The following is a 40743-nucleotide window of genomic DNA, read 5'->3' as shown; positions in this document are numbered from 1 at the left end:
AGCGCGACCACGCTTTCAAGGGGCTGTCCTTCATCCATCCGGAACGCTTCCAGGAGGATGGCTGGTCGCCTCCGGGCTTCACCGCCTTTGTCTCGTCGATCATTGAATCCGGTGTCGATCCGAGCCGCATGGACGGCATAAGGTCACAGCTGAAGTCGATCGGGCTCGAACCTTATGATTGCCTCAATCCTGGCCTGATGGACTATATCGCCACCTGGACGGCCAAGAGATCCGGCGCGTTGCCGGCCTAGTAGCCGCTCGACTATCATCGATCGAGCCGGGCGACGCCGCCCGGCTCTTTCACATTTGGAACAACGATGCCCGCACCTGCTATTCTCGTCGACGCCGATGCTTGCCCGGTGAAGGCCGAGGTCGAAAAAGTCGCCGAGCGGCACGGCATTGTCGTCACCTTCGTCTCCAATGGCGGCTTGCGTCCGTCGCGCGATCCGATGATCCGCAATGTCGTCGTCTCCAAGGGCGCGGACGCCGCCGACGACTGGATCGTCGAAAATGCCCGGTCCAACGACATTGTGGTGACCGCCGATATCCCGCTTGCCGCGCGCGCGGTGGCGCTTGGCGCCCACGTACTTGGTCCGACCGGACGCCCGTTTACGCCCGAAACGATCGGCATGGCGGTGGCGATGCGCGACCTCAAGCAGCACCTGCGCGAAACCGGCGAGAGCAAGGGCTACAATTCGAGCTTCGCGCCGCAGGATCGCTCGCGGTTCCTAGGCGAGCTTGACCGCATCCTACGGCGAGCGCTGAAATCCGCGCCAGCGGACTGAAAACCATGGCGGCTGGTACCACGACCAAGATGCCCATGCGACGCCACACGCTGTTCGCGGTGTCGGCCTGCATCGGCGTGGCAGCCTTTGGCACAGCGCTGATCTGGCGTGCGCCGCTTGCCTATTCGATCGGCGCCAATGTGTTCTTTGCCGCCTATCTGGTTCTTGTCGTCGCCCACATGCCGCGGCTTACCGGCAGCTATCTGCGCAAGAATGCAGGCGACACTGACCTGCCGGTATTCGCGATCTTCGCGGTCACTCTGGTTGTGGTCGCTATTGCCATCATTTCGTTGTTTCAATTGATCAACAGGGAGAAGAGCGCGGACGCCGTCGAGCTTACGGTGGCGCTGCTGTCTATCCCGCTTGGCTGGTTGACCATCCATGCCATGGCGGCACTTCACTACGCGCATCTCTATTGGTTGGACGGCGATGCGATGGATGGCGACACCAAAAAGAGGATTCCAGTCGGCGGCCTCGACTTCCCGGGCGGCAAGCGGCCGGAGGGCTCGGATTTCCTCTATTTTTCGACAGTGATCGGCATGACGGCGCAAACCGCCGACACCAACATCACGACCTCGCAAATGCGCCGTGTCGTGCTTGTGCATTCGATCCTGTCGTTCTTCTTCAATACAGTCATCGTCGCAGCCGCAGTCAACCTAGCCGTCAGCCTCGGCAGTCCGTAATAAATCCGTGATCGGGTGAAACATCGCTTAGGCTGGCGACGTATTGGGAGGAGAAGATATCTGACAGGCCGCGGCGAACGCGCGGCCGGAGGAACAACAGATGGAATCGCTTGCCAGAAACCAAGCCGCCGGAGCAGATACCGCCGCGCCGAGCGATGTGACGCTGATCTATCGCCAGTCGCGCTGGACGCGGCTGACGCATTGGCTATGGGCGATCGCGCTGTTCTTCATGCTGCTTTCCGGCCTGCAGATCTTCAACGCCCGCCCGCAGCTCTACATCGGCAAGGAGTCGGGCTTTGGCTACAACAACACCGTCTTCGCCATCGGTGCCGAGAATACCGCGGCTGGCCCGCGCGGTTACACCGAAATTTTCGGCAAGCGCTTCGATACCACCGGCGTGCTCGGCTGGTCGGGTCCGGCCGGCCAGGAGACTTCCCGGGCCTTCCCGTCCTGGGCGACGATTCCTTCCTATTACGATCTCGGCACCGCGCGCGTCGTTCATTTCTTCTTTGCCTGGGTGCTGACCACCACGCTGCTGGTCTGGCTGGTCGCCAGCCTCATCAACGGCCATTTGCGCCGCGATCTTGCCCCGCGCCTCGATGATTTCAGGCGGCTGCCGCAAGACATTGTCGACCACGCCAGGTTCAGGTTTCACCACAGGCGCGAATACAACACCTTGCAGAAGATGGCTTATGGCGGCGTGCTGTTCGTGCTGCTGCCGCTGATGATCATCACCGGCCTTGCCATGTCGCCGAGCATGGATTCGGTGCTGCCGTTCCTGAACGATCTGCTCGGCGGCCGACAGACGGCGCGCACCATTCATTTCACGGTGATGCTGCTGCTCGTCGCCTTCTTCATTATCCACATCCTGATGATCCTGGCCGCCGGTCCGATCAACGAGCTGCGCTCAATCATCACCGGCTGGTATCGAACCGACCCGCCGGCGCATGCCGACGATGCGCCAGAGAGGAGTGCCTGACATGGCGAAATTCGAGATCAGCCCCAAGCTACAGATAAGTCGAAGAAAGTTCCTGACCTCGGCCAGCCTCGGCCTTTCCGGCATCATGCTGTCGGGCTGCGACGCCTTCGACAGCCAGCTTGGCGTCGGCGACAGCCTGCGCAGCTTCCTCGAAAGCGCCAATGGCCTGACCTGGCGGGCGCAGCGACTGCTTGCCGGCGCTGATGCGCTGGCGCCGGAATTCACCGAGGCCGACATTCGCCAGCCGCAGCGGCCGAACGGCGTCACCGCACCCGACGACGATTTCTACAAGGGCCTGCTCGCCAGCGATTTCGCCGACTGGCGGCTGGAGGTTTCCGGCCTTGTCGAAAAGCCGCTGTCGCTGACCCGCGAGCAGCTGATGAACATGCCGAGCCGCACCCAGATCACCCGCCACGACTGCGTCGAAGGCTGGAGTTGCATTGCCAAATGGACCGGCACGCCGCTGTCGCTGGTGCTCGACCAGGCCGTGGTCAAGCCGCAGGCGCGCTATGTCATGTTCCACTGCCTCGATACGATCGACCGCAGCCTTGCCGGCGATATCAAATATTACGGCTCGATTGACCTGATCGATGCCCGTCATCCGCAGACGATCCTTGCCTATGGCCTCAACGGCAAGCCGTTGCCGGTCGAGAACGGCGCGCCGCTGCGCGTCCGCGTCGAGCGCCAGCTCGGCTACAAGATGCCGAAATACCTCTACAAGATCGAGCTGGTCGACGGCTTCGCCAATATCGGCGGCGGCAGAGGCGGCTATTGGGAGGACAATGGCTACGACTGGTACGGCGGCATCTGACTGAAACCTGATCTCAGTTTCACCTAGAGCATTTTGCAGCCAAATGGAATCATTTGGCGTCCGCATAAATGCGGCAAAACAGATAGTTAGAGCGAGTTACCGGTTCCAAGAGAACCGGAACCGCTCTAAAGCGCGCCGCGTTCGATCGGCCTCATGCGACGCGCTGTAGGCTCTTCTTTTCATGCATGTCGTTGTCGCAAAACCGCTGCGCACTTTTGCGCGACATGCATTAACTGTCGTCGTCGCCGTCGTCGCCGTCGCTCCGCAGGGCCGGATTCAGGTCGGGATTATCGTCCGGGGTGACGAGCTTCCCAAGCCCGTGCGGTCCTTGGTAGTTGCCGTGGGTATCGAAGTTGGGATTGCCCTGATTGTCGAATTGCGGCGTCGGATCGATCGATTGGTCGTAACGGCGCGGGCGCGGCTTCGGATAGTAATTATCGGAATGATGGCGATGCGAATTGCTGTTGTCGAGAATGGCGCCTACCACGCCGCCGACGATAATGGCTGCGGCGAGGTCGCCAGCAGAGGGGTTACGGTTGGGGCCGGCGACCGCGAATTCGGCCGAACAACCATTGTCGACCCAGATGCCGCCGCCGTCATAGCCCCAGCTTCTACCGTATACGCAACGCGCCTTCGATAGACGGGAGGTCAACTGCACGCCACCTCGCGTATCTACCCCGCAATAGGAATAACGGTAATCGGCGCTGGAGCAGACCACGCGTTTTGCCCCCGCAGCCTGCGCTGCCGCTGGCAGCAACGAAAGCTTCGCCGGGTTGCCCAGGATGCAACCCAGGAACATCATCGAACCGGTAACCGCCATCCGTGCCGACATCGCAACTCTCCATCAGGGTCCGCTATCGACAGAATGGCACCTCTGTGTAAGTCTGACAACCGGACGGGCTCAGTGAGGTTATATTAATGCGCGCTAAGATTATCGCCACTATTATACTTGCCCTTTCTGCATGGTTGGCTTTGTCGCTGCTGCCAGCCCGGGCGGACGACAGCCTCAAGCGCATCATCGATCAGAAGACACTGACGGTCGGCGTGGCGCTCAACCCGCCATGGATCCTCAAGAAGGCCGACGGAAAGTTCGCCGGCTATGATGTCGACCTGACCAGTGCGCTGGCGTCCGATCTCGGCGTCGACCTGAAGCTGATCGAGGTGCCATGGAACGACCTCAAGACGCGATTGCTCAAGGGTGAGTTCGACATGATCGCGGCGGGCTACGCCAGCACGCCGGAACGCGCACGCGAGGTGGTGTTCTCCGACCAGACCGGTACCGCCGATATCCGCATGGTGGCGACGATCGCCAGCCTTGGGAAAAGGCCGGGCAAGGCACTTGCGGCGCCGGGCTACAAGATCGCCGTGCTCTCCAACTCGACGGACGAAGCCGCGGCGAGGGAAGCATTCCCGAAAGCGGCCATCGTTTCATTCGACAATGCGGCCGATGTTTTCGCCGCCGTCATCAGCGGGCAAGCACAGGCGATGGTGGCGACATCGCCGACGCCGCAAATGGCCGCCAGGCTTTATGACGCCAAGCTCAAGCTGGTGGGCGGCCCGCTGTTGCGGACGCCGGAAGCGTTTGCCATGCGGCCGGACGATGTCCGCCTCATCCAATACGTCAACAACTGGATCGGCGCGCGCACCGCCGACGGCACCATAGGCGGCGTTCGCCGCTACTGGTTCGGCAGCTTCAAATGGATGTCGCGCTTCGAGACAGCCAAGCCCGAGCCCGCAAAACAATAGGGTCGCGACCTGTTCGCGACGAGGCAGCGAAGACTTGCCAGTAAAAATGTCGCTGGCAGGTGACAAGGTGTCGTCCACGGGCTATGGATGACGAGTCGAGGGCTCCTGACCGAGTCCTACCTGTTTGCGGGAGAGAGCAGCGAGAGCTGCCGCCGAAGGGGAAATCGCCCGAAATCTCTCAGGCAAAAGAACCGTAGACGGGAAAGACACTCTGGAAAGTCGGGGCTTGCCCCCGCGCCGAAGGTGTAAGCGCTGCCGACAGAGTTACGGGGCGCGAGTCTCTCAGGCTTCAGACAGAGGGGCACGGACTGGTCGCCATTCGCGGCCGCTTGCGTGCGACTCTGGAGATGACATGACGGGCGACGACACCAAACACCTTCCCCTCGAAGATCTGCATGTGGCAGCCGGTGCGCGCTTTGGCGCCTTCGCCGGCTGGTCGATGCCGCTGACCTATCCGGCCGGTGTGATGAAAGAGCATCTGCACAGCCGCGAGCATGCCGGCCTGTTCGACATCTCGCACATGAAGCTGTTCGAAATCAGCGGTCGGGGGGCAGCAGCGCTTCTGAACCGCGCCTGCCCGTTCGATGCCGGCGCGCTTGAGGTTTCCCTGTCCAAATATACGTTCTTCCTTAACGAGGCCGCCGGCATTCTGGACGATCTGATCGTCACCAGGCTTGGCGCCGAGCGCTTCATGATGGTCGCCAATGCCGGCAATGCCGCCGCCGACGAAAAGCATCTGCGCGCATTGGCCAAAAATTTCGAAGCAGAGGGCGATTTCGGCGTGAAGGTGGACGCACTCGACCGCGTTTTCCTTGCCATCCAGGGCCCCGAAGCGTGGGCTGCCCTTTCCCGCGCCGGCATCGAGACCGGTTCGCTCGTGTTCATGCACGGCATCGAACCGCGCGAAAAATGGTTCATGAGCCGGTCCGGCTATACCGGCGAAGACGGCTTCGAGATCGGCCTGCCGGAAGCGGATGCAAGAAACCTCGTCGCCAGGCTGCTCGAGGACGAGCGGGTGATGTGGGTCGGCCTTGCCGCCCGCGACAGCCTGCGGCTTGAAGCCGGACTGTGCCTGCACGGGCTGGACATCACGCCGGAGATCGATCCGGCCAGCGCCGGGCTGATGTGGGCGATCCCCAAGGAGGTTCGCGCCTCTGGCGCCTTCATCGGCGCCGATGCGCTGCGCGCCATCGTGGAGCGCGGCCCGGCGCAAAAACGCGTCGGCCTGAAGCCGGAAGGCCGCCAGCCGGTGCGCGCCGGTGCTGCCCTTTTCGATGCCGACGGCAACCCTGCCGGCCACGTCACCTCCGGCGGCTTCGGCCCCTCGGCCGGTCATCCGGTCGCCATGGGCTACGTCCAGACACCGCTTGCCAAATCCGGCGCAAAACTGTTCGCCGATGTCCGCGGGACGAAAATCCCGGTCGACATCCACCCCTTGCCCTTCACGCCCCATCGCTACCGCAAAGGATGATTTCAATGGCAAAGACCTATTTCACCGAAGATCACGAATGGCTGCGCGTCGAGGGCGGCATCGCCACCGTCGGCATCACCGATTACGCGCAGGAGCAGCTCGGCGATCTCGTATTTGTTGAACTGCCGGAGCCAGGGAAAAAGCTGGCCAAGGGCGATACGGCCGTGGTGGTCGAATCGGTCAAGGCGGCTTCGGACGTCTACGCACCGGTCGACGGCGAGATCACCGAGGCCAACACCTCGCTGTCATCGGATCCTTCGCTCGTCAATTCGGCGGCAACCGGCGACGGCTGGCTGTGGAAGATGAAGCTGGCCAATGAGAGCCAGCTCGACGAGCTCCTCGATGAAGCCGCTTACAAAGCCCATATTGGTTGATAGCAGGACCAGGAAGATGACCGCAGCACCCTACCCCTTCTCGGCTCGCCATATCGGCCCGGGCCTCCATGACGTCAGAGCCATGCTGGCGACGATCGGCGTTCCTTCGGTCGAGACCCTGATCAGTCAGGCAGTGCCGAAGTCGATCCGGCTCGACCGGCCGCTGGCCCTACCCGCCCCCGCAAGCGAAGCGGAAGCGCTGACCGAGCTCGCGGCGACGATGGCAAGGAACACGGTGCTGAAGAGCTTCATCGGCACCGGCTATCATGGCGTCCATGTGCCGCCGGTGATCCAGCGCAACCTGTTCGAGAACCCGGCCTGGTATACCGCCTACACGCCTTACCAGGCCGAGATCAGCCAGGGCCGGCTGGAAATGCTATTCAACTTCCAGACGCTGGTGACAGAATTGACCGGCCTGCCGGTGGCATCGGCCTCGCTGCTCGACGAGGCGACGGCGGTGGCCGAAGCGGTCGGCATTGCGCTGCGCCATCATCGCGACAAGCGCACCAAGGTGGCACTGGCCGGCACGCCGCACCCGCAGACGCTGGACGTCGTGCGCACCCGCGCCGAGCCCCTCGGCATCGAGGTGGACGGCGAGGTGATCGACGACAACACCGCCGCCCTGCTGGTCTCCTGGCCCGATACATTCGGCGTCTACGGCAATCACAAGGCAGCCATCGACAAGGCCCATGCCGCCGGCGCGCTGGTCGTCTTCATCGCCGACCCGCTTGGCTTGACGCTGACCGATGCGCCGGCCAGGCTTGGCGCCGACATCGCCGTCGGCCCGATGCAGCGTTTTGGCGTGCCGATGGGCTTTGGCGGGCCGCACGCCGCCTATTGCGCGGTCTCCGACAGGCTGACGCGGCTGATGCCCGGCCGGCTCGTTGGCCAGTCGACGGATAGCAAGGGCCGTCCCGGTTATCGCCTGGCTTTGCAGACACGCGAGCAGCATATCCGCCGCGACAAGGCGACCTCCAACATCTGCACCGCACAGGCGCTGCTCGCCAACATGGCGACGGCCTACGCGATCTGGCATGGCCCTGCCGGGCTGCAGGCGATTGCCGGCCGCGTCCACACGCTGGCCAACCGCCTGGCTGCCGGCCTCAAGGCAGCGGGCGTTTCGGTGGTCGGCGAAAGCCGGTTCGACACGGTGGCTGTGGAAGTGAAGGGCAGAGCCGGCGCGATTGCCGCCGCCGCAGAAAAGACGGGCCTCCTGTTGCGCGTCATCGACGCCGACCATGTCGGCATCAGCTTCGACGAGACCTCCACCGAAGCCGATCTGGAGGCGATCGCAGCACTTTTCGGCGCCAAGGCCGGCGTTGCCGCCGGCAGTTCCATGCCAGGAAAACCGCGCGGCAAGGAGTTCCTCACCCAGCCCGTGTTCCGCGAAAATCACTCGGAAACCGACATGATGCGCTTCCTGCGCCGGCTGGCCGACAAGGACCTGGCGCTTGACCGCGCCATGATCCCGCTCGGCTCCTGCACCATGAAGCTCAACGCCGCCGCCGAAATGATGCCAGTGAGCTGGCCTGATGTCGCCAACCTGCATCCCTTCGCGCCGGCAAACCATTCGATAGGCTATCGCGCCATGATCGACGAGCTGGAAGGCTGGTTGGCGGAGATCACCGGCTTCGACGCGGTGACCCTGCAGCCCAATGCCGGCAGCCAGGGCGAATATGCCGGGCTGCTCGCCATTCGCCGCTATCATCTGTCACGTGGCGAAGGCTATCGCACCGTCTGCCTGATCCCCTCCTCGGCGCATGGCACCAATCCGGCAAGTGCGGCCATGGCCGGCATGAGCGTCGTCGTCGTGCGCTGCACCGAGGACGGCAATATCGACATGGACGACCTGCAGGCCAAGGCGGCCGAGCATGCGCATAATCTCGCGGCGCTGATGTTCACCTATCCCTCGACGCATGGCGTCTTCGAGGAAGGCGCGCGCGACCTCTGCGCCCTCGTCCACAGCCATGGCGGCCAGGTCTATTTCGACGGCGCCAACCTCAACGCGCTAGTCGGCCTCGCCCGTCCCGGCGATATCGGCGCCGATGTCTGCCACATGAACCTGCACAAGACCTTCTGCATCCCGCATGGCGGCGGCGGCCCCGGCGTCGGCCCGATCGGCGTCAAGGCGCATCTGAAGCCGCATCTGCCCGGCCACGTCACCGAAGGCTCGGTCCATGCCGTGGCGGCGGCACCGTTCGGCAGCGCCTCGATCCTGCCGATCACCTGGATGTATATTCGCATGATGGGCGCTTCCGGCCTGAAGCAGGCAACCGAGACGGCGATCATCTCCGCCAACTATGTGGCGACGCGGCTTGGCGAGCATTTCCCCCTGCTTTACAAGGGGCGCAACGGACGCGTCGCGCATGAATGCATCCTCGACACCCGCGTGCTCAAGGACAGCGCCGGCATCAGCGTCGACGATATCGCCAAGCGGCTGATCGACTATGGCTTCCACGCGCCGACCATGTCGTTCCCGGTCGCTGGCACGCTGATGGTGGAGCCGACCGAATCCGAGCCCAAGCGCGAGTTGGATCGTTTCTGCGAGGCCATGATCGCCATAGCCGGCGAGGCAGCCAAGGTGGCGAAGGGCGAATGGCCGTTGGCCGACAATCCTCTGGTCAACGCTCCGCACACCGCCGCCGAGGCATTGGCCGGCCAATGGACCCATCCCTATTCGCGTCTGGAGGCGGCCTACCCCGCCGGCGATGCCGATACGGCAGCAAAGTACTGGCCGCCGGTGTCACGCATCGACAATGTCGCCGGCGACCGCAACCTGGTCTGCTCCTGCCCGCCGCTGTCGGAATATCTGGGTGCGGCGGAATAGATCATGATTCCGAAAGTGGAATCCGGTTTTCCGACAAGATCATAGGTCTAACAAGAAGCTAGAAACCCCAATCAGGCAGAACGCAAGGCCGGCCCGTCGGCCTTGCTCGCCCGGTCCCGAACGACGACGCGATTTCGCCCGGCGCGCTTTGCCGCATAGAGTGCTGCGTCGGCTTCGGCCAGCACATCGTCGAGACCGGTGCCGTTTGTTCCGCCAAAGCCGATGCCGCCGCTGACTGTGCTTCGCAACGGACCAAGTTGTGTGGCCACGACTTCCGTGCCGAAGGCGACGCTGATCTTGCTCGCAATGTCATAAGCCTTCTCTTCCGTCATCCGCGACATGACGAGCACGAACTCCTCGCCGCCCAACCGGAACGCGTCGACGCCGGTCCTGGCGTATTTCCTGATGACGGCGGCAAAGCGGCGCAGAACCTGGTCGCCGACCGGATGACCGAAAACGTCGTTCGTCCTCTTGAAATGGTCGAGGTCGAACATGGCGACGGACATGAACGGACCGAAGACCCGCTCGCCATAGAGTGCCGTCAACGCCCGCCGGTTCATCAGCCCGGTCAATGGATCGGTCATCGTCTCGGCCTTCAATTCGATCTGCGCCTGCAAATGGTGCAGGGAGAGCGTCAATGCGCCGAGCCCGGTCATGCAGGCGACGGCTACGACGGAATTCACCCGCTCGGCCCAATTGTCGGGCGCAACACCCAGCACCCATTGCCCCTTGACCAGCAGGACCGCGCCGCAAAGTCCGAACGACAGCGCACAGACGCCGCTCAGGAACGAGACGACCAGCAATATCCGTCGATCGTGACCACCCTCAATCCAGAACATCGCCCCGATGAGCGAGAGCAGCGCCGTTACCGTCGCGTAGGTGACGATGAAGCCGACACCATCAAACCCGAGATACGTCGCGCCCGCGCAAACAGCCATCGCAACCAAGGTCGGCAAGATGGCGCGCCTGTAATCGCCTATGCCGAGATATTGCATGGCCGACAGGCAGATAATCAGGAAACCGAGGCTGAGAGGCGCAAGCACGATCTGGCAAAGCCAGAGGCTTGGATCCCTCGTGTAATGCCAGAACAACACCACATGTGCGACGAGCACGAGAATGCCACACGCCACCGTCAGCACAAAGCGTGCCTGTGGCGCGCTGAACCAGATCGCAAACATGGTGATGCTGAGGCACGTGCCCGACAGCGCCGCCGCGAGCAGGAGCGAACTGTAATCCAACATGCTTAAGCGACAGCCTCTTGAGCGTTCCGCTGCATTCTAGGTCAGCGACAGTCCGCAAATACCGCTTTTTAGCCAATCTTCCGGCGTAACCTTCGGACAGGGTTTACAAAACGTCGATGCTCCAAGCTTCGACCCCATTTCCGCCGCTTGGCTGTCGAATGGTTTTGCAGTAAGAGGCTCTATCCTCGAACGTAACAGGAACCTCCGTCGCCTGCCCGCGAAAAGCGTGGCAGTATCGGGTGGTGATTCGCAGCATCGGAATCCAGGACCGGCATGGACGACAACAACGATCTTTTCGCCAAATTGGACAAGCAGCCTCAGCCTGCTCGCGCCGCCGCGCGCCCGGCCGATCCGCTGGTGCAGGCGGCGAAGCGGCCGGCGCCCCGCGACGCCAGCGAGAGTTACAGTGCCGCCGACATCGAGGTGCTGGAGGGGCTGGAGCCGGTGCGCCGCCGCCCGGGCATGTACATTGGCGGCACCGACGACAAGGCGATGCACCATCTGTTTGCCGAGGTCATCGACAATTCGATGGACGAGGCGGTCGCCGGCCATGCGACCTTCATCGATGTCGAGCTTTCCGCCGACGGATACCTGTCAGTCACCGACAACGGCCGCGGCATTCCGGTCGATCCGCACCCGAAATTCAAGAAGCCGGCGCTCGAACTCATCATGACGACGCTGCATTCAGGCGGCAAGTTCGACAGTAAGGTTTACGAGACGTCCGGCGGCCTGCACGGTGTCGGCGTTTCGGTCGTCAACGCGCTGTCCGACCATCTCGAGGTCGAGGTCGCGATTGGGCGCAAGCTCTATCGCCAGCGCTTCTCACGAGGCGTTCCGGTGACCGGCCTTGAGCAGCTCGGCGAGGTGCACAACCGGCGCGGCACGAAGATTCGCTTCCATCCAGACGAGCAGATTTTCGGCAAGGGCGCGGCGTTCGAGCCGGCGCGGCTCTACCGCATGGCGCGGTCAAAGGCTTATCTGTTCGGCGGTGTCGAAATCCGCTGGACCTGCGATCCCTCGCTGATCAGGGAAAAGGACACGACGCCGGCCAAGGCCGAATTCCATTTTCCGGGCGGCCTCAAGGATTATCTGAAAGCCTCGCTCGGCGACGAATTCCAGGTCACCCGTGAAATGTTCGCCGGCAAGAGCGAGAAGCAGGGCGGTCACGGTTCGCTCGAATGGGCCGTGACCTGGTTCGGCGGCGACGGTTTTATCAATTCCTATTGCAATACCATCCCGACCGCGGAGGGCGGCACGCATGAGGCTGGGTTCCGCAACGTCCTGACGCGCGGCTTGCGCGCCTACGCCGATCTGGTCGGCAACAAGCGCGCCTCGATCGTCACTTCCGAGGATGTGATGATCTCGGCGGCGGGCATGCTGTCGGTGTTCATCCGCGAACCGGAATTCGTCGGCCAGACCAAGGACAGGCTGGCGACGATCGAGGCGATCCGCATCGTCGAAAGCGCCATCCGCGACCCGTTCGACCACTGGCTGGCGGACAATCCGCAGGAGGCCTCGAAACTGCTCGAATGGGTGATCGCGCGCGCCGACGAACGGGTGCGCCGCCGCCAGGAAAAGGAAGTGTCGCGCAAGAGCGCAGTGCGCAAACTGCGCCTGCCCGGCAAGCTCGCCGACTGCACGCAGAATGCCGCCGCCGGCGCCGAGCTCTTTATCGTCGAGGGCGATTCGGCCGGCGGTTCGGCAAAGCAGGCGCGCGACCGCGCCAGCCAGGCGGTGCTGCCGCTGCGCGGCAAGATCCTCAACGTCGCCAATGCCGGCAGCGACAAGCTTGCCGGCAACCAGCAGATATCCGACCTGATCCAGGCCTTGGGCTGCGGCACGCGCTCGAAATACCGCGACGAGGACCTGCGTTACGACCGGGTCATCATCATGACCGATGCCGATGTCGACGGCGCCCATATCGCCTCGCTGCTGATCACCTTTTTCTACCAGGAGATGCCAAACCTGGTCCGCGGCGGCCATCTCTACCTGGCGGTCCCGCCGCTTTATTCGATCCGCCAAGGCGGCAAGGTCGGCTATGCCCGCAACGACGCGCATAAGGACGAACTCCTGCGCACCGAATTCACCGGGCGCGGCAAGGTCGAGATCGGCCGCTTCAAGGGGCTGGGCGAAATGATGGCCGCCCAGCTCAAGGAAACCACCATGGACCCGAGAAAGCGCACGCTGCTCAGGGTCGATGTGATCGACGCCGAGGCGGCGACCAAGGATGCTGTCGACGCACTGATGGGCACCAAGCCCGAGGCCCGTTTCCGCTTCATCCAGGAACGCGCGGAATTCGCCGAGACGGAAGTGCTGGATATCTGAGCGTCTTCTGCCAGGTGAGCCACAGACGGCGGTTGTTGCTACCCGGATATTTTCGCGAAGGACGAGGCCTGGAACGGTTCAGCGTTCACGGAAACGCCGAACCGCTCTTTCCTTTGTTCTAAAGCAATTCCGGACGGAAAACCGCTTCACAGTTTTCCTGGAATTGCTTTAGGCAGCCGCGATCGCCAGCGCGTGCCCGCGCGCGTTCTCGCGCAACGCGTCGAGATGGATCGACTTGATCAGCCCGGCGAGATCGCCCGCGGCGGACTGCCCGCCCAATTCCTTCAGCATCAGCCAGCTGACTTCCTGCACGCCGGCGAGGCGTTTGCCATTGGCGACCTCGCGCCAGACCTTCAGCGCGCGCAGGATGATGGCGTGGGTGGCGGCGGCAAGCCCGGCACTGCGGAACAGTGCCTGCAGCGCCACGTCATGGCCGCCGGCCAGCAGTGCTCTCACCCGTTGTTCGGATTGCTGGCTGAGCGCGACCAGGGCCGAACCAAAGAAGTCGACCTTGCCGTGCGCGATGGTGCGGATGACGAAGCTTGCGGTCAGGTCACCGCGCAGACGCAGATGTTCGACAAGCGCTGTATGTTCCTCGGCACGCGTGCCTTCGATCAATGTCACGGAAGCCTTGACGCAGGCATCGCGCGTGACGCGCTCGGCTCTTGCGGCGCCCATCAGCCCCAGCACCAGCGGCGAGCCCTTGAGCGTCTCGCCCACTTTGACCAGCAGCAAATGCCGACAATCGGCGGGCAGGCGCGCGTCGGCAATCAGCGCCTCGCGCACCAGAGGCAGATGGCCGTGCCGCTCGGCCATGCGCCGAAAGCTGATCGATGCGATGTCGGCGCCGCTGTTGGCGAGCAACGTGGTGCAGGCCTCCGGCTCGCCGATCTCGGCGATCGCCGCCGCAACCGACATCGACACCCGCGGCCGGTCGGCGATCACCTTCTGCGTCGCTTTCTGGCCGCCGGCAACCCGATCGATCAGGTCGGCATCAGTAAGCAGTGGCGACCGCGCCAGCACCAGGGCTGCGACTTCCGGCTGGTCCGAGGCCAGCGCGCTGACGATCTGCGGCGGCGCATGATGGCTCATGGAAAGCGGGTCGGCGATCGCCAGTCGCACCTTCGACGATGCGTCATCGAGCAGCAATGTCAGCGCCGCCTCAGCAGCGCAGCGGTCCTCGAAAGGCAGGTCCGAATCGACATAGGCGCGAGCAAGTGCGCTTGCCGCTGCAACGCGCTCCGACACCTTCGCCGTGTGGATCCATTTCAGGAAATGCGAAACGACCATGTCGCCTGCTTACGCCCTTTGCCAGAACGCTTCTGGCCCCTGTCGCGACCGTAGGCACAAATGGTTTACGAACGGTTCACCATGTTCGTTAACTGGCTTGCGAGCCCGGTATGCAACGCCTATCAACCCTTAGGCAGCAGAGGAGATCGACCATGGCCGGGCTTTATCTTGAGGAGTTCGCTGTCGGCCAAGTGTTCAAGCACACGCTGCGCAAGACCGTGACCGAAAGCGACAATATGCTGTTTTCGGTGATGACGCTGAACCCGCAGCCGCTGCACATCGATTTCGATTTCGCCGCCAAGAGCGAATGGGGCAAGCCGCTGGTCAATTCGCTGTTCACGCTGGGCCTGATGATCGGCATTTCAGTCAACGACATCACCGTCGGCACCACCATCGCCAATCTCGGCATGAAGGAGACAGTGTTTCCGCACCCCGTCTTCCACGGCGACACCATTCGCGTCGAGACCACGGTGGTTTCGGTGCGCGATTCCAGGTCCAAACCGGACCGCGGTATCGTCGAGTTCGAGCATCGCGCCTATAACCAGAACGACGTGCTGGTTGCCAAATGCACGAGGCAAGCCATGATGATGAAAAAGGCATAGCCGATGCGTTCTTTGCTCTTCGTCCCCGGCGATTCGGAAAAGAAGCTGGAAAAGGGCTTTGGCGTGAGTGCCGACGTGGTCATCGTCGATCTCGAGGATTCGATTGCCCCGCAGAACAAGGGGCTGGCGCGCGACACAGCGGCGCGTTTCATCGCCGGGCACAGGCACCAAACCAGCTCCGCGATCTATGTGCGCGTCAACGATCTTTCGACCGGACTGACCGACGACGATCTGGCGGCGCTCGTGCCGGCAAAACCAGACGGCATCATGCTGCCTAAGTCGAACAGCGGACTGGATGTCCAGCATCTCTCGGCCAAGCTCAGGGTGCACGAAGCTGAAAGCGGCCTGCCCGATGGAGCTATAAAGATCCTGCCGATCATCACAGAAACGGCCGCAGGGGTCTTGGCCGCAGCGACCTACGCCCGTGCAAGCGCGCGGCTTGTCGGCGTCACCTGGGGGGCGGAAGATTTGTCGGCGGCGATCGGCGCGCGCGCGACGCGCGACGCGAATGGCCGCTACACGGATGTGTTCCGCCTCGCCCGCACCGTGACCATGCTTGCCGCAAGTGCCGCGGAAGTCGCGGCAATCGACACCGTCTTTCCGGACTTTCGCGACATGGCGGGCTTCGAGGCCGAATGCGCAGAGGCCGAGCGCGACGGTTTCACCGGCAAGATGGCGATCCATCCGGCGCAGGTGCCGGCCATCAACGCCGCCTTCACGCCTTCGGCGCAAGCGGTGACAAGCGCCCTGGCGATCGTCGAGGCATTTAAGGCGGCGGGAAACCCCGGCGTCGTCGGCATCGACGGCAAGATGTACGACCGGCCGCATCTCAAGCTCGCCGAGCGGCTCCTGGCGCGGGCCAGGGTAGCTGGGCTTGGCGCTTAGGTCTGTTCCGCGCCGAAATTATCCCACCCACGGCCCCGAATAATCGGCATAGAGCTTTGCCGGATCGGGCCGTGGCCGCTCCGGTGCCGGCCCCTGGTAGGAGCCGATGTGGACGAAGCCTACGACCCGCTCATGTGGCGCCAGGCCGAGGATCGCCCTGCCCTCGGGCACGTCGGAATACCAGTTGCTGATCATGTTGGTGCCGTAGCCCAGCGCATTGGCAGCGAGCATCAGGTTCATCGCGGCCATGCCGCCGGACAGGAACATCTCCCATTGCGGGATCTTTGGATTTTCCCTGGGGATCGAGATCACGCCGATAACCAGCGGCGCCCGCGAAAAGCGCGCCAATTCCTGGTTGCGACGGCCTTCCGGCAGCGGTCCTTCGCGCTGCTCGGCAAGTGCCGCCAGCTTCTTGCCGATCTCGATGCGAGACTCGCCGCGATAGAGGATGAAACGCCAGGGCTCCAGCCGGCCGTGGTCCGGCACCCGCGAGGCGGCGGCGATCATCGTCGCGATCTCGGTATCGCCCGGTGCCGGCTCTTTCAAATCTGGGATCGGCGCGGAATTTCGGGTCAGCAGAAAATCGATGATTGGCGACGCCATGGGCGCAAGTCTCCTGGAATTTGAGCTGAAGCGCACCATCGGGACATCGGGCGGCTTGGGCATTGGCGCAGCGCGCCGGACAAAGAGCCCTGTAGCAGAAGCCGACCGGACTCTTAAGCCTTGAAATTGCCACCGCCTTGGGCTTCAACGCAAGGCATGTTTGAGGGGACATTGCGTCTTTTCCTGATATGGCTCGCTGCCGCACTGTTGATGGTGCCGGTTTCGCTCGCCGTCGCCCAGGATGTGGACGGCCTCGGCGAGCTGAAACTTCCCGGAATTTCGGGCTATGCGCCTCCGAAAAGCGAGACATCGCTGGCGTTGGGGAGCAGCGGGGCAATCACGCTGTCAGCGCAATTGACCGACAAGGGCGCCGACATCACGCGCGGCATCGTCTGGCGCGTCTTCAAGCCCGAATCGGCCAGCGACGGCAAGCTGCCGATGGTCGCCTCGGCTCATGGCGGTACCGCCGTGTTCCAGCTCGAGCCGGGTTCGTATCTGGTCCACGCCTCCTACGGGCGGGCCGGCGCCACCAAGCGCATCACCGTCGGCAAGGAAGCCAAGCGCGAGAGCCTCGTGCTCGATGCAGGCGGCCTCAAGCTTGATGCCGTGCTGTCCGGCGGGGTACGCATACCACCGAAGAAGCTGCGCTTCTCGATCTATGAGAGCCACGCCGCGGCCGACGGCGATCGCGCCCTGATCATACCCGATGTCGAGCCGAACAGCGTCGTGCGGCTCAATGCCGGCACCTACCACGTTGTGTCGACCTATGGTGCGGTGAACGCGGTCATCCGCTCCGACATCCGCGTCGAGGCCGGCAAGCTCACCGAAGCGACCGTCGAGCACCGTGCGGCCGAGATGACCATGAAGCTGGTGCGCGAACCGGGCGGCGAGGCGATCGCCGACACCTCCTGGTCGCTGCTGAACGAATCCGGCGATCCGATCAAGGAAACCGTCGGTGCCTTTGCCTCGATGGTGCTGGCCGAGGGCGACTATACCATCATCGCCAAGAACCGCGACCGCATCTACCAGAAGGATTTTACGGTGGTGGCTGGGCACAACCAGGACATCGAGGTTCTGGCCACAGAGGCTTCGGCCATCGATTCCGAGGAAGGCGCCGACTAAGCCGCGCCCTCTAAGCTGCCTTGCGCATGCGTCGCGCCAGCAACTGCGCGTGGCCACGCCATACGACCAGAGCCGGATCGACGACAGCCCGGTAAAGCCGCTCGAGCAATTCGTCTCATTCAGCACCTGACCGAAGCGCACGTCGATCGATTTGCCGGATAGGCGCGGCGCAACAGTCATATGAAAATGGCGGTGGATCGCTCCACCGCCATTCATTGCAGGTCGGCTGGTTCAGGCCGCGCGGCGCTTGCGGTCGGGTGTCACCGCCTCGTCGGCAAGCAGCTTCACGGCAGTTGCGAGACCAAGCGATTCCTGGTCGCGCGAACCGAGACGGCGGATATTGACCGTTTCTTCCTCGGCCTCGCGCTTGCCACAGACGAGGATGACCGGGACCTTGGCCAGCGAATGCTCCCGGACCTTGTAGTTGATCTTCTCGTTGCGCAGGTCGGTCTCGGCGATCAGCCCGGCCGCCTTCAACTGCGCGACGACGTTTCGCGCGTAATCGTCGGCATCGGAAGTAATCGTCGCCACCACCACCTGCAGCGGCGCGAACCAGAGCGGGAAATGGCCGGAATAATTCTCGATCAGGATGCCCAGAAACCGCTCCATCGAGCCGCAGATGGCACGATGCACCATCACCGGCTGCTTCTTTTCCGAATCGGAGCCGATATAGAAGGCACCGAACCGTTCCGGCAGGTTGAAGTCAACCTGCGTGGTGCCGCATTGCCAGTCGCGGCCGATGGCGTCCTTCAGCACATATTCGAACTTCGGCCCGTAGAACGTGCCCTCACCCGGATTGACGCCCGTCTTGATCCGGTTGCCCGACCGCGCCGCGATCTTGTCGAGCACGTCCTGCAGCACGCCCTCAGCATGATCCCACATCGCGTCGGTGCCGACCCGTTTTTCGGGGCGGGTCGCCAGCTTGACGGTGATTTCGTCGAAGCCGAAATCCGCATAGGTCGAGAGGATCAGATCGTTGATCTTGATGCACTCGTCGGCGAGCTGTTCCTCGGTGCAGAAGATGTGGGCATCGTCCTGGGTAAAGCCGCGCACGCGCATCAGCCCGTGCAGCGCGCCGGACGGCTCATAGCGATGCACATTGCCGAATTCCGCAAGTTTTACCGGCAGATCGCGGTAGGACTTCAGCCCGTGCTTGAAGATTTGCACGTGGCCGGGGCAGTTCATCGGCTTCAGCGCAAACACCCGGTCGTCGTCGGTGTCGTCGCCAGCAACCGTCACCTTGAACATGTTGTCCCGGTACCAGCCCCAGTGGCCTGATGTCTCCCACAGGCTCTTGTCGAGCACCTGCGGCGCGTTGACCTCCTGATAGCCCTGCTCGTCGAGGCGGCGACGCATGTAATTGACCAGGTTCTGGAACATCCTCCAGCCTTTGGCGTGCCAGAACACGACGCCCGGCCCCTCCTCCTGGAAGTGGAACAGGTCCATCTCACGGCCGAGCTTCCTGTGGTCGCGCTTCTCGGCCTCCTCCAGCATCGTCTGATAGGCTTCGAGCTGCGCCTGATCGGCCCAGGCCGTGCCGTAGATGCGCGTCAGCATCGGGTTGTTCGAATCGCCGCGCCAATAGGCGCCGGCGACCTTCATCAGCTTGAAGGCGTTGCCGATCTGGCCGGTCGAGGCCATATGCGGGCCGCGGCAAAGGTCGAACCAGTCGCCCTGCGCATAGATCTTGAGATCCTGATCCTCGGGAATGGCGTCGATCAGCTCCAGCTTGTAGCGCTCGCCCTTGTCGGCAAAGATCCTTTTCGCCTTTTCACGCGACCATACCTCTTTGGTGAACGGCTTGTTGCGCGCAATGATCTCGCGCATTTTCTTCTCGATCACCGGGAAATCGTCGGGCGTGAACGGCTCGTTGCGGGCAAAATCGTAGTAGAATCCGTTCTCGATCACCGGCCCGATGGTCACCTGCGTACCCGGCCAAAGTTCCTGCACGGCTTCGGCCAGCACATGGGCTGCATCGTGACGGATGAGCTCCAGCGCGCGCGGGTCCTCGCGAGTGATGATCTCGACCTTGCCCGGCTTGCCGATCGGGTCGGAAAGATCGCGCAGCGTGCCGTCGATCGAATAGGCAACGGCCTTCTTGGCCAGCGACTTCGAGATCGATTCCGCCAGGCCGGCGCCGGTCATCGCCGCGTCGTAGTCGCGGACGGAGCCATCGGGAAATGTCAGGGAAACGGAATTCAGCATGAAGTTCTCCTATCCAGTCCCGCAAACGAGCGCGGGTGGTAAAATGCACGTCGCCCAAAACTGCGTAGCGATTTTGGGGTTGCGACTTACATCAAGTAAGAGCCGGATGCGTCCGGCGGCGAGCGGTCTTTTATGGGCAGTTTTCGGCGCCGTAAAGCCGGATTTAGGTCACCCGAGGAGATTCGACAGCTCTTTCAGGAACATCGCCCGCGTCTTGAGCCCCTTCGGCGTGTCGGAACGTTTCGTATCGACTACGAGGCGGGCAAAGACGATCTTGCGAGCATCCTTCTGCGCCCAGCCAACAAACCAGCCAAGCGAGCGCTTGTCGGCATCGTCGCCAAACCTGGTCGTCCCGGTCTTGCCCTGCACCGTCCAGCCGCCCGCCCGGAAGGTCGGGACAATCGCATTGGTCATCGCATGGGCCTTGTCCGAGACCGGCAGATTCCGCGCCAGCAGCTTGCGCAGGAAATCGACCTGCTCGACCGGCGATATCTCGAGCGAAGAATTCACCCAGGAATGGGTGAGGCCGTCATTCTTGCCGGGAGTTCCGGAAACGTCCGTGTTGCCATACTCGAATTTCGACACATAGCCGGCAAATTGTTTGCTGCCGAGCCGGCGCGTAATCTCGCGTGAGAACCATATGACCGAATCCCTTTCCCAGATCGTCGGGTCGACGGTCTTGCGGTCCCGTTTCGGCGCATTGAACTCTGCCTTGTACTCCCAGCTTGGCGCGTGCTCGTCGCTCAGGATTCCAGCATCGTAGCCGATCAGCGCCAGCGGAACCTTGAACGTGGAGGCGGGGCTGACGCGCTGATCGCAGGTCCCTTCGCGATACAGCGTCTCGCCGCCTGCGGCGTCGACGATCAGCGTGCATTCGACGTCCCCGAGCGGCGCCGATTGCGCACGGATCGGAAAACCCAACAGCCACGCCAGGACATAGAGAACCACGGCGAAAACGAAAGGAAGACGATCTATCCGGCGCATTTGGCAATCTCTCCTGAAGGGTGTCAGGAGCGGCTTAGCGAGGCGTCTTGTCTCGATTTTGTCTTAAATGCGCTATGTCCGCGCAAGCTGCGGTTAACCCTACCAGATCGTAAAAGCGGTCCGGTTGTTCACCGAACAGTTGCGGTCAACTGTCCAGGTCGCCACGTTTTTTCCCGATCCGCCAGTACCGCCATGGCGTGAACCAACGGTAACGATCAGCCAGGATTTCCGGTACGGGGTCGATGCCGTGCGTTCCGAACGGTCCGCAGCGCAGCACCCGGAAAACCCCCATCCAGCCACCGGCCCACAGCCCGTGGCGGGCGATCGCCTCATGTGCGTATTCGGAACAGGTCGGCAGATGCCGGCAGGAATTGCCGACGAAGCCTGACAGCGTCAGCTGGTAGAAGCGGACGAGCGACGTGCCGAGGAGGCGGCCCGGCGTCTTGCGCCACGGGCCGGGCCAGTTGCGTCCTTGTCGAATCGGCCTGGCGCCGTGCGCATGCCGATGTTGGCCAACCACCGCAGTCTCCACATCACGTTTTTCAACACGATAGATGTGCGCATCGGGCCAGGAACGCAATGCCGTTCCGGCAACCCGTCATGGCTTGGCACGGCGAGCCGGGTAGCGGTCGGGCGTCGGCTTCCGGATACGGCGACGCTGGTCGGCGGCCTCTCCTCGCACCAATCCCTATGCGGTTTCTCGTCATGGCATTGAAACGTCACGATCCGCACGACATCGCCCAGAACGTTGAGAAACTGGATCATGGCAGCACTCCTTGAGCGCCGATTAGAGCGCCGCTGGCCTTGCCCTTCAAACGAGTATAACGTCCACGTCAGATAACTCTGAGTTATGCGAATGAAGCGCGGACACCTCCCCCTGACGGCGCTTAGAAGCTTCGAAGCAGCCGGTCGTCACCTCAGCTTCAGCCGTGCGGCCGAGGAGCTTTATGTCTCGCAGGCGGCGATCAGCCGCCAGATCCGCGAGCTCGAAGCCTTCCTGCGCCAACCTTTGTTCTTCCGCCATCATCGCCGCGTCGAGTTGACCGACACCGGCCGGCGGCTGCTCGACCAGTTGGTCAGAAGTTTCGAGGGCATCGACAGGCTGCTTTCGGAATTGACGGCGGCCCAGACGCAGTCCGTGGTCCGTGTCAGCGTCGAACCATCGCTTGCATCCGAATGGCTGGTGCCGCGGCTCAACCGCTTTCGCGAGTTGCGACCCGATATCGACGTTTTCCTTGAGGTCGACCCGAGGTTGATAGAGTTTCGCAGCGATCAGCCCGAACTTGCCCTACGCTTCAGTGCGCACGCCACCTCATGGCCACGCAGCGAAGCCGAACAGCTTGCCGCGGTCATCGATTCACCAGTCCTGTCGCCGGCGCTTCTCGCATCCGGCCCAGCTCTGGAAAAACCGATCGACCTTGGTCGCTACACGTTGCTGCACGAAGAAAACCGTCAGGCTTGGGCGCGCTGGTTCGAAGCGGCCGGCGTGACGGCTGAGGCCGTGCCTGCGCGCGGCCCGATGCTGGCGGATGCTTCGCTTTCGAAGCAGGCAGCCTTGCTTGGACATGGTGTCGCGCTGGGCGATCTTCTGCAGATCGGCGAAGAACTTGCGTCCGGCGCACTGATCAAGCCTTTCGACATCGACGTCGCGTCCGGCGCCTATTGGCTGGTGGCCAGAAGGCTGAATGACCTTTCAGAGCCGGCCAGAGCTTTTGCCGACTGGGTCCGGGCGGAATTCGCCGAAAGCCGGCGTTTCCTTGCCGAGGCTTAAGCCGCCTGTTCCGCCCGCTTCTTTTCGATCTGGCCGATGGCGTCGACCACTGCGTCGAACGTCAGCATGGTCGAGGCGTGGCGCGCCTTATAGTCGCGCACCGGTTCCAAGTATTTCAGGTCGGCGAAGCGGCCTTCGGGCGGCGGGCCATTTTCCTTCAGCATCTTCAGCATCGTCTCGCGCACGCAGCGCAATTCTTCGGCGCTGGCGCCGACGACATGCTGCGCCATGATGGAAGAGGACGCCTGGCCAAGCGCACAGGCCTTCACGTCATGCGCGAAATCGGTGACGACGCCATGATCCATTTTCAGATCGACGGTCACCGTCGAGCCGCACAGCTTGGAATGTGCTCGTGCGGTTGCGTCGGGGCGGTCGAGCCGGCCGATCCGTGCGATGTTTCCAGCAAAACCCAGAATTTTCGCATTGTAGACATCGTCGATCATATTTTTCCAATCCGTCGCCGCCCAGTGAACAGTCATTGCCGCTCTGGCGTCTTCCTTTCGCTCGGCACGAACATATATAATGGCGGTAGTCGGGTATCGACAAGGCGACCACAAACCTCGTCGTGCCCAATTCTGTTCACGCCACTTACGGGCTGGAAACCGGGCGAGTTTCTGACACCCGAAAGGTCGTGGTCCGTTCAACTCGTTCCTCCTGAGAGAGGAACTACGGGAGACGCCTTTATGGACGCCGTTATCAAGAAACTCATGCCGCGGTCCGCCTATATGGAAAAGCCGGTCACCGACCGGCCGAGCGAGGCCGAAGTCGAAGCCGCTGTGCGCATCTTGCTGCGCTGGACCGGCGACAACCCTGACCGGGAGGGCCTGATCGACACGCCGAAGCGCGTCACCAAGGCATTCCGCGAAATGTTCAACGGTTATGATATGTGCCCAGCCGAGGAACTTGGCCGCACCTTCGAGGAAGTCGCCGGCTATGACGACCTCGTCCTCGTCAAGGACATATCCTTCCACTCGCATTGCGAGCATCACATGGTGCCGATCATCGGCAAGGCGCATGTCGGCTATCTGCCTGACGGCAAGGTTGTCGGCCTGTCCAAGATCGCCCGCGTCGTCGACATCTTCGCCCATCGCCTGCAGACCCAGGAAGCGATGACGGCGCAGATTGCCGGCGTCATCCAGGACGTCCTCAATCCGCGCGGCGTCGCCGTCATGCTCGAGGCCGAGCATATGTGCATGGCCATGCGCGGTATCCGCAAACAGGGCTCCACCACGCTGACCTCGACCTTCACCGGCGCCTTCAAGGATACACCCGAAGAGCAGGTCCGCTTCGTCACCATGGTGCGCGGCGGCGGAACTGATCAGACCCGCCCCACCTTCGTTAAATAAGGACCGGCGAATGTCGGCATTGGAATTCCCGAAAGCTCCCTCAGACAAGAAGGCGCTTGAGGAAGGCACGGTCCTTTCGCCGCGCTTCGATGCCGGCGGCCTCGTCACCGCCGTGGTCACCGATGCCGAAGACGGCATGCTGCTGATGGTCGCGCATATGAATGCCGCGGCGCTGGCGCTGACGCTCGAGACCGGCATCGCGCACTACTGGTCGCGTTCGCGCAACGCGCTGTGGAAGAAGGGCGAAACCTCGGGCAATGTCCAGCAGGTCGTCGAGATGCTCACGGATTGTGACCAGGACGCGATATGGTTGCGCGTCAAAGTGCTGGGTTATGAAGCAACTTGTCACACCGGCCGACGTTCATGCTTTTATCGGACGGTGGGGCTGAGCGATGGCAAAGGGACGCTTGCCAGCGACGGCAGCAAGCCGCTGTTCGATGCGGAAAAAACCTATCGAAAGCCCAATACACCATCAATATGAACCATTCGCAGCACTTCAGCCACGTGTATTCATGATTTCGATACGGCCCGCCTGTAGGATGACCGTGGGACAAGGGAGATTGTGATGCTCGAGTGGGCGTCATTGCGCAACAGACCTGACGTTCGGGAGGCGAATGGCCTCTCCTCGGCCGCGGGCGCATCCGAAACCAAATCTCCGGGCAAAACAGCGATTTCGCTGGCATTGGGCGGCGGCTGTGCGCGCGGCTGGGCGCATATCGGCGTGCTGCGCGCGCTTGACGAAGCCGGCATCGAAGTGTCGATGATCGCCGGCACCTCGATCGGCGCGCTGGTCGGCGGCTGCTATGTTGCCGGCAAGCTCGACGAGTTGGAAGAATTCGCCCGCAGCCTGACCAGGCGGCGCATTTTTGGCCTTCTCGACCTCAATCTACGCGGCAGCGGCCTGTTCGGTGGCATGAAGCTCGATGCGCGGCTGCGCGAGCACATAGCCGGCATCCGCTTCGAGGACCTGCCAAAACCGTTCGTCTGCGTCGCTTCGGAAATCCGCACCGGCCATGAGATATGGCTGTCGAGCGGCTCGTTGAGCACCGCCATGCGCGCCTCCTACGCGCTGCCCGGCGTGTTCGAGCCGGTCGCCTGCAATGGGCGTGTGCTGGTTGACGGCGCCCTGGTCAATCCGGTGCCGGTCTCGGTCTGCCGTGCCTACGAGCAGCCGCTCGTGGTCGCGGTGAACCTTCACTACGATCTGTTCGGCCGCGCCGCGGTGATCAAGCACAGCGCCGGCGAGCTGGTCATCGAGAAAGACGCGCCGCGGGCCGGCCACGCCGATCCCGAACGCCAGTCGCGCGAGACGCGGCTCGGCATCACCGGCGTCATGGTAGAGGCCTTCAACATCATCCAGGACCGCATTTCGCGCGCCAGGCTGGCCGGCGACCCGCCGGACATATCGCTGCAGCCGAAGCTCAGCCATATCGGCCTGACCGAATTCCACCGCGCCGACGAAGCAATTCGTATCGGCTACCAGGCAACGATGGCGCAGATCGGCGACCTGACCCGGCTGCAGACCGTCCTCGCTTAGGCAGAGCGGACAGCGAGCTTCTCAGGCAAGCGCCGCGTCGACGATACGGAATTGCACCGTGCGGTTGCCGTTCCAGTGGTTGCCCGACAGCGAGCCGGCTACATGCACCGGCTTACCCCTGTTCTTGAACAGGAATTCGCCGAGCGCGGTATCGACGGCGCGAAAGGCGATCGCCTGGATGCGGCCGCCGCTTTCCGACTGCAGGTCGGCGCGGATGTGGTTGGTGCCGACCGCCCGCGCATCGACAAGCCGGTGGCGCGGCAGCGCGAACACCGGCGCGACATGCCCTGCGCCGAACGGCCCTGCCCTCTCAAGTGCATCGAGCAGCGCGAGCGTCGCGCCCTCGGCGGCAAGCGCACCGTCGATCGCCAAGCTCTCCTCGCCTTGCAGGCGGAACACGTCCACCGCCGCGCGCTCTTCGAAGAAAGCCCTGAGTTCGCCGAGCTTGGCCCGCTCGACAGTGATGCCGGCCGCCATTCCGTGGCCGCCACCCTTGAGGATCAGCCCGGCATCGGCAGCCTCGCGCACCAGCCGGCCGAGGTCGAAGCCAGACACTGAACGGCCTGAACCGGTACCGACACCGTTGGCGTTGAAGGCGATGGCAAATGCGGGCCGGCGCGCATGGTCCTTGAGCCGCGAGGCAAGCAGGCCGACAATGCCCGCGTGCCAGTTGCTGCTGGCTGTGACCACGATGGCCGGACCATTGCCGCCGGCAAGCTCGGCGTCGGCCTCTGAGCGCGCCGCAGCCAGCATCTCCTGCTCCATCGACTGCCGCTCCTGGTTGAGTCGATCCAGCGTCTCGGCAATGGTGCGGGCTTCGACCGGGTCGTCGGTTGCAAGCAGGCGGCTGCCAAGTGCTGCGTCGCCGATGCGCCCGCCGGCGTTGATGCGCGGACCGATCAGAAAGGCCAGATGGAACGTGCTGATCGGCTCGCCTATACGCGAGACCCGCGCCAACGCCGCCAGCCCTTCGTTTCTCTGCTGCCGCGCCACCTGCAGCCCCTTGACCACGAAGGCGCGGTTGACGCCGGTGAGCGGCACCACGTCGCAGACTGTGCCCAGCGCCACCAGATCGAGCAGAGCAAGCAGGTCCGGCGGTGCGGCATCTGGCAAGCGGCCGCGTAGGATCTTCGCGGTCTGCACCACGCAAAGGAAGACGACGCCGGCGGCACAAAGATGACCTTGGCCGGAAAGGTCGTCCTCGCGATTTGGGTTGACGACCGCAGCGGCCGCCGGCAACGGCCCGCCGACCTGATGGTGATCGAGCACCACGACGTCGGCGCCGGCGGCCTTTGCGGCGTCGATGGAAGCAGCACTGTTGGTGCCGCAATCGACGGTGACGATCAGCGTCGCGCCGCGCGAGACGAGGTCGCGCATCGCTTCCGGATTGGGGCCGTAGCCCTCAAAGATGCGGTCCGGTATGTAGATCTCCGACGCCACCGAGAAATGCGCGAGAAAGCGCTTGAGCAGCGCCGACGAGGCGGCGCCGTCGACATCGTAGTCGCCAAAGATCGCTACCTTTTCCCTGGCCATCACCGCTCGAGCGATGCGAGAGGCGGCCTTGTCCATGTCGGTCAGCGATGCCGGGTCGGGCAGCAGGTTGCGGATGGTCGGATCGAGAAACCGCTCGGTCTGCTCGGCGGTGACGCCGCGCCCGGCCAGCACGCGCGCCACGATGTCGGGCACGCCATAACCTTGCGCGATGGCGAGCGCGGCCATGTCCTGGCGCTCGGTCAGCCGGTGTTCCCAGGAAACGCCGGTGGCCGATTGCCTTACATCGAGGAAAAAGCGTCTTTCCCCCGTCACGTGGCGCGCCGTCTGCAATTTGTCATTGCGCACAATATGCAACGGCTAACTGAGTCGAAATCAAAACTTTTCCAGATCCTGGTGCCTGGCTTTGATTTCGCGCACGGTCCGCGATGACGAGCGCAGCACGATCGTGTGCGTGGTGATGAAATTGCGGCCGAACTTGACGCCGGCCAGCAAATTGCCGTCGGTGACGCCGGTCGCGGCAAACAGCACGTCGCCGCGTGCCATGTCTTGCGTGTGGTAGATCCGTCTGGGGTCGGAGATGCCCATCTTGGCGGCGCGCACCAGCTTTTCCGGCATGTCGAGGATCAACCTACCCTGCATCTGGCCACCGGTGCAGCGTAAGGCGGCAGCTGCGAGGACGCCTTCCGGCGCGCCTCCGGTGCCGAGATAGATATCGATACCGGTCTCGTCCGGATCGGTGGTGTGGATGACCCCGGCGACATCACCGTCGCCGATCAGACGGATCGCGGCGCCGGTCGCCCGCACGGCTTCGATCAACGCGCCATGGCGTGGCCGGTCGAGAATACAGGCGGTGATCTCCGCCACCGGCACACGCTTGGCCCTGGCCAGGCTGGCGATGTTTTCGGCCGGCGAGGCATCGATGTCGATGATGCCGTCGGCATAGCCCGGGCCGATCGCGATCTTGTCCATATAGACGTCCGGCGCGAACAAAAGGCTGCCTTTTTCGGCAATGGCGATAACGGCCAATGCGTTGGGCAGGTTCTTGGCGCAGATCGTCGTGCCTTCGAGCGGATCGAGTGCGATGTCGACAGCCGGGCCTTTGCCGGTACCGACTTCCTCGCCGATATAAAGCATCGGCGCCTCGTCGCGCTCGCCTTCGCCGATCACCACCGTGCCGTTGATGGCAAGACGGTTGAGCTCCTGCCGCATGGCATCGACCGCGACCTGGTCGGCGGCTTTCTCGTCGCCGCGTCCGCGCAATCTGGCGGCCGCGACCGCGGCGCGTTCGGTGACGCGCACCAATTCCATGGTCAGTATCCGGTCGAGGCCGGCGACAATGTTCTGGGCCACATTCATCGATGGACAATCCTCGTTGGCACTTTGTTTTTATGCATGTCGTCGTCCCAAAAACCGCCGCACACGTTTGGGCGACATGCATTAGCCTCCCGCCAGAGACGCGCTCCTTGTGTCAAAGCCCCGTGACAACAGCAAGACCTGCGCTGGACCTTTTTGAAAGCGCAGCAATATCAATCGATTAAAGGCAAAATGTGAGACTTCTATCCGGCCCGCTCGATGCGGATGACTTGCGGCTTGTCGGTCAGAAGGCTGTCCCTGGTGATGCCGTCGACGGCCTTGCGCACCGCCGCCTCGGTCGTCTCGTGGGTCACCAGGATGACGGTCTTCTGTGCCTCGGTTTCCGGCCCGGCGGCATGCTGGACGATCGATTCCAGGGAAATGTCGTTGTCGGCCATGCGCTTGGCTATTGCCGCGAAGACGCCGAGGCGGTCGTGCACGGTCAGCCGGATGAAATAACCGCCGGCATGGCTGCGCATCTGCGCCTTCTTATAGGGCTTGAGCTCCTTCGCCGGCCGGCCGAAAACCGGACCATGCTGGAAGCCAGGCCGGCTTTTAGCGATGTCGGCAATGTCGCCGATCACCGCCGATGCGGTGGCGTTGCCGCCGGCACCGGGGCCGGAGAGCAGCAATTCGCCGAGGATGTCGGTCTCGATGGCCACCGCATTGGTGACGCCGTGCACCTGCGCGATGACCGAGGCCGTCGGCACCATGGTCGGATGCACGCGCTGCTCGATGCCGCTTTCGGTGCGTTGGGCGACGCCAAGCAGCTTGATCCGGTAGCCGAGATCGCCGGCCGCACGGATATCGGCCTGGCTGATGTTGGAGATGCCCTCCATGTAGATATCGTTGGCGGCGATCTTCGTGCCGAAGGCAAGGCTGGTCAGGATCGATAGCTTGTGTGCGGTGTCGTGGCCCTCGATGTCGAAGGTCGGGTCGGCTTCGGCATAGCCCAGCCGTTGCGCATCCTTCAGGCAGGCATCAAAGGACAGACCCTCGGCTTCCATGCGCGTCAAAATATAATTGCAGGTACCGTTGAGGATGCCGAAAACGCGGGTCACCGAATTGCCGGCCATCGCCTCGCGCATCGTCTTGATGACCGGAATGCCGCCTGCCACCGCCGCTTCGTAGTTGAGCAGCACACCCCTCTTTTCTGCGATCTCGGCCAGTAAGACGCCGTGCTTGGCAAGCAGTGCCTTGTTGGCGGTGACGACGTGACGGCCGGCCTCGAGCGCGGCTTTCACTGATGATCGTGCCGCTCCTTCGTCGCCGCCGATCAGCTCGACGAAGACATCTATTTCGGCGGTCTGCGCCATCTTGACGGCGTCGTCGAACCACCGTGCTGTGCCAAGATCAACGCCGCGGTCGCGCTTGGGATCGCGCGCCGAAACGGCTGACACGACGATGTCGCGTCCGCACTGCCGCGTCAGTTCGGCCGCCTTGTCGCGCAGCACACGGGCCACAGACGCACCGACGGTGCCGAGGCCGGCAATTCCAACACGCAACGCTTCAGCCATGTCCGGCGACGCCCCTCAACAATTCGGTCGATGTGTATAAGATCAGCGATGCGCGGCGAGCGGTACGACGTTATTCGGCTGCTTGGCGCTGGATGCGAGGAAGCGCTTGATGTTGCGCGCCGCTTGCCGGATCCGATGCTCGTTTTCGACCAGCGCGATGCGCACGTGATCGTCGCCATGCTCGCCGAAGCCGACGCCCGGCGCCACCGCGACGTCGGCGTGCTCGATCAGGAGCTTGGAGAATTCAAGCGAGCCCAGGTGCTTGAACGGCTCCGGGATCGGCGCCCAGGCGAACATCGATGCCGCCGGTGCGGGAATGGTCCAGCCGGCACGGCTGAAGGAGTCGACCATGACATCGCGGCGTTTGCGGTAGACGTCGCGCACTTCGGCGATGTCGGCGCCGTCGCCGTTCAGTGCATGCGCCGCCGCCACCTGGATCGGCGTGAAGGCGCCGTAGTCGAGATAGGATTTCACCCGCGTCAGCGCCGAGATCAGCCGTTCATTGCCGACCGCAAAACCCATACGCCAGCCCGGCATCGAAAAGGTCTTCGACATCGAGGTGAACTCGACGGCGACGTCTATGGCGCCCGGCACCTGCAGCACCGAAGGCGGCGGATTGCCGTCGAAATAAATCTCCGAATAGGCAAGATCCGATAGGATGATGATGTCGTTCTTCCTGGCGAAGGCCACCACCTCCTTGTAGAAATCGAGCGAAGCGACCAGTGCCGTCGGGTTGGACGGATAATTGAGGATTAGTGCCAGCGGCTTCGGGATCGAATGGCGGATGCCGCGCTCCAGGGCCGGGATAAAGCCGTCGTCCGGCTCGACCTGCAGCGAGCGGATGACGCCGCCCGACATAATGAAGCCGAAGGCGTGGATCGGATAGGTCGGATTGGGGCACAGGATCACGTCGCCGGGGGCGGTGATCGCCTGCGCCATATTGGCGAAGCCCTCCTTCGAGCCGAGCGTCGCCACCACCTGGCTGTCCGGGTCGAGCTTCACGCCGAAGCGGCGGGCATAGTAGTTGGCCTGTGCACGGCGCAGACCCGGAATGCCGCGCGACGACGAATATCGGTGCGTGCGCGGATCGCGCACCACCTCGCATAATTTGTCGACGATGGCCTTGGGCGTCGGCAGGTCCGGATTGCCCATGCCAAGATCGATGATGTCGGCGCCGCGCGAACGGGCGCTGGCCTTCAGCCGGTTGACCTGTTCGAAGACATAGGGCGGAAGCCGGCGGACCTTGTGAAATTCTTCCATGGCAGTTCCAGACAGTGAGGTTGCGGTCGCGCGTATAAGCTTATTTGCAACTAGGGTCGAGAGCGGGGTCGCATTTGCCTTCGATCTGCTTCAGCGCCTCGGCGCCGTGTTTTTTTGCCAGCTGGTCCAGCGCTGCCTGGTCCGCAACCTTGACGCCGCCGCCCTTGGCGGCCTGGCTCTGCTTCTCGGCCTTCAGTTGGGCGAGCTTGGCGTTCTTTTCCTCGTCGGTGAATTGCTCGGCCGCCACCTGCGGCCGGATGTTCAGGTTCGGATAGGAACCGGTGTCCTTCGCTCCGACAAGGCCGGTGGCGGGCGCCGCACCTTCCATGTTGCTGCTCGTGCAACCGGCCATCGCCAACATGACGAGCGCCATGCGGCAAAAACGACCAGTGCCGGAAAAAACGTTCTTGCCAATATTAATCGTCATATTGTTTTCCTGGCGGCCGGGTTAGAGCACATTGGACCCTGTTCGATATCCCATGGTAATATGTCAACAAAACGCTTCGGGAGGAACCCCGCGAACCATGGCCAAAACACCCGATTCGGGCAAAGCGGAAGATGACCAACCTTCGACCGTCGAGCAATATCTGGTGAAGGACCCGGAACGCTTCGCTCTGAACATGGCCCGCATGATCGAGCAGGCCGGCAAAGCCGCCTCGGCATGGGCCGAGCCGCGGGAAAAGGGCGAGGTACGCGATCACGTCGCCGAACCGGTCGTCGACATGGTGAAGACGTTCTCCAAGCTCACCGAGTACTGGCTCTCCGACCCGCAGCGCGCGCTGGAGGCGCAAACGCGGCTGTTTTCCGGCTACATGACCGTCTGGGCCAATGCTGTCCAGCGCGTCGGCGCCGGCGCTGAGGACGCCGAGGATGCGGTCAAGCCCGAGCGCGGCGACAAGCGTTTCCAGGACCCGGAATGGGGCCGCAACGCCTTCTTCGATTTCCTCAAACAGGCGTATCTGGTCACCTCGCGCTGGGCGGCCGAACTGGTCGAGCACGCTGACGGCCTGGACGAGCATACCCGCCACAAGGCCGGCTTTTATGTCAAGCAGGTGTCCAATGCCATCTCGCCGTCGAATTTCATCCTGACCAATCCGGAATTGTTTCGCGAGACTGTCGCCTCGAACGGCGAAAACCTGGTGCGCGGCATGAAGATGCTTGCGGAGGACATCGCCGCGGGCAAGGGTGACCTGAAGCTGCGGCAGGCAGATTATTCGCCCTTCGAGATCGGCAAGAATCTCGCCGCCACGCCGGGTAAGGTGGTCGGCCGCAGCGACGTCGCCGAAATCCTGCAATACGAGCCGACTACCGACACCGTGCTCAAACGGCCGCTGCTGATCTGCCCGCCATGGATCAACAAGTACTACATCCTCGACCTCAACCCGCAAAAATCCTTCATTCGCTGGGCCGTCGAGCAAGGCCACACCGTGTTCGTAATCTCCTGGATCAACCCGGACGAGCGGCACGGCGCCAAGAGTTGGGAGGCCTATATCAGGGAGGGCCTGCAATACGGCCTCGACACGATCGAGAAGGCGACCGGCGAAAGGCAAGTCAGCGCCATCGGCTATTGCGTCGGCGGCACGCTTCTGGCGGCGGCCCTGGCGCTGATGGCGCAGGAAGGCGACCACCGCATCAAATCCGCCACCTTCTTCACCACCCAGGTCGATTTCACCTATGCCGGCGATCTAAAAGTGTTCGTCGACGAGGAGCAGGTCGCGGCCGTCGAAAAGGCGATGAACGAGAAAGGCTATCTCGACGGCACCAAGATGGCGACCGCCTTCAACATGCTGCGCTCGGGCGACCTGATCTGGCCCTATGTCGTCAACAACTACATGCGCGGCAAGGATCCCCTGCCCTTCGACCTGCTCTACTGGAATGCCGATTCGACCCGCATGGGCGCTGCCAACCATTCCTTCTATTTGCGCAATTGCTATCTCGAGAACAGGCTCTCGCAAGGCATGATGGAACTGGCGGGCCGCACGGTTTCGCTGAAGGACGTTACCATTCCGGTCTACAACCTCGCCTCTAAGGAGGACCACATCGCGCCGGCGCTATCGGTATTCCTCGGCTCGAAATATTTCGGCGGCGAGGTCGACTACGTCATGGCCGGCTCCGGCCACATCGCCGGGGTCGTCAATCCGCCGGCGGCGCAGAAATATCAATACTGGACCGGCGGCAAGCCGGCCGGCGACTTTGACAAATGGCTCGCCGGGGCCACAGCCCACCCCGGTTCCTGGTGGCCGCACTGGCAACGCTGGATCGAAGCCAAGGACAATACCCGCGTTCCGGCCCGCAAACCGGGCGAGCACATGCAAGTTCTAGGCGAAGCCCCCGGCACCTATGTCAAGGTGCGCGTGTAACCATCTGTAATGTGTGGTGAGTTGACGCGCCGCCAAAAGCGGGCGAAATGGTGCCGTCAACCCTGAGCAGCCTTGATTCATCCTCTAGCCGCCAAATTACTTTGAGGCTTGCAGATTTGACACAGGTCTCGTTTCCGGTTCGGGGAACAAGGGTCATTCGACGAGACGTTTCGGCGCCGCGCCAATGACGAACCGGTCGGATATCGAGGGGGAATTTTGTTTTGAGATCAGCAGGATCGCGCCTCGCGAAGGGAGAAAGCCGCGCCATTGTGGCGGCGCTTTTCTCGGTGCTCCTGGCGTCCTGCACCTCGGCCGGCGACCCGACCATGTCGGTCGGCATGCCAGGCTACAATACCTCGGCTACCGAAATCAGCACGGCCGCCGGTGCGCCCCAGGCCAGCACGGCCGCATCATCGTCGCAGATGACATCCGCACAAATGACGATGAATGCCGAGGGTGACGCCAACCTTCCCGAGCAGGTCGCCTATGTGCCAATAGCCAAGCCAGGGGCCAAGCCCGATGCCGGCTTCCCGATCGCCGTTCCAACGGCAGCCGAAACGATCGCGGGACAGACGCCGCAGCCGCTGCAACCAAACGCCCAGACGGCCGAACAGGCCGTGGCACAGAACAGTGCTGATGCATCGAAGCCCGACGCCAAGGCCGCCGCGGCGGCGACGAACAACCCGGTCTATGTAACCGCCGGCGAGATGCCGCAGCCACAGGCCTACGCACCGAAGAAAAACTTCCTGGCCTCGCTGTTCAGCGCCACCCCCGCTTCGGCAGCATCGCCGGCCAACAGCAGATCGGGCGGGCAGGCAACGGTCGTGCAGGCCAAGGCGACGCCTGCGGCAAAACCCACCGTTACCCTGGCCTCGGCCAATCCGGCTGAAAAACCGGTGCAGCTGGTGTCGACCGGCGATACCAGCCATTTCACGGCCGATGCGCTGCCGGGCGTGCGCCAGACGGCGCTGTTCGAGATCAAGCGCAAATCCGGCCTCGACGATGAGAGCGACGTCGATCTCAACGAAGACGAAGGTTCGGGTGGCGCCTACCAGGTCGCCTCCGCCGCCGGTCTTGCCCGGCTGGCGCCCAACGGCCTCCTGAAACAGAACGAAAGTGTCGATGTCGCCTGCTTGAAGCCGTCGCTGGTTCGCGTGCTGAAGACGATCGAAGGCCACTACGGCCGCAAGATGACGGTCACCTCCGGCTATCGCGATCCGGCCCGCAACCGCCGCGCCAACGGCGCCAAGAATTCGCTGCACATGTACTGCGCCGCCGCCGACATCCAGGTCCCCGGCGTCTCGAAGTGGGAACTGGCGAGCTACATCCGCACCATGCCGGGCCGCGGCGGCGTCGGCACCTACTGCCACACCGTATCCGTCCATGTCGATGTCGGCCCCGAGCGCGACTGGAACTGGCGTTGCCGCAGGCGCGGTTAGGGAGAGGTTCTTCGGCCACTGCGAAGTTCGCTCGGCGACGCTACATCATGCCGCAAAACCAGCTTGGCTGTCGGAAAGACGCGGTTTGGAGCCAAAGGAAAAAAGTTGTCGCAGCCGGCGGCAGACGGGTTGCCGGTTTGCCGCGACGCAACTATAAGCGCTCACATCTGAGCGCGCCCATCGTCTAGCGGTCAGGACACCGCCCTTTCACGGCGGTAACAGGGGTTCGATTCCCCTTGGGCGTACCAGCAATTTCAACTTGGCATATGTCTATCGCCAGCGTGATGCTGGCAAGCGTGGCTGGACCCTACCCACTCTGAGGGGGTGTCAGCAAAGGGGCGAAGACAGACTGCGGATTGTGTCGACGGCTCCCTACGCCCGCAGTCCCCTCGCCTCGCCGCCGCGCTTGCGCGGAGGAACCATCATGTCCCTGGCAAGCAGGCCGCTCACCCGGCAAAAGGCCATGAAGGCCCGCCATGCGTCTTCGGTCTCGACGATGTCCACCGTGGCGCCAAAACAGGCATTGAACGCGGCCTGGTAGGTTGGCCCCTTCCGGCGAACCGGCCACGTTTGCAGCAAATCGAGCGCCTGCTCGACACTGTAGATTTCCTCGACCGGCTGGCCGGGCACAGGCGCGATACGCACCGGCACCGCAAATTGCAGTCTGTCCATTCGACCTCTCCCGAACCGACACCCCCGCAGCAACATCGTTCGGCATAAAAAGTTGCCGTGGCGGCTTCATGCTTGGGCCGACTTCTTGCCTAGAAATGTGTCGTCACTGCGGTAACCAATGAACCCGGCGGAAGCATTAGGCCGCTACAGGCAAAGGAGGACGCCCCCTGGCGTGAATATCGCAGGTCCTCGACCGTCGCCGGCAGTTCGTCCTTGAACCTTGCGCCTTCCAGTGCCAAATCTGGGGAGATTTCTCTGGCGGGGGCTCATCCAGCCCTCGCATCCCTGCAAGACGGATAAAAATGGTCACCTATCTCGACGCCGCCACGGCACCGCTCAGAAACACCGGCCAGATCCGTCTTTACGACGAGGAAGGCTTTATCGGCATGCGCAGCGCTTGCGATCTCACCGCGCGCTGCCTCGACGAACTGGTATCGATGGTGGCGCCCGGCGTCACCACCGAAGCGATCGATCGCTTCGTCTTCGAGTTCGGCATGGACCATGGCGCGCTTCCGGCGACACTCAACTACCGCGGCTACACGAAATCATCCTGCACCTCGATCAACCACGTCGTCTGTCACGGCATACCCGACAGCAAGCCGTTGAAGGATGGCGATATCGTCAATATCGACGTCACCTATATACTCGACGGCTGGCATGGCGACTCCTCGCGCATGTATCCGGTGGGCACGATCAAGCGTGCCGCGGAGCGGCTGCTCGAAGTCACGTATGAGTGCCTGATGCGCGGCATCGCGGCAATCAAGCCGGGCGCCCGCACCGGCGCCATCGGCGCCGCCATCCAGACCTATGCCGAAGCCGAGCGTTGCTCGGTGGTGCGCGATTTCTGCGGCCACGGCGTCGGCCGGCTGTTTCACGACGCGCCGAATATCCTGCATTACGGCAGCGCCAGCGAAGGCGTCGAGATGCGGCCGGGCATGATCTTCACCGTCGAGCCAATGATCAATCTCGGCCGGCCGCATGTGAAAGTGCTGTCGGACGGCTGGACCGCGGTGACGCGCGACCGTTCGCTGTCGGCGCAGTACGAACACACGATCGGCGTCACCGAGACCGGCTGCGAGATCTTCACGCTGTCGCCAAAAAACCTCGACCGCCCCGGCCTGCGGGCCTAGTGTCTGGCAGATCGGGGCGTTACCGTGCCCGGCAAATGCTGGGTGGGGCAGCCATGAACGGTGACGACGACGAGCGGGCCTTCTTTCCCGAAAGGCCGGTGCGATCGCCCGCGAAGGCGGTGGCCGCCGACAAGCCGCATTATCTCGGCCATCGCGACCGCTTGCGCGAGCGCTTCGCCGCCAGTCCCAACACCCTCCCCGACTACGAACTGCTCGAGCTTCTATTGTTCCGGCTGATCCCGCGCGCCGACACCAAGCCGGTCGCCAAGGCCTTGCTGGCACGCTTCGGTACATTGGCCGAGGTCCTCGGCGCGCCCGTCGAGCGCCTGCAGGAAGTGAAGGGCATCGGCCCGGCGGTGGCGCTCGACCTCAAGGTGGTTGCGGCAACGGCGCAGCGCATGGCGCGCGGCGAGATCGCCGGTCGCGAGCTGTTGTCGACCTGGACGCAGGTTCTCGAATACTGTCGGTCGGTGATGGCCTTCGAGGAGCGCGAGCAGTTCCGCATCCTGTTCCTCGACAAGAAAAACGCGCTGATCGCCGACGAAGTGCAGCAGGTCGGCACCGTCGACCACACACCGGTCTATCCGCGCGAGGTGGTCAGGCGCGCCCTGGAGCTCTCTGCCACGGCGATCATTCTGGCACACAACCATCCGTCGGGAGACCCGACGCCGTCGCGCGCCGACATCGAGATGACCAAGCTGATCATAGAGACGGCCAAACCGCTTGGCATTGCCGTTCACGACCACATCATCATCGGCAGGAAAGGCCACTCCAGCATGAAGGGCCTGCTGCTGATCTGAGGTTTGGCGTTGTTTTCAGCTTTGTCCGCTGTGCGCCTATGTACCGCAACGTCAAGGCGGTCGGCTCGATAAATTCTGGCGCCGAGGCTCAGCTGGCCGTGCGCAGGCGCCGCGATCGGACAAATGTCTTAAGTCCCTCGGAGTCGAACGGGTGGCCGAAGGCATAACCCTGCAATATGTCGCAGCCGAGGTCCTTGAGTAGCCGTGCGTGCTGCATCGTCTCGACGCCTTCCGCCACGACCTCGATACCCAGCGATTTGCCGATTTCGATGATCGACGAGACAACCTGCCTTCTCTGCGGCGATTTGACGATTGGGGTGACCAGCTGCCGATCTATCTTCAGCCGGCGCGGCTGCAACTTCAGCAAACTGACCATCGAAGCGTAGCCGGTACCAAAATCGTCTATTTCGATGTCAATCCCCAGTTCTTTTATTTGCTCGATGTTCCACGTGACGAGATCGTCGTTCTCGTCCAGGAAAATCGACTCAACAAGCTCGAACGAAACTGTTCCTTTCTTGATATCTTGTTCTCGCAGGCTCTTGATAAGCTCCTCGTCTTGAAGGCGCCTCGCCGAGACATTGACCGACACCCGTGGAATGTTAAGTTTTGCAGCGGACCACTCTTCGAAATCCGCAAGCGATTGCTTCAATATGGCTTGGTCGATGATCGAGACGACGTTCAGTTCTTCCGCAATCCTCAGGAAGATGTCGGGCGCCAAAATACCCTTTACTGGATGTTGCCACCTCGCCAGCGCCTCAACCCCAACGATTTCGAGCGTCTTTGCGTCAAATTGGGGCTGGTAGAACGGGATGAACTCGTTGCGCTCGAGGCCGCCGAGAATTTCGTCGGCAATCCGTTTTGTATCGACGATTTCGCTTTGCATCGCGTCAGTGAAGAATTCGTATCGATTGCGCCCACGGCTCTTTGCTCGGTAAAGCGCGATATCTGCGTTCACCAGCAGGTGTTTGGCTTCGACATCTTTTCCGTTATCGACAGCTATACCCACGCTGACGCCAAAACGGCACCGGTGGCCCTGATAATAGACGGGCTCGCGCATCTGGCTGATGACCCGATCGGCAAGCAGCGCCAGTTGCTTGGTATCGTCGCGTACCACGCACAGAACGATGAATTCGTCTCCTCCGATGCGGGCGACGAATCCTTCGTCGCCGACCTTCGATCTGAGGACAGTCGACGCGTGAACCAGCATCGCGTCACCGGCGGCGTGGCCCAGCGTATCGTTGATGTGCTTGAACCGATCCAGATCGATGTGAAGCAGTGCCGCACGCCCGCCTGAGCGCCTGGCGTTTGCCGCGTAGTCTTCCAGTACCTGGTCGAGGTAACGCCGGTTGGGCAAGCCGGTCAGCGAGTCATGAAGCGCAATGTGCTCTATGCGCGCCTTAGCCGACTCGAGTTCTGCATTTTTCGACTCCGACAGCTGTTTTGCGCGAACCAGATCCATGTTCAGCAGGACGTCGGCAGTCACGTCCCATTCCGCGCCGATCATTTTTGGGGTGTCGTTTGTGGCCCGGTAAAGGATCGCCTTGGACCGGACATGACGGACCTCGCCATTCGGGCGCACAATCCGGTACTCCGACAAATATGGTCGTCCGCTGGCCACCGCCGTGTCGAAATCTGCGTTGGCGCCAGCCAGATCATCTGGATGGATCGCTCCCGCCCAGTCTGTGTAGCCCCGGTGCTCCCCCGCTGGTTTGCCATATATTTCATTGACGCGTTCATCCCATGTAAGCTCGTTGGTCGCGAGATCGTGTTCCCAAACCCCGATAGCCGAAGCTTCCAGAGCGAGTTCAAGGCGTCGTGACAATCGGCGCAATTCCGCATAATTGCGCTGTCTTTCGCCTATCAGACGACCAGTGACCAGGAAAGGGAACACAACCAAGGCCCCGGCCGTCGCCATGATCGCGCGCAACAACCATGCGTTACTTGGCGTCGAAGGCCAGCCGTTCTTGGGAATGGCAGCGAGCTGCCACGAGCCGGAAGGAAGCAAAACGTCAGCCGTCACCGGATCGCTTTTGCTGATCTCCTCATTGCCGTAGAATTGACCACCTCGGTGACCGAGGGCGTCCCTGCCGATCAGCGCGATGTCGATCCCGAGATCGTCGTCAAGCATGCCGCTCGCTTTGTAAAGGCGCTGCACGTCGACAACGGCGGAAATAATGCCCCAGAACCTTTCCGTGTTGCCCGCGCTCGGCACGAAAACCGGAAAGCGGCCGATGAAGCCCTGTCCTCCCTGCTTCAGCTCGACGGGACCGGCAAGCACCAGCTTGCGTTCGTCTCGCGCCCTTAGCGCAGCCGCACGCTGCCGCTCGTTCTTGCGGTAGTCCAGGCCCATCGCCTGCTCGTTACCTTCCATCGGGTACATCAGGGAAACGACCAGATCGGGCGCGCCGGCAATATTGTTCAATTGCGAGTCGGCGCCAAACAGATTGCTCGCCAGCGAGGCGAAGCGTTGCTGTCCCATATAAGGCTCGGTCACGACCGCGGCGACCAATCCACGCACGAGTTGAAGGTTTCCGTTGATATTGCCTTCGAGCTTGGCGCGGATGAGATTGACCTTGGTCAGCACGTCCGCACGGACGGCCTGGTCCGAGACGACTTTGTTCTGGTGCTCCGCGAACGCTGCGCTGATAAGTATGACGACAAGCGCGATCGCCGCCGGAATATTTGCCGACGAAAAGACGACTTCCTTGATGCCGCCGAACTTAGCGCGGAAAAAAGCCAATAGGCGATTCCTCAAGTGCCATTTCAGGTTCCCGGGTCGACCCGATGAGGAAACATTAGCTTTCAATGTTTAATTTGACCTTCACGCTCGTTAGAGCTTTTGCGCTTTCCGACCCGTTGCTGATGTTGCAGGGCCGAGCGGTTGGAGCCAGCTGCCGACTTCCACTGACATGGTCCCACTGATTGAGTTGAGATGCGCTGGCGCCGGCGATCCGTCGGAAGATCGAGGAGCGCGAGCGATTGCAAACTTCGACGCTCCGACCCGAGTACTCAGGAGCATCGACCTGGACTAGCAGGCTGTTGAAGAAGTATGTCGCGCGGCCTTGAGGATGACCTCATCGCCGTTGTGATAGGCAAACGTGATTTCGATGGAGCCATCGTCGAGCAATTCG

At 62.6% G+C, this 40743-nt stretch carries 35 protein-coding genes, 1 tRNA gene, 1 pseudogene and 1 riboswitch; of the genes and pseudogenes, 22 read left to right on the top strand and 15 right to left on the bottom strand.

Translation table 11 applies throughout. From position 1 onward, the window contains the following. From NKI79_RS30045 to NKI79_RS30025, 5 genes and pseudogenes are all read left to right on the top strand, one after another. Nucleotides 1-251: pseudogene (locus NKI79_RS30045) on the top strand (S-(hydroxymethyl)glutathione synthase); the annotation flags it as partial. Nucleotides 252-317: 66 nt separating this feature from the next. Then, nucleotides 318-785 (top strand): YaiI/YqxD family protein, encoded by a 468-nt coding sequence (locus tag NKI79_RS30040; protein WP_254818384.1) that lies wholly within the window; start codon nucleotides 318-320, stop codon nucleotides 783-785. Between the two features lie 5 nt (nucleotides 786-790). After that, nucleotides 791-1468: a DUF1345 domain-containing protein gene (locus NKI79_RS30035; RefSeq protein ID WP_352806729.1), complete on the top strand. Its 678-nt coding sequence runs from the start codon at nucleotides 791-793 to the stop codon at nucleotides 1466-1468. A 100-nt stretch (nucleotides 1469-1568) separates the two neighbouring features. After that, on the top strand, nucleotides 1569-2447 hold the full coding sequence (locus tag NKI79_RS30030) for a cytochrome b/b6 domain-containing protein (protein WP_352806727.1): 879 nt from the start codon (nucleotides 1569-1571) through the stop codon (nucleotides 2445-2447). A 1-nt stretch (nucleotide 2448) separates the two neighbouring features. After that, the gene (locus tag NKI79_RS30025; protein WP_254818381.1) at nucleotides 2449-3258 is read left to right on the top strand and encodes a molybdopterin-binding protein; all 810 of its coding nucleotides are present in this window, start codon (nucleotides 2449-2451) and stop codon (nucleotides 3256-3258) included. Between the two features lie 229 nt (nucleotides 3259-3487). On the opposite strand, the gene NKI79_RS30020 is transcribed toward NKI79_RS30025, so the two are convergent. Then, on the bottom strand, nucleotides 3488-4090 hold the full coding sequence (locus NKI79_RS30020) for a DUF3011 domain-containing protein (RefSeq protein WP_352806725.1): 603 nt from the start codon (nucleotides 4088-4090) through the stop codon (nucleotides 3488-3490). An 86-nt stretch (nucleotides 4091-4176) separates the two neighbouring features. Between NKI79_RS30020 and NKI79_RS30015 the strand changes: the two genes are divergently transcribed. From NKI79_RS30015 to gcvP, 4 genes are all read left to right on the top strand, one after another. Beyond that, the gene (locus NKI79_RS30015; protein ID WP_254818379.1) at nucleotides 4177-5004 is read left to right on the top strand and encodes a transporter substrate-binding domain-containing protein; all 828 of its coding nucleotides are present in this window, start codon (nucleotides 4177-4179) and stop codon (nucleotides 5002-5004) included. Nucleotides 5005-5121: 117 nt separating this feature from the next. Beyond that, a riboswitch (glycine riboswitch) is annotated at nucleotides 5122-5208 on the top strand. 148 nt (nucleotides 5209-5356) lie between these two features. Continuing rightward, the gene (gene gcvT / locus NKI79_RS30010) at nucleotides 5357-6475 is read left to right on the top strand and encodes a glycine cleavage system aminomethyltransferase GcvT (protein ID WP_352806723.1); all 1119 of its coding nucleotides are present in this window, start codon (nucleotides 5357-5359) and stop codon (nucleotides 6473-6475) included. A gap of 5 nt (nucleotides 6476-6480) precedes the next feature. After that, nucleotides 6481-6849 (top strand): glycine cleavage system protein GcvH, encoded by a 369-nt coding sequence (gcvH, locus tag NKI79_RS30005; protein ID WP_352650881.1) that lies wholly within the window; start codon nucleotides 6481-6483, stop codon nucleotides 6847-6849. Nucleotides 6850-6865: 16 nt separating this feature from the next. Then, nucleotides 6866-9676 carry an aminomethyl-transferring glycine dehydrogenase gene (gene gcvP / locus NKI79_RS30000; RefSeq protein ID WP_352806722.1) on the top strand — a complete coding sequence of 937 codons (2811 nt, stop codon included), beginning with the start codon at nucleotides 6866-6868 and terminating at the stop codon, nucleotides 9674-9676. Nucleotides 9677-9747: 71 nt separating this feature from the next. Here gcvP and NKI79_RS29995 read toward each other — a convergent pair whose 3' ends face one another. Beyond that, entirely contained in the window at nucleotides 9748-10917 is a 1170-nt protein-coding gene (locus NKI79_RS29995) for a GGDEF domain-containing protein (protein WP_352804808.1), read from the bottom strand. A 273-nt stretch (nucleotides 10918-11190) separates the two neighbouring features. Here NKI79_RS29995 and parE point away from each other — a divergent pair, with 273 nt between their 5' ends. Next, nucleotides 11191-13242: a DNA topoisomerase IV subunit B gene (gene parE / locus NKI79_RS29990; RefSeq protein WP_352806720.1), complete on the top strand. Its 2052-nt coding sequence runs from the start codon at nucleotides 11191-11193 to the stop codon at nucleotides 13240-13242. Nucleotides 13243-13410: 168 nt separating this feature from the next. Here parE and NKI79_RS29985 read toward each other — a convergent pair whose 3' ends face one another. Beyond that, nucleotides 13411-14532, bottom strand: coding sequence for a DUF2336 domain-containing protein (locus NKI79_RS29985; protein WP_352806717.1), 1122 nt, complete (start codon nucleotides 14530-14532; stop codon nucleotides 13411-13413). Nucleotides 14533-14684: 152 nt separating this feature from the next. On the opposite strand from NKI79_RS29985, the gene NKI79_RS29980 reads away from it, so the two are divergent. Both NKI79_RS29980 and NKI79_RS29975 read left to right on the top strand, forming a co-directional pair. Continuing rightward, on the top strand, nucleotides 14685-15134 hold the full coding sequence (locus NKI79_RS29980; RefSeq protein WP_352479750.1) for a MaoC family dehydratase: 450 nt from the start codon (nucleotides 14685-14687) through the stop codon (nucleotides 15132-15134). A gap of 3 nt (nucleotides 15135-15137) precedes the next feature. Then, nucleotides 15138-16019 carry an HpcH/HpaI aldolase/citrate lyase family protein gene (locus NKI79_RS29975; RefSeq protein ID WP_352806714.1) on the top strand — a complete coding sequence of 294 codons (882 nt, stop codon included), beginning with the start codon at nucleotides 15138-15140 and terminating at the stop codon, nucleotides 16017-16019. Between the two features lie 18 nt (nucleotides 16020-16037). On the opposite strand, the gene NKI79_RS29970 is transcribed toward NKI79_RS29975, so the two are convergent. Beyond that, on the bottom strand, nucleotides 16038-16622 hold the full coding sequence (locus tag NKI79_RS29970; protein WP_352479752.1) for a nitroreductase family protein: 585 nt from the start codon (nucleotides 16620-16622) through the stop codon (nucleotides 16038-16040). 156 nt (nucleotides 16623-16778) lie between these two features. Between NKI79_RS29970 and NKI79_RS29965 the strand changes: the two genes are divergently transcribed. After that, nucleotides 16779-17744, top strand: coding sequence for an RgsD C-terminal domain-containing protein (locus tag NKI79_RS29965; RefSeq protein WP_352466968.1), 966 nt, complete (start codon nucleotides 16779-16781; stop codon nucleotides 17742-17744). A 231-nt stretch (nucleotides 17745-17975) separates the two neighbouring features. On the opposite strand, the gene thrS is transcribed toward NKI79_RS29965, so the two are convergent. From thrS to yidD, 3 genes are all read right to left on the bottom strand, one after another. Then, complete coding sequence (thrS, locus tag NKI79_RS29960; protein WP_352806712.1) at nucleotides 17976-19949, bottom strand: threonine--tRNA ligase; 1974 nt, start codon at nucleotides 19947-19949, stop codon at nucleotides 17976-17978. Between the two features lie 168 nt (nucleotides 19950-20117). Beyond that, nucleotides 20118-20933, bottom strand: a complete 816-nt coding sequence (blaOXA, locus tag NKI79_RS29955) for a class D beta-lactamase (protein ID WP_352806709.1) — start codon at nucleotides 20931-20933, stop codon at nucleotides 20118-20120. 145 nt (nucleotides 20934-21078) lie between these two features. Then, nucleotides 21079-21453 (bottom strand): membrane protein insertion efficiency factor YidD, encoded by a 375-nt coding sequence (gene yidD, locus NKI79_RS29950; protein WP_352806737.1) that lies wholly within the window; start codon nucleotides 21451-21453, stop codon nucleotides 21079-21081. Nucleotides 21454-21789: 336 nt separating this feature from the next. Here yidD and NKI79_RS29945 point away from each other — a divergent pair, with 336 nt between their 5' ends. Further along, entirely contained in the window at nucleotides 21790-22704 is a 915-nt protein-coding gene (locus tag NKI79_RS29945; RefSeq protein ID WP_352806706.1) for a LysR substrate-binding domain-containing protein, read from the top strand. On the opposite strand, the gene NKI79_RS29940 is transcribed toward NKI79_RS29945, so the two are convergent. Then, on the bottom strand, nucleotides 22701-23147 hold the full coding sequence (locus tag NKI79_RS29940; RefSeq protein ID WP_352806703.1) for an iron-sulfur cluster assembly scaffold protein: 447 nt from the start codon (nucleotides 23145-23147) through the stop codon (nucleotides 22701-22703). The two genes, NKI79_RS29945 and NKI79_RS29940, sit on opposite strands and share 4 nt — an antisense overlap. Before the next feature lie 240 nt (nucleotides 23148-23387). On the opposite strand from NKI79_RS29940, the gene folE reads away from it, so the two are divergent. The 3 genes from folE (at nucleotide 23388) to NKI79_RS29925 (ending at nucleotide 25587) form a co-directional block, all read left to right on the top strand. Beyond that, a complete protein-coding gene (gene folE, locus NKI79_RS29935) occupies nucleotides 23388-24050 on the top strand; it encodes a GTP cyclohydrolase I FolE (protein WP_254818364.1) in 663 nt (220 codons plus the stop codon). Between the two features lie 10 nt (nucleotides 24051-24060). Beyond that, nucleotides 24061-24531 (top strand): phosphoribosyl-AMP cyclohydrolase, encoded by a 471-nt coding sequence (gene hisI, locus NKI79_RS29930; protein ID WP_352508754.1) that lies wholly within the window; start codon nucleotides 24061-24063, stop codon nucleotides 24529-24531. A gap of 84 nt (nucleotides 24532-24615) precedes the next feature. Beyond that, complete coding sequence (locus NKI79_RS29925) at nucleotides 24616-25587, top strand: patatin family protein (RefSeq protein ID WP_254818362.1); 972 nt, start codon at nucleotides 24616-24618, stop codon at nucleotides 25585-25587. A gap of 21 nt (nucleotides 25588-25608) precedes the next feature. Here NKI79_RS29925 and recJ read toward each other — a convergent pair whose 3' ends face one another. From recJ to NKI79_RS29900, 5 genes are all read right to left on the bottom strand, one after another. Next, nucleotides 25609-27393 carry a single-stranded-DNA-specific exonuclease RecJ gene (gene recJ, locus NKI79_RS29920; protein WP_352806699.1) on the bottom strand — a complete coding sequence of 595 codons (1785 nt, stop codon included), beginning with the start codon at nucleotides 27391-27393 and terminating at the stop codon, nucleotides 25609-25611. 60 nt (nucleotides 27394-27453) lie between these two features. After that, nucleotides 27454-28437: a class II fructose-bisphosphatase gene (gene glpX / locus NKI79_RS29915; RefSeq protein ID WP_352806696.1), complete on the bottom strand. Its 984-nt coding sequence runs from the start codon at nucleotides 28435-28437 to the stop codon at nucleotides 27454-27456. 200 nt (nucleotides 28438-28637) lie between these two features. Next, a complete protein-coding gene (locus NKI79_RS29910; RefSeq protein ID WP_254818359.1) occupies nucleotides 28638-29951 on the bottom strand; it encodes a homoserine dehydrogenase in 1314 nt (437 codons plus the stop codon). Between the two features lie 42 nt (nucleotides 29952-29993). Further along, complete coding sequence (locus tag NKI79_RS29905) at nucleotides 29994-31211, bottom strand: LL-diaminopimelate aminotransferase (RefSeq protein WP_254818358.1); 1218 nt, start codon at nucleotides 31209-31211, stop codon at nucleotides 29994-29996. A 40-nt stretch (nucleotides 31212-31251) separates the two neighbouring features. Further along, complete coding sequence (locus NKI79_RS29900) at nucleotides 31252-31638, bottom strand: hypothetical protein (RefSeq protein WP_352806692.1); 387 nt, start codon at nucleotides 31636-31638, stop codon at nucleotides 31252-31254. Nucleotides 31639-31735: 97 nt separating this feature from the next. On the opposite strand from NKI79_RS29900, the gene phaC reads away from it, so the two are divergent. The 3 genes from phaC (at nucleotide 31736) to NKI79_RS29885 (ending at nucleotide 35258) form a co-directional block, all read left to right on the top strand. Continuing rightward, nucleotides 31736-33571, top strand: a complete 1836-nt coding sequence (gene phaC / locus NKI79_RS29895) for a class I poly(R)-hydroxyalkanoic acid synthase (RefSeq protein WP_352806689.1) — start codon at nucleotides 31736-31738, stop codon at nucleotides 33569-33571. A 326-nt stretch (nucleotides 33572-33897) separates the two neighbouring features. Continuing rightward, complete coding sequence (locus NKI79_RS29890; protein WP_352806735.1) at nucleotides 33898-35010, top strand: YcbK family protein; 1113 nt, start codon at nucleotides 33898-33900, stop codon at nucleotides 35008-35010. A 173-nt stretch (nucleotides 35011-35183) separates the two neighbouring features. Further along, nucleotides 35184-35258: transfer RNA gene (locus NKI79_RS29885), tRNA-Glu, on the top strand. A 124-nt stretch (nucleotides 35259-35382) separates the two neighbouring features. Here the strand turns inward: NKI79_RS29885 and NKI79_RS29880 are convergent. Continuing rightward, nucleotides 35383-35682 (bottom strand): DUF982 domain-containing protein, encoded by a 300-nt coding sequence (locus NKI79_RS29880; protein ID WP_352704499.1) that lies wholly within the window; start codon nucleotides 35680-35682, stop codon nucleotides 35383-35385. A 302-nt stretch (nucleotides 35683-35984) separates the two neighbouring features. On the opposite strand from NKI79_RS29880, the gene map reads away from it, so the two are divergent. Continuing rightward, entirely contained in the window at nucleotides 35985-36812 is an 828-nt protein-coding gene (gene map, locus NKI79_RS29875; protein WP_352806686.1) for a type I methionyl aminopeptidase, read from the top strand. A gap of 53 nt (nucleotides 36813-36865) precedes the next feature. Further along, on the top strand, nucleotides 36866-37612 hold the full coding sequence (gene radC, locus NKI79_RS29870) for a RadC family protein (RefSeq protein ID WP_352650918.1): 747 nt from the start codon (nucleotides 36866-36868) through the stop codon (nucleotides 37610-37612). A gap of 88 nt (nucleotides 37613-37700) precedes the next feature. On the opposite strand, the gene NKI79_RS29865 is transcribed toward radC, so the two are convergent. After that, complete coding sequence (locus NKI79_RS29865) at nucleotides 37701-40280, bottom strand: bifunctional diguanylate cyclase/phosphodiesterase (protein WP_352806732.1); 2580 nt, start codon at nucleotides 40278-40280, stop codon at nucleotides 37701-37703. Nucleotides 40281-40743 lie beyond the last annotated feature (463 nt).

Source organism: Mesorhizobium sp. M0340, assembly GCF_040321535.1.
In the GTDB taxonomy this organism is placed as follows: domain Bacteria; phylum Pseudomonadota; class Alphaproteobacteria; order Rhizobiales; family Rhizobiaceae; genus Mesorhizobium.
Note: the sequence above shows the minus strand (reverse complement) of the source record. Positions and strands in the feature narration are given on the sequence as shown.

Excerpts from the sequence above, each read along its gene's own strand:
- folE (WP_254818364.1), top strand. The coding sequence starts at position 23,388 with ATGGACGCCGTTATCAAGAAACTCATGCCGCGGTCCGCCTATATGGAA.
- thrS (WP_352806712.1), bottom strand. The coding sequence starts at position 19,949 with ATGCTGAATTCCGTTTCCCTGACATTTCCCGATGGCTCCGTCCGCGAC.
- NKI79_RS29880 (WP_352704499.1), bottom strand. The coding sequence starts at position 35,682 with ATGGACAGACTGCAATTTGCGGTGCCGGTGCGTATCGCGCCTGTGCCC.
- NKI79_RS29900 (WP_352806692.1), bottom strand. The coding sequence starts at position 31,638 with ATGACGATTAATATTGGCAAGAACGTTTTTTCCGGCACTGGTCGTTTT.
- hisI (WP_352508754.1), top strand. The coding sequence starts at position 24,061 with ATGTCGGCATTGGAATTCCCGAAAGCTCCCTCAGACAAGAAGGCGCTT.
- gcvP (WP_352806722.1), top strand. The coding sequence starts at position 6,866 with ATGACCGCAGCACCCTACCCCTTCTCGGCTCGCCATATCGGCCCGGGC.
- gcvH (WP_352650881.1), top strand. The coding sequence starts at position 6,481 with ATGGCAAAGACCTATTTCACCGAAGATCACGAATGGCTGCGCGTCGAG.
- NKI79_RS29910 (WP_254818359.1), bottom strand. The coding sequence starts at position 29,951 with ATGGCTGAAGCGTTGCGTGTTGGAATTGCCGGCCTCGGCACCGTCGGT.
- NKI79_RS29890 (WP_352806735.1), top strand. The coding sequence starts at position 33,898 with ATGTCGGTCGGCATGCCAGGCTACAATACCTCGGCTACCGAAATCAGC.
- parE (WP_352806720.1), top strand. The coding sequence starts at position 11,191 with ATGGACGACAACAACGATCTTTTCGCCAAATTGGACAAGCAGCCTCAG.
- phaC (WP_352806689.1), top strand. The coding sequence starts at position 31,736 with ATGGCCAAAACACCCGATTCGGGCAAAGCGGAAGATGACCAACCTTCG.
- NKI79_RS29940 (WP_352806703.1), bottom strand. The coding sequence starts at position 23,147 with ATGATCGACGATGTCTACAATGCGAAAATTCTGGGTTTTGCTGGAAAC.
- radC (WP_352650918.1), top strand. The coding sequence starts at position 36,866 with ATGAACGGTGACGACGACGAGCGGGCCTTCTTTCCCGAAAGGCCGGTG.
- NKI79_RS29985 (WP_352806717.1), bottom strand. The coding sequence starts at position 14,532 with ATGGTCGTTTCGCATTTCCTGAAATGGATCCACACGGCGAAGGTGTCG.
- NKI79_RS29970 (WP_352479752.1), bottom strand. The coding sequence starts at position 16,622 with ATGGCGTCGCCAATCATCGATTTTCTGCTGACCCGAAATTCCGCGCCG.
- NKI79_RS29975 (WP_352806714.1), top strand. The coding sequence starts at position 15,138 with ATGCGTTCTTTGCTCTTCGTCCCCGGCGATTCGGAAAAGAAGCTGGAA.
- glpX (WP_352806696.1), bottom strand. The coding sequence starts at position 28,437 with ATGAATGTGGCCCAGAACATTGTCGCCGGCCTCGACCGGATACTGACC.
- NKI79_RS30025 (WP_254818381.1), top strand. The coding sequence starts at position 2,449 with ATGGCGAAATTCGAGATCAGCCCCAAGCTACAGATAAGTCGAAGAAAG.
- NKI79_RS29980 (WP_352479750.1), top strand. The coding sequence starts at position 14,685 with ATGGCCGGGCTTTATCTTGAGGAGTTCGCTGTCGGCCAAGTGTTCAAG.
- NKI79_RS30015 (WP_254818379.1), top strand. The coding sequence starts at position 4,177 with ATGCGCGCTAAGATTATCGCCACTATTATACTTGCCCTTTCTGCATGG.
- NKI79_RS29965 (WP_352466968.1), top strand. The coding sequence starts at position 16,779 with ATGTTTGAGGGGACATTGCGTCTTTTCCTGATATGGCTCGCTGCCGCA.
- NKI79_RS30035 (WP_352806729.1), top strand. The coding sequence starts at position 791 with ATGGCGGCTGGTACCACGACCAAGATGCCCATGCGACGCCACACGCTG.
- blaOXA (WP_352806709.1), bottom strand. The coding sequence starts at position 20,933 with ATGCGCCGGATAGATCGTCTTCCTTTCGTTTTCGCCGTGGTTCTCTAT.
- NKI79_RS29945 (WP_352806706.1), top strand. The coding sequence starts at position 21,790 with ATGAAGCGCGGACACCTCCCCCTGACGGCGCTTAGAAGCTTCGAAGCA.
- gcvT (WP_352806723.1), top strand. The coding sequence starts at position 5,357 with ATGACGGGCGACGACACCAAACACCTTCCCCTCGAAGATCTGCATGTG.
- NKI79_RS29905 (WP_254818358.1), bottom strand. The coding sequence starts at position 31,211 with ATGGAAGAATTTCACAAGGTCCGCCGGCTTCCGCCCTATGTCTTCGAA.
- NKI79_RS30030 (WP_352806727.1), top strand. The coding sequence starts at position 1,569 with ATGGAATCGCTTGCCAGAAACCAAGCCGCCGGAGCAGATACCGCCGCG.
- NKI79_RS30040 (WP_254818384.1), top strand. The coding sequence starts at position 318 with ATGCCCGCACCTGCTATTCTCGTCGACGCCGATGCTTGCCCGGTGAAG.
- map (WP_352806686.1), top strand. The coding sequence starts at position 35,985 with ATGGTCACCTATCTCGACGCCGCCACGGCACCGCTCAGAAACACCGGC.
- NKI79_RS29925 (WP_254818362.1), top strand. The coding sequence starts at position 24,616 with ATGCTCGAGTGGGCGTCATTGCGCAACAGACCTGACGTTCGGGAGGCG.
- NKI79_RS30020 (WP_352806725.1), bottom strand. The coding sequence starts at position 4,090 with ATGTCGGCACGGATGGCGGTTACCGGTTCGATGATGTTCCTGGGTTGC.
- NKI79_RS29995 (WP_352804808.1), bottom strand. The coding sequence starts at position 10,917 with ATGTTGGATTACAGTTCGCTCCTGCTCGCGGCGGCGCTGTCGGGCACG.